This window comes from Mesorhizobium sp. M0019 (genome assembly GCF_040323975.1).
Classification (GTDB): Bacteria; Pseudomonadota; Alphaproteobacteria; order Rhizobiales; family Rhizobiaceae; genus Mesorhizobium.
In genome coordinates this window covers 113,421-167,801 of the sequence record NZ_JAMYVK010000003.1, presented here as the reverse complement: position 1 = coordinate 167,801, position 54,381 = coordinate 113,421, and the positions used below count along the sequence as shown (strand labels likewise).

Annotated in this window: 58 protein-coding genes and 1 tRNA gene (2 of these 59 running past the window's edge); 23 read left to right on the top strand and 36 right to left on the bottom strand. The window is 62.8% G+C overall.

Annotation, left to right across the window (positions count from 1 at the left end; all coding sequences use genetic code 11):
* The 7 genes in view from NKK47_RS04290 to NKK47_RS04260 are tightly spaced (at most 26 nt apart) and all read left to right on the top strand, a layout consistent with a single transcriptional unit that may run on beyond the window.
* A protein-coding gene (locus NKK47_RS04290; RefSeq protein WP_023676642.1) for a cobalamin biosynthesis protein crosses the window boundary here: on the top strand, nucleotides 1-308 show its 3' portion. The gene continues 73 nt to the left of window position 1, outside the view; only the last 308 of its 381 coding nucleotides appear in the window; the start codon falls outside the window, past its left edge; its stop codon occupies nucleotides 306-308.
* The gene (cobM, locus tag NKK47_RS04285) at nucleotides 305-1,069 is read left to right on the top strand and encodes a precorrin-4 C(11)-methyltransferase (RefSeq protein WP_352456475.1); all 765 of its coding nucleotides are present in this window, start codon (nucleotides 305-307) and stop codon (nucleotides 1,067-1,069) included. Before NKK47_RS04290 ends, cobM begins: the two co-directional genes overlap by 4 nt.
* A complete protein-coding gene (cobA, locus tag NKK47_RS04280; protein WP_352456476.1) occupies nucleotides 1,066-1,872 on the top strand; it encodes a uroporphyrinogen-III C-methyltransferase in 807 nt (268 codons plus the stop codon). Before cobM ends, cobA begins: the two co-directional genes overlap by 4 nt.
* Complete coding sequence (locus NKK47_RS04275) at nucleotides 1,869-3,182, top strand: cobyrinic acid a,c-diamide synthase CobB (protein ID WP_352456477.1); 1,314 nt, start codon at nucleotides 1,869-1,871, stop codon at nucleotides 3,180-3,182. Before cobA ends, NKK47_RS04275 begins: the two co-directional genes overlap by 4 nt.
* Nucleotides 3,179-3,940: an adenosylcobinamide-GDP ribazoletransferase gene (locus NKK47_RS04270; protein ID WP_352456478.1), complete on the top strand. Its 762-nt coding sequence runs from the start codon at nucleotides 3,179-3,181 to the stop codon at nucleotides 3,938-3,940. Before NKK47_RS04275 ends, NKK47_RS04270 begins: the two co-directional genes overlap by 4 nt.
* 24 nt (nucleotides 3,941-3,964) lie before the next feature.
* Complete coding sequence (cobT, locus tag NKK47_RS04265; protein WP_352456479.1) at nucleotides 3,965-4,975, top strand: nicotinate-nucleotide--dimethylbenzimidazole phosphoribosyltransferase; 1,011 nt, start codon at nucleotides 3,965-3,967, stop codon at nucleotides 4,973-4,975.
* 26 nt (nucleotides 4,976-5,001) lie between these two features.
* Nucleotides 5,002-5,742 (top strand): hypothetical protein, encoded by a 741-nt coding sequence (locus tag NKK47_RS04260; RefSeq protein ID WP_352456480.1) that lies wholly within the window; start codon nucleotides 5,002-5,004, stop codon nucleotides 5,740-5,742.
* A gap of 94 nt (nucleotides 5,743-5,836) precedes the next feature.
* Here the strand turns inward: NKK47_RS04260 and NKK47_RS04255 are convergent.
* Together NKK47_RS04255 and NKK47_RS04250 are read right to left on the bottom strand one after the other, a co-directional pair.
* Nucleotides 5,837-5,912 (bottom strand) — tRNA-Lys (locus tag NKK47_RS04255).
* Nucleotides 5,913-6,017: 105 nt separating this feature from the next.
* Nucleotides 6,018-6,923 carry a PhzF family phenazine biosynthesis protein gene (locus NKK47_RS04250; RefSeq protein WP_352456481.1) on the bottom strand — a complete coding sequence of 302 codons (906 nt, stop codon included), beginning with the start codon at nucleotides 6,921-6,923 and terminating at the stop codon, nucleotides 6,018-6,020.
* 111 nt (nucleotides 6,924-7,034) lie between these two features.
* On the opposite strand from NKK47_RS04250, the gene NKK47_RS04245 reads away from it, so the two are divergent.
* From NKK47_RS04245 to NKK47_RS04230, 4 genes are all read left to right on the top strand, one after another.
* On the top strand, nucleotides 7,035-8,324 hold the full coding sequence (locus NKK47_RS04245; protein ID WP_352456482.1) for an efflux RND transporter periplasmic adaptor subunit: 1,290 nt from the start codon (nucleotides 7,035-7,037) through the stop codon (nucleotides 8,322-8,324).
* Nucleotides 8,325-8,326: 2 nt separating this feature from the next.
* On the top strand, nucleotides 8,327-9,034 hold the full coding sequence (locus NKK47_RS04240; RefSeq protein WP_352456483.1) for an ABC transporter ATP-binding protein: 708 nt from the start codon (nucleotides 8,327-8,329) through the stop codon (nucleotides 9,032-9,034).
* 2 nt (nucleotides 9,035-9,036) lie between these two features.
* The gene (locus tag NKK47_RS04235) at nucleotides 9,037-10,254 is read left to right on the top strand and encodes an ABC transporter permease (RefSeq protein WP_352575189.1); all 1,218 of its coding nucleotides are present in this window, start codon (nucleotides 9,037-9,039) and stop codon (nucleotides 10,252-10,254) included.
* A 114-nt stretch (nucleotides 10,255-10,368) separates the two neighbouring features.
* On the top strand, nucleotides 10,369-10,611 hold the full coding sequence (locus NKK47_RS04230) for a hypothetical protein (RefSeq protein WP_023720771.1): 243 nt from the start codon (nucleotides 10,369-10,371) through the stop codon (nucleotides 10,609-10,611).
* Here the strand turns inward: NKK47_RS04230 and NKK47_RS04225 are convergent.
* Together NKK47_RS04225 and NKK47_RS04220 are read right to left on the bottom strand one after the other, a co-directional pair.
* A complete protein-coding gene (locus tag NKK47_RS04225; protein ID WP_352456485.1) occupies nucleotides 10,608-11,336 on the bottom strand; it encodes a hypothetical protein in 729 nt (242 codons plus the stop codon). The two genes, NKK47_RS04230 and NKK47_RS04225, sit on opposite strands and share 4 nt — an antisense overlap.
* Before the next feature lie 7 nt (nucleotides 11,337-11,343).
* The gene (locus NKK47_RS04220) at nucleotides 11,344-12,456 is read right to left on the bottom strand and encodes an endonuclease/exonuclease/phosphatase family protein (protein ID WP_352575187.1); all 1,113 of its coding nucleotides are present in this window, start codon (nucleotides 12,454-12,456) and stop codon (nucleotides 11,344-11,346) included.
* On the opposite strand from NKK47_RS04220, the gene NKK47_RS04215 reads away from it, so the two are divergent.
* The 3 genes from NKK47_RS04215 to NKK47_RS04205 all read left to right on the top strand — a co-directional run bounded on the left by NKK47_RS04215 (nucleotide 12,455) and on the right by NKK47_RS04205 (nucleotide 13,689).
* Entirely contained in the window at nucleotides 12,455-12,592 is a 138-nt protein-coding gene (locus tag NKK47_RS04215; protein ID WP_352575185.1) for a hypothetical protein, read from the top strand. The genes NKK47_RS04220 and NKK47_RS04215 overlap by 2 nt on opposite strands.
* Nucleotides 12,593-12,643: 51 nt before the next feature.
* Nucleotides 12,644-13,228, top strand: a complete 585-nt coding sequence (locus tag NKK47_RS04210) for a BA14K family protein (protein WP_352575183.1) — start codon at nucleotides 12,644-12,646, stop codon at nucleotides 13,226-13,228.
* 176 nt (nucleotides 13,229-13,404) lie between these two features.
* Nucleotides 13,405-13,689, top strand: a complete 285-nt coding sequence (locus NKK47_RS04205; RefSeq protein ID WP_023676657.1) for a PilZ domain-containing protein — start codon at nucleotides 13,405-13,407, stop codon at nucleotides 13,687-13,689.
* Between the two features lie 12 nt (nucleotides 13,690-13,701).
* Here the strand turns inward: NKK47_RS04205 and NKK47_RS04200 are convergent, their stop codons facing one another.
* The 5 genes from NKK47_RS04200 to NKK47_RS04180 form a co-directional block, all read right to left on the bottom strand.
* Nucleotides 13,702-14,325, bottom strand: a complete 624-nt coding sequence (locus NKK47_RS04200) for a hypothetical protein (protein ID WP_352575181.1) — start codon at nucleotides 14,323-14,325, stop codon at nucleotides 13,702-13,704.
* Complete coding sequence (locus NKK47_RS04195; protein ID WP_352575179.1) at nucleotides 14,318-14,839, bottom strand: hypothetical protein; 522 nt, start codon at nucleotides 14,837-14,839, stop codon at nucleotides 14,318-14,320. Before NKK47_RS04195 ends, NKK47_RS04200 begins: the two co-directional genes overlap by 8 nt.
* A gap of 500 nt (nucleotides 14,840-15,339) precedes the next feature.
* Entirely contained in the window at nucleotides 15,340-16,317 is a 978-nt protein-coding gene (locus tag NKK47_RS04190) for a DUF3592 domain-containing protein (RefSeq protein WP_352575177.1), read from the bottom strand.
* 257 nt (nucleotides 16,318-16,574) lie between these two features.
* Nucleotides 16,575-17,594: a ketol-acid reductoisomerase gene (gene ilvC, locus NKK47_RS04185; protein ID WP_023676662.1), complete on the bottom strand. Its 1,020-nt coding sequence runs from the start codon at nucleotides 17,592-17,594 to the stop codon at nucleotides 16,575-16,577.
* Between the two features lie 135 nt (nucleotides 17,595-17,729).
* On the bottom strand, nucleotides 17,730-18,383 hold the full coding sequence (locus NKK47_RS04180) for a TetR/AcrR family transcriptional regulator (protein WP_352570415.1): 654 nt from the start codon (nucleotides 18,381-18,383) through the stop codon (nucleotides 17,730-17,732).
* Nucleotides 18,384-18,536: 153 nt separating this feature from the next.
* Between NKK47_RS04180 and NKK47_RS04175 the strand changes: the two genes are divergently transcribed.
* Entirely contained in the window at nucleotides 18,537-18,965 is a 429-nt protein-coding gene (locus NKK47_RS04175; RefSeq protein ID WP_352575175.1) for an anthrone oxygenase family protein, read from the top strand.
* Nucleotides 18,966-19,003: 38 nt separating this feature from the next.
* Here NKK47_RS04175 and NKK47_RS04170 read toward each other — a convergent pair whose 3' ends face one another.
* Complete coding sequence (locus NKK47_RS04170; protein ID WP_352575173.1) at nucleotides 19,004-19,456, bottom strand: MarR family winged helix-turn-helix transcriptional regulator; 453 nt, start codon at nucleotides 19,454-19,456, stop codon at nucleotides 19,004-19,006.
* Nucleotides 19,457-19,556: 100 nt separating this feature from the next.
* Here NKK47_RS04170 and NKK47_RS04165 point away from each other — a divergent pair, with 100 nt between their 5' ends.
* On the top strand, nucleotides 19,557-19,862 hold the full coding sequence (locus NKK47_RS04165; protein WP_352575171.1) for a Rieske (2Fe-2S) protein: 306 nt from the start codon (nucleotides 19,557-19,559) through the stop codon (nucleotides 19,860-19,862).
* A gap of 1 nt (nucleotide 19,863) precedes the next feature.
* Nucleotides 19,864-20,589 carry a glutathione S-transferase family protein gene (locus NKK47_RS04160; protein ID WP_352575169.1) on the top strand — a complete coding sequence of 242 codons (726 nt, stop codon included), beginning with the start codon at nucleotides 19,864-19,866 and terminating at the stop codon, nucleotides 20,587-20,589.
* Here the strand turns inward: NKK47_RS04160 and NKK47_RS04155 are convergent.
* Entirely contained in the window at nucleotides 20,537-21,775 is a 1,239-nt protein-coding gene (locus NKK47_RS04155) for an FAD-dependent oxidoreductase (protein WP_352575167.1), read from the bottom strand. The two genes, NKK47_RS04160 and NKK47_RS04155, sit on opposite strands and share 53 nt — an antisense overlap.
* 74 nt (nucleotides 21,776-21,849) lie before the next feature.
* On the bottom strand, nucleotides 21,850-22,260 hold the full coding sequence (locus tag NKK47_RS04150; protein ID WP_352456496.1) for a winged helix-turn-helix transcriptional regulator: 411 nt from the start codon (nucleotides 22,258-22,260) through the stop codon (nucleotides 21,850-21,852).
* A gap of 136 nt (nucleotides 22,261-22,396) precedes the next feature.
* Here NKK47_RS04150 and NKK47_RS04145 point away from each other — a divergent pair, with 136 nt between their 5' ends.
* A complete protein-coding gene (locus tag NKK47_RS04145) occupies nucleotides 22,397-23,287 on the top strand; it encodes an SDR family oxidoreductase (RefSeq protein WP_352575165.1) in 891 nt (296 codons plus the stop codon).
* 41 nt (nucleotides 23,288-23,328) lie between these two features.
* Here the strand turns inward: NKK47_RS04145 and NKK47_RS04140 are convergent, their stop codons facing one another.
* From NKK47_RS04140 to NKK47_RS04130, 3 genes are all read right to left on the bottom strand, one after another.
* Nucleotides 23,329-25,248: a potassium transporter Kup gene (locus NKK47_RS04140; protein WP_352450049.1), complete on the bottom strand. Its 1,920-nt coding sequence runs from the start codon at nucleotides 25,246-25,248 to the stop codon at nucleotides 23,329-23,331.
* A 158-nt stretch (nucleotides 25,249-25,406) separates the two neighbouring features.
* Nucleotides 25,407-27,326 (bottom strand): potassium transporter Kup, encoded by a 1,920-nt coding sequence (locus NKK47_RS04135; protein WP_352456499.1) that lies wholly within the window; start codon nucleotides 27,324-27,326, stop codon nucleotides 25,407-25,409.
* Between the two features lie 97 nt (nucleotides 27,327-27,423).
* Nucleotides 27,424-28,164: a pyridoxine 5'-phosphate synthase gene (locus tag NKK47_RS04130; RefSeq protein ID WP_352575163.1), complete on the bottom strand. Its 741-nt coding sequence runs from the start codon at nucleotides 28,162-28,164 to the stop codon at nucleotides 27,424-27,426.
* A 115-nt stretch (nucleotides 28,165-28,279) separates the two neighbouring features.
* On the opposite strand from NKK47_RS04130, the gene NKK47_RS04125 reads away from it, so the two are divergent.
* Complete coding sequence (locus tag NKK47_RS04125; protein ID WP_352456501.1) at nucleotides 28,280-28,684, top strand: SpoIIAA family protein; 405 nt, start codon at nucleotides 28,280-28,282, stop codon at nucleotides 28,682-28,684.
* 10 nt (nucleotides 28,685-28,694) lie between these two features.
* On the opposite strand, the gene NKK47_RS04120 is transcribed toward NKK47_RS04125, so the two are convergent.
* From NKK47_RS04120 to NKK47_RS04060, 13 genes are all read right to left on the bottom strand, one after another.
* Complete coding sequence (locus tag NKK47_RS04120) at nucleotides 28,695-29,822, bottom strand: ATP-dependent DNA helicase (protein ID WP_352456559.1); 1,128 nt, start codon at nucleotides 29,820-29,822, stop codon at nucleotides 28,695-28,697.
* Nucleotides 29,823-29,969: 147 nt separating this feature from the next.
* Nucleotides 29,970-30,302, bottom strand: coding sequence for a nitrile hydratase accessory protein (locus NKK47_RS04115; RefSeq protein ID WP_352456560.1), 333 nt, complete (start codon nucleotides 30,300-30,302; stop codon nucleotides 29,970-29,972).
* A gap of 19 nt (nucleotides 30,303-30,321) precedes the next feature.
* A complete protein-coding gene (nthB, locus tag NKK47_RS04110; protein WP_352456502.1) occupies nucleotides 30,322-30,981 on the bottom strand; it encodes a nitrile hydratase subunit beta in 660 nt (219 codons plus the stop codon).
* Nucleotides 30,978-31,583, bottom strand: a complete 606-nt coding sequence (gene nthA, locus NKK47_RS04105) for a nitrile hydratase subunit alpha (protein ID WP_352575161.1) — start codon at nucleotides 31,581-31,583, stop codon at nucleotides 30,978-30,980. Before nthA ends, nthB begins: the two co-directional genes overlap by 4 nt.
* Nucleotides 31,584-31,639: 56 nt before the next feature.
* On the bottom strand, nucleotides 31,640-34,798 hold the full coding sequence (locus NKK47_RS04100; protein ID WP_352570422.1) for an efflux RND transporter permease subunit: 3,159 nt from the start codon (nucleotides 34,796-34,798) through the stop codon (nucleotides 31,640-31,642).
* On the bottom strand, nucleotides 34,795-36,042 hold the full coding sequence (locus NKK47_RS04095) for an efflux RND transporter periplasmic adaptor subunit (RefSeq protein ID WP_352575159.1): 1,248 nt from the start codon (nucleotides 36,040-36,042) through the stop codon (nucleotides 34,795-34,797). Before NKK47_RS04095 ends, NKK47_RS04100 begins: the two co-directional genes overlap by 4 nt.
* A gap of 169 nt (nucleotides 36,043-36,211) precedes the next feature.
* On the bottom strand, nucleotides 36,212-36,808 hold the full coding sequence (locus tag NKK47_RS04090; RefSeq protein WP_352575158.1) for a LysE family translocator: 597 nt from the start codon (nucleotides 36,806-36,808) through the stop codon (nucleotides 36,212-36,214).
* A 60-nt stretch (nucleotides 36,809-36,868) separates the two neighbouring features.
* The gene (ilvN, locus tag NKK47_RS04085) at nucleotides 36,869-37,441 is read right to left on the bottom strand and encodes an acetolactate synthase small subunit (RefSeq protein WP_023676680.1); all 573 of its coding nucleotides are present in this window, start codon (nucleotides 37,439-37,441) and stop codon (nucleotides 36,869-36,871) included.
* Nucleotides 37,442-37,507: 66 nt separating this feature from the next.
* Nucleotides 37,508-39,259 (bottom strand): acetolactate synthase 3 large subunit, encoded by a 1,752-nt coding sequence (locus tag NKK47_RS04080; RefSeq protein WP_352456507.1) that lies wholly within the window; start codon nucleotides 39,257-39,259, stop codon nucleotides 37,508-37,510.
* A gap of 352 nt (nucleotides 39,260-39,611) precedes the next feature.
* Nucleotides 39,612-40,772, bottom strand: a complete 1,161-nt coding sequence (locus tag NKK47_RS04075; protein WP_352456508.1) for a PcfJ domain-containing protein — start codon at nucleotides 40,770-40,772, stop codon at nucleotides 39,612-39,614.
* A 219-nt stretch (nucleotides 40,773-40,991) separates the two neighbouring features.
* A complete protein-coding gene (locus tag NKK47_RS04070; protein ID WP_352570432.1) occupies nucleotides 40,992-41,519 on the bottom strand; it encodes a GNAT family N-acetyltransferase in 528 nt (175 codons plus the stop codon).
* A gap of 21 nt (nucleotides 41,520-41,540) precedes the next feature.
* Complete coding sequence (locus NKK47_RS04065) at nucleotides 41,541-41,852, bottom strand: hypothetical protein (RefSeq protein WP_352575156.1); 312 nt, start codon at nucleotides 41,850-41,852, stop codon at nucleotides 41,541-41,543.
* A 1-nt stretch (nucleotide 41,853) separates the two neighbouring features.
* Complete coding sequence (locus NKK47_RS04060; RefSeq protein WP_352456511.1) at nucleotides 41,854-42,420, bottom strand: helix-turn-helix domain-containing protein; 567 nt, start codon at nucleotides 42,418-42,420, stop codon at nucleotides 41,854-41,856.
* Between the two features lie 129 nt (nucleotides 42,421-42,549).
* Here NKK47_RS04060 and NKK47_RS04055 point away from each other — a divergent pair, with 129 nt between their 5' ends.
* Nucleotides 42,550-44,376 carry an ATP-binding protein gene (locus NKK47_RS04055; RefSeq protein WP_352456561.1) on the top strand — a complete coding sequence of 609 codons (1,827 nt, stop codon included), beginning with the start codon at nucleotides 42,550-42,552 and terminating at the stop codon, nucleotides 44,374-44,376.
* Nucleotides 44,377-44,412: 36 nt separating this feature from the next.
* Here the strand turns inward: NKK47_RS04055 and NKK47_RS04050 are convergent, their stop codons facing one another.
* The 3 genes from NKK47_RS04050 to miaA all read right to left on the bottom strand — a co-directional run bounded on the left by NKK47_RS04050 (nucleotide 44,413) and on the right by miaA (nucleotide 46,799).
* The gene (locus NKK47_RS04050) at nucleotides 44,413-44,799 is read right to left on the bottom strand and encodes an ester cyclase (RefSeq protein ID WP_352456512.1); all 387 of its coding nucleotides are present in this window, start codon (nucleotides 44,797-44,799) and stop codon (nucleotides 44,413-44,415) included.
* A gap of 132 nt (nucleotides 44,800-44,931) precedes the next feature.
* Nucleotides 44,932-45,726, bottom strand: a complete 795-nt coding sequence (locus tag NKK47_RS04045) for a GGDEF domain-containing protein (RefSeq protein ID WP_023676688.1) — start codon at nucleotides 45,724-45,726, stop codon at nucleotides 44,932-44,934.
* A 104-nt stretch (nucleotides 45,727-45,830) separates the two neighbouring features.
* Nucleotides 45,831-46,799, bottom strand: a complete 969-nt coding sequence (gene miaA / locus NKK47_RS04040) for a tRNA (adenosine(37)-N6)-dimethylallyltransferase MiaA (RefSeq protein WP_352456562.1) — start codon at nucleotides 46,797-46,799, stop codon at nucleotides 45,831-45,833.
* Here miaA and serB point away from each other — a divergent pair.
* Nucleotides 46,789-47,676 (top strand): phosphoserine phosphatase SerB, encoded by an 888-nt coding sequence (gene serB / locus NKK47_RS04035; RefSeq protein ID WP_352575154.1) that lies wholly within the window; start codon nucleotides 46,789-46,791, stop codon nucleotides 47,674-47,676. The genes miaA and serB overlap by 11 nt on opposite strands.
* Nucleotides 47,673-48,245, top strand: coding sequence for a GNAT family N-acetyltransferase (locus NKK47_RS04030; RefSeq protein ID WP_352575152.1), 573 nt, complete (start codon nucleotides 47,673-47,675; stop codon nucleotides 48,243-48,245). The genes serB and NKK47_RS04030 overlap by 4 nt, the downstream gene beginning before the upstream one ends.
* Before the next feature lie 47 nt (nucleotides 48,246-48,292).
* On the opposite strand, the gene NKK47_RS04025 is transcribed toward NKK47_RS04030, so the two are convergent.
* The 5 genes from NKK47_RS04025 to NKK47_RS04005 all read right to left on the bottom strand — a co-directional run bounded on the left by NKK47_RS04025 (nucleotide 48,293) and on the right by NKK47_RS04005 (nucleotide 53,704).
* The gene (locus NKK47_RS04025) at nucleotides 48,293-49,810 is read right to left on the bottom strand and encodes a DegQ family serine endoprotease (RefSeq protein ID WP_352575150.1); all 1,518 of its coding nucleotides are present in this window, start codon (nucleotides 49,808-49,810) and stop codon (nucleotides 48,293-48,295) included.
* A 146-nt stretch (nucleotides 49,811-49,956) separates the two neighbouring features.
* Nucleotides 49,957-50,919, bottom strand: coding sequence for a protease modulator HflC (hflC, locus tag NKK47_RS04020; protein ID WP_352456515.1), 963 nt, complete (start codon nucleotides 50,917-50,919; stop codon nucleotides 49,957-49,959).
* Nucleotides 50,919-52,013: an FtsH protease activity modulator HflK gene (gene hflK, locus NKK47_RS04015; protein WP_352456516.1), complete on the bottom strand. Its 1,095-nt coding sequence runs from the start codon at nucleotides 52,011-52,013 to the stop codon at nucleotides 50,919-50,921. Before hflK ends, hflC begins: the two co-directional genes overlap by 1 nt.
* 162 nt (nucleotides 52,014-52,175) lie before the next feature.
* Nucleotides 52,176-52,694: a dihydrofolate reductase gene (locus NKK47_RS04010; RefSeq protein ID WP_023676694.1), complete on the bottom strand. Its 519-nt coding sequence runs from the start codon at nucleotides 52,692-52,694 to the stop codon at nucleotides 52,176-52,178.
* On the bottom strand, nucleotides 52,694-53,704 hold the full coding sequence (locus tag NKK47_RS04005) for a DUF4424 domain-containing protein (protein ID WP_352575148.1): 1,011 nt from the start codon (nucleotides 53,702-53,704) through the stop codon (nucleotides 52,694-52,696). The genes NKK47_RS04010 and NKK47_RS04005 overlap by 1 nt, the downstream gene beginning before the upstream one ends.
* A 140-nt stretch (nucleotides 53,705-53,844) precedes the next feature.
* Here NKK47_RS04005 and cobF point away from each other — a divergent pair, with 140 nt between their 5' ends.
* Nucleotides 53,845-54,381 carry the 5' portion of a precorrin-6A synthase (deacetylating) gene (gene cobF / locus NKK47_RS04000; protein WP_352456518.1) on the top strand. The gene runs 237 nt beyond the window's last position, so the window shows 537 of its 774 coding nt (coding positions 1-537); its start codon is at nucleotides 53,845-53,847; its stop codon lies off the right edge, out of view.

The window sequence follows — 54,381 nt, the reverse complement described above, 5'->3', positions numbered from 1 at the left end:
TGGAAGCGCACGGGCTTGCCCTGCCCGCGCTTTCAGCCCTCGCGACCGCGTCTCTCAAGCAGGATGAAGCGGCAATCTTCGCCGCCGGACGCGAACTCCGCCTTCCGGTGATCGTCGTCGAGCAGGATGAACTCAAAGCCGCATCTACGACCAGCCGTTCCGACCTATCGCAGGAGCATGCCGGCACGCCGTCGGTTTCCGAAGCCTCGGCGCTTGCCGCCGCCGGCAAAGGCGCAAAACTGCTCGGGCCGCGCACCGTGCTCGGTGCTGTCACTTGCGCCATCGCCATCAGCGGAGATGCGGCATGACCGTTCACTTCATCGGTGCCGGCCCGGGTGCTGCCGACCTCATCACCTTGCGCGGCAGCCGCCTGCTCGGCAGTTGTCCCGTCTGCCTCTATGCCGGATCGATCGTCGCGCCGGAGCTGTTGCAGCACTGCGCGCCCGGAACGAGGTTGATCGACACCGCGCCGATGGCGCTCGACGAGATCGAGGCCGAATATCTGGCCGCCCACGCGGCCGGCAATGATGTCGCCCGCCTGCATTCCGGCGATCTTTCGGTGTGGAGCGCCGTTGCCGAGCAGATCCGCCGGCTGGAAAAGCACGGCATTCCTTACACGCTGACGCCGGGCGTGCCGTCCTTCGCCGCTGCGGCGGCAGCGCTGCGCCGCGAGCTGACCATTCCAGAAGTCGCGCAAAGCCTGGTGCTGACCCGCATCTCCGGCCGCGCCTCGAAAATGCCGCCCGGCGAAACGCTGGCCGGCTTCGGCCGCACCGGCGCCACGCTGGCCATCCACCTTGCCATCCACGCTATCGACCGGATCGTCGCCGAACTGACGCCGTTCTATGGCGCCGATTGCCCGGTGGCGGTCGTCTTCCGTGCTTCCTGGCCGGACGAGCGCGTGCTGACCGGCACGCTGGCCACCATCGAGGCGCAACTGGCCGCCGATCCGATGGAACGCACGGCAATCATCTTCGTCGGCCGCTCGCTGGAGGCGGAGGGCTTTGGCGAAAGTTCACTGTACGACGCGCACTACCAGCGACGCTTTCGCGGACGGGACGGATTGTGAGCGGCAGCAACAGAAACACTACGGTCGAGCAGGCGCTCACCCGGCTCAACTTCAAGCCGCGCCAGCTTGAGCCCGGGCATGTCTGGCTGGCCGGCGCCGGCCCTGGCGATCCCGGCTGCCTGACGCTGGAAGTGCTAGCCGCCCTCGGACAGTGCGACGCGCTGGTTTATGACGCGCTGGTCTCGCCAGAAGTCGTCGCTGTCGCCGAGGGCGCGGAACTGTTCTATGCCGGCAAACGCGGCGGCAAGCCGTCGATGAAGCAGGACGACATTACCGCCTTGCTGGTCCGGCTGGCGCGCGAGGGCCGGCGCGTCGTCAGGCTGAAGGGCGGCGACCCCTATATTTTCGGGCGTGGCGGCGAAGAGGCGCTGGCACTGGCCGGGGAAACTATCCCGTTCCGCATCCTGCCTGGCCTGACGTCCGGCCTCAGCGCGCTGGCCGCGACCGGCATTCCCGGCACCATGCGCGGCATCAACAAGGCGCTGATCCTGGCGACCGGCCATGCCGCCGGCACCGATGATGATCTCGACTGGGCGGCAATCGCCCGCACCGGCCAGCCGGTGGTCGTCTATATGGGTATGGCCAACCTGCCGCTGATCGCCGCTTCGTTGCTAGAGGGCGGCCTGCCGTCTTCGACGCCCGCCGCGGTCATCGTTGCCGCGACGACGCCGCAGGAGCGTATCGTCGTCGCCACGCTCGCCACGATTGCCGAGGAAACGGCCGCAGCCGGCTTGACCTCGCCGGCGCTGATCGTCGTCGGCGGCATCGTCGGGATGCGCGCGGCACTGGCGGGTGAGCCATGACCCGCGCCATCATCATCGGCGCGCCGCGCTCGGGCTCGGGCAAGACCAGCGTCACCATCGGCATTTTGCGCGCACTTGCCCGGCGCGGCCTGAAAGTGCGCGGCGCCAAATCCGGCCCGGACTATATCGATCCTGGCTTCCACACCGCCGCCACCGGCTTGTCCGGCGTCAATCTCGACAGCTGGGCAATGCCGCCCGCCCTGCTCAACGCACTGGCCGGTGAAGCGACCGAAGATGCCGATTTTATCTTCCTCGAAAGCGCCATGGGCCTGTTCGACGGGATTCCTGCTGCTCAAGGGCGCACCGGTTCGGCCGCCGATCTCGCCCGACTCTATGGTCTGCCGGTGCTGCTGGTACTCGATGTCTCCGGTCAATCGACCACGGCAGCAGCCGTCGCCAAGGGTTTTGCCACCTACGATCCGGATGTGCGCATGGCCGGGGTCGTGCTCAACCGGCTGGGCAGCGAGCGCCACCGCCGGCTTTGCAGCGATGCCATCGAAGCACTCGGCCTGCCTGTCGTCGGTGCCATCCTGCGCGATCCCTCGCTCAACCTGCCCGAGCGCCATCTCGGCCTCGTCCAGGCCGGCGAATATGAGAATCTGATGGCGCATCTCGACCGGCTGGCCGACATGGTCGAGCGCTCGCTCGACCTCGACGCCATCATGGCGCTGGCGGCGCCATTCACGCCCGCACCGGGCAATTTCGGCGACGCGCTGCCGCCGCCCGGCCAGCGCATTGCACTCGCCGAGGACGCCGCCTTTACCTTCCTCTATCCGCACGTTGCCGCGCATTGGCGCAAGGCCGGCGCCGAGATCGTTCCGTTCTCGCCGCTCGCCGATGAAGCGCCTGGCGACAATTGCGATGTCTGCTGGCTGCCCGGCGGCTATCCCGAGCTTCATGCCGGCCGCCTCGCGGCCGCTGCGAATTTCAGGGCGGGCATGGCGAGGTTCGCCGCCACGCGGTCGGTGCACGGCGAGTGCGGCGGCTTCATGGTGTTGGGCGAAGCGCTCGAGGACGCGTCGGGCGAGACGCATCGGATGCTTGGCCTCCTCGGCCATTCGACCAGCTTCGCCAAGCGCAAGATGAATCTCGGCTACCGCGAGGCGCGGCTGCGGTCCGGCTGTCCGCTCGGCAGCCAAGGCACGCTGATCCGCGGCCACGAATTCCATTATGCGCAGATGATCGCGACCGGCAATGACGAGCCGCTGGCCGACCTCGCCGATGGGCAAGGCAATCCGCTCGGCGCCTCCGGCTACCGGGGCGGTAATGTCAGCGGCACCTTCTTCCATGCCATTGCGAGGGGCGCATGAAGGCCTCGCAGCGGCAGATTTTCGAGGACATCGCGCTTTGCTTCGTCTTCTTCACCCGGCTGCCGCTGCCGAGAGCCGACTTCCGTGGCCGCAGCCTTGCCGCTGCGATCTGGGCTGCACCCGTTGCCGGTCTCGCCGTCGCTCTGGTCGGTGCGCTGGTCTACGCCATCGGCACAAGGCTCGGCCTAGCCGCAGGTCCTGTTGCCGCGTTGGCCCTTGCCGCGATCTTGCTCGCTACCGGCTGCCTGCATGAGGACGGGCTTTCGGACGTCGCCGACGGCTTTGGCGGCGGCAAGACGCGCGGCAGGAAACTCGAGATCATGCGCGACAGCCGCATCGGTGCCTACGGCGCCTGCGCGCTCGGCATCTCGCTGCTGATCCGCTGGAGCGTACTCTCTGGATTCGCCGGCCCGACTCATGTCTTCTGGGCCCTCATTGCCGCGCATGCGGCCTCGCGCGGCCTGCCCGGCGCCTTCATGCACCTGCTGCCACCGGCCCGCAGCGACGGCCTCTCGGCTGATGCAGGCGCAGTCACGGCCGAAACCGCCGGTATCGGTGCCGTACTCGGTGCGGTCGCGCTGCTGGCGCTTGGGTTCAGTGCTGCCATGTTCGCGCTCATCCTGCTTGCGTTCTTGTTTGCCGCGTTTCGAGCGCTTTGCCTCAACCAGATCGGCGGCCAGACCGGCGACACCGTCGGCGCCCTGCAGCAGCTCGGCGAGATCGCAATCCTGCTCGTCGCTTCCGTTTCCCTGTCTTGACTCTGTTTCGGAGATTTTGCCCCCATGCCTTTCAAATCGCTCGATGAACTGCGCGCCGCCTGCCTCGACCTGCCCACTGGCAGCGATGCCGCCGCAAATGCCGTCGCCCGGCGCCAGGACACGCTGACCAAGCCGCAAGGCAGCCTCGGCCGGCTGGAGACAGTAGCCGCCTGGCTGGCGCGCTGGCAGGGCCGCGACATACCAAAGCTCGACCGCGTCAAGGTTTTCGTCTTTGCCGGCAACCACGGCGTCACCGCGCAAGGCGTGTCGGCCTTCCCGTCGGAGGTCACCGTGCAGATGGTGGCGAATTTCGCCGGCGGCGGCGCCGCCATCAACCAGCTTGCCCGCATCGCCGGCGCGGAGCTGGACGTCATCCCGCTCGACCTCGACCGTCCGACCGGCGACTTCACGCAAGAGCCGGCGATGGACGACGAAGCCTTCCTCGCCGCCGTCTCGGCAGGCTACGACGCGATCAGCAGGGATCTCGACCTTGTATGTTTCGGCGAAATGGGCATCGGCAACACCACGCCGGCGGCGGCCATCTCGACCGCGCTGTTCGGCGGCGGCGCGGAGCGATGGACAGGGCGTGGCACCGGCGTCGACGACGCCGGCCTCGTGCGCAAGATCGTCGCCATCGAGGCCGGCCTGAAGCGCCACGCCCCGGCGCTAGCCGACCCCCTGAAGGTAGCGGCAGCCCTCGGCGGCCGCGAGCTCGCGGCGATCCTTGGTGCGACGCTAGCTGCGCGCCACCTAGGCGTCCCGGTGCTGCTCGACGGCTTCGTCTGCACCGCCGCCGCCGCACCTTTGGCAGCGCTGCACCCTGCTGGCCTCGCTCACACCATGGCCGCTCACGTCTCAGCCGAATCCGGCCACCGCCGCCTGCTCGAAGCGCTCGGCCTGCCACCCTTGCTCGACCTCGGCATGCGGCTCGGGGAAGGCTCCGGCGCCTGCCTCGCCGTCAACATCGTCCGCTCGGCACTCGAATGCCACGCCCGCATGGCAAGCTTTGCGGAGGCTGGGGTTTCGGAGAAGTAAGGCGGAGCCAAGCGCGGATCGCGTTGATGAACAAACCCTCACAGATTTTCGGAGACCCCAAACAGGGGCTTCGCGATATTCTTGCTCGGATCATCAGGGATTTCGACAGCAAGAGCGGCGCTTTTGCCGGGCTGAAATACAATTCGCCGTGGATACTCGCCACCGAGGATTGGGCAGAGCGATCGGGCCATACGGTCGAAGAGCTATGCGAGATGATTTCTCAATGCCGGATTTCGGTTCACTCTGGGAATCCGACGAATCCGCCAATCATCCAAATTTTTGAAGATCTTCGCAGTGCTGCGGAAGAGTGGAGAACAGAGACAGGTTACAGTGATCCGCCCATCCATCTGACCCCGGAATTGACGAAATTCCCTAATCGCAAAGAACTGAAAGCCCATACCCTGAAGGTATGGAGTTCTTTGGGATTGGCGAGGCAATGGCATAGCTATGATGCCAAGGACCTTAGGTTCTGCGGAATTTTTGAGGACAGATTTGATCACAATGTTACAGTCAGAATGACCTTTAAGCTTGGATATGGTGGGCCTATCCGGCTGGATTTTCACTTTCCTTACTACGCAGACGATGAACCTACATCCTTTGAACTGGGCGGTCTCTCGGGCGAGGCGCTATTCCATGCACTTCGACTGCCCAGGCATCCTGCACTCGAATGGATCGCAAGCAAGAGCAAAACAAACTTCGATGCCGTCGACGGCGTGATAGCCATAACGCGAGCAATCCTGACCTATCTGAAGCCCACTATCCAATAGTCGGGCGAGTCAGCTAGCCGCTTGCCGACATGTGCGACGGGCAAAAGCTGTCTCGCGCCGCGTTAAGGTCTTTCCACCAAATCCCAGAGATTTTTGGTGGGTGCGCACAGGATTGAACTGTGGACCCGCTGATTAAGAGTCAGCTGCTCTACCAACTGAGCTACGCACCCACTCGGCCGGCAAAACCGGCGTTGGCGGGCATATAGCCGCCGACATCCGCCATGTCCAGCCCCGTGGGATTCATTTCCCGACAAATCGCCGAAGTGCCGAGGTCGTCAAACAAAAAGCCTGCCTTCGGCCACCTTGACCGCATGGCCGCCGATGCGGGCGGCCGCCAGTTTGCCGCCTTCGACATTCAGTTCGAGGCGAATGCGCGAAGGCCGGCCCATCTCCAGCCCCTGCTCGATCCACAGTTGTGAAACGCCGTCCGTCGGGCCGTCGAAATGCATGATCGCGCCGGCGAAGGCGGCGGCCGCTGAGCCGGTCGCCGGGTCTTCGTAGGACGGATTGCCGGGCACGATCATGCGGACATGGAAGGCACTGTCGTGGTGCACCGTCTCGCGACAATAGACATAGGGGCTGGCGAAGGCCCAATCGCTCTTGCGTGGTGCGAGCTCCGACCAAGCTTGGTTGTCCAGCCTGATCCGGGCGGCCGCCTCCAGATTGGCGACGGGGATGGTCACGTAAGGCACTCCAGCCGACCAGAACGAGACGCGGTGGTTCTCGAAGCCGATCTCATGCGGCCCAAGGCCAAGGGCCGCGCCGATCGCCTCGGGATCGGCCGACAATTCCAGCTGCGCCGGCAGTTTCGCCAGGTCGAACTCGGCAAAGGTCGAACCGTCGTGCTTGCTGACAGCGCAGCGCACCGGGCCGATATTCTCCTCGAGCACGAAGATGCCGGCGGCCTCTCCCGCCATTTCGGCGAGCGCTATCGCCGAGCCGACGGTCGGGTGGCCGGCGAACGGCATTTCATAGTCGGGTGTGAAGATACGGATGCGGGCCCGATGCTTGGGATTATCAGGCGGCAGCACGAAGACGGTTTCGGACAGGTTGAACTCGCGCGCCACCGCCTGCATCGCCGCAAGGTCCAGCCCGTCACAGTCGAGCACCACGGCCAGCGGATTGCCCGCCAGCCGGTTGGTGGTGAATACGTCGTAAAGCAAGTAATTCCGCGGCTGCATCTCAGTAAGTCCTCTGCCTCATTCCCAACATGAGCGAAATTTAATTTGAATTTTGAACCATAAGGCCTGATTTGTGCACTGATGGGATATCACTGAACATAGGGGTCCGGCGTGGACCAGATTGTCAATCTGCCAAAGACGGAATCCGCTTCCGCCATCGAGACGGCGCTCGGGCTTGACCACCAGAGCCTGAAGACAAAACGCCGTCGCGGTTGGCTTTACGCACTGCTTGCGCTACTCGCAGTGGCCGCGGGTGTCGTCGGCTACCCGTGGTATGCGGGCTCGCCCGCCAAGATCGAGTATACCACGACACTGGCTACCATGGCCGATCTTACCGTCGCGGTTTCGGCTACCGGCACGCTGCAGCCCCTCACCCAGGTCGATATTTCCAGCGAACTCTCCGGCGTCGTCCGCTCGGTTTCGGTCAACGAGAACCAGCTGGTGAAGAAGGGCGATGTGCTGGCCGCGCTCGACACCGCCAAGCTGGAGGTGCAGATCGAGCGCGCCCAGGCCTCGGCCAAGGCGGCGGCGGCGAGCGTCGAGGACGCCACCGTGACCGTGGCCGAAAACGAAAAGGGCCTGGTGCGCGCGGTACAACTCACCAAGCGCGGCATGGCGACGGACCAGTCGCTTGAAGCGGCAACCGCCACCCGCGACCGCTCGAAGGCGGCGCTTGATATCGCCAAAGCCAACCTCGCCATGGCCAATGCCGATCTCAAGGCGCAGCAGACGGATCTTGCCAAGAGTACCATCTACGCTCCGATCGATGGCATCATATTGACGCGCTCGGTCGACCCCGGCCAGACGGTCGCCTCCTCGCTGCAGGCGCCGGTGCTGTTCGTCATCGCCGCGGATTTGAAGAACATGGAACTGAAAGCTGCGGTCGACGAGGCTGATATCGGCGCAGTAAAACCTGGCCAGCATGCGCGCTTCACCGTCGACGCTTTTCCTGAACGGCCATTCGACGCCGAGATCCGGGACATTTCCTATGCCTCGGTCACCACCGACGGCGTCGTCACTTACGATGCAAGGCTGGATGTCGACAATAGCGAGCTTCTGTTACGGCCCGGCATGACTGCCACCGTCTCGGTCGTCACCAAGCAGGCCAAAAACGTGCTCACCGTGCCATCGATCGCCTTCCGCTACCGGCCGGCGCAGACGGCGGAGCGCGGCTGGAGCCTCACCGACCTGTTCACCGGCCGCATGGGGCGCCCCGGCGGCAACCGCCAGCGGCAGGCGGCGACGAAGCCCAGCGACGGCTCGCGCACGCTTTACGTGCTGGAGAATGGCCGGCCGCATCCGGTCAACGTCAGGGTCGGCTCGACAGATGGCGAACTGACCGAGATCGTTTCCGGCCTGGAGGAAGGCGCGCAAGTCATTACCGCCTCGCAGCGGAGCTGATCGTGGCATCGGGCGCGACCCTCATCGGCTTCGACAAGGTCTGGAAAAGCTATGGCCAGGGCGAGGCCCGGGTGCATGCGCTGGCCGGCGTCGACCTCGCCATCAGACGCGGCGAATTCGTCGCCATCATGGGCCCGTCTGGCTCAGGCAAATCGACGGCGATGAACATCATTGGCTGCCTCGACACGCCGACCGCTGGGACTTACAGCTTCGAAGGCATCGACGCCGGCCGTCTCGACCGCAACCGCCGCGCTGTGCTGCGCAACCTCTATGTCGGCTTTGTCTTCCAAGGCTATAATCTCTTGCCGCGCACCACGGCGGCGGAGAATGTCGAACTGCCGCTGATCTATCGCGGCGTTGGTGCCCGCGAGCGTCGCGGCCTTGCCATGCAGGCACTTGCCGAGGTCGGCCTTGTCGGCCGCGAGCATCATACGCCGGCCGAGCTGTCCGGCGGCCAGCAGCAGCGCGTGGCGATCGCGCGCGCCATCGTCACCAGGCCGACGCTGCTCGTCGCCGACGAACCGACCGGCAATCTCGACACCGCCCGCACGCACGAGATCATGGAACTCCTGACGCAGCTGAACAGCGAGCTCGGGCTGACTATCGCCATGGTCACGCACGAAGCCGATGTTGCCGGCTATGCGCAGCGCACGATCCGTTTCCTCGATGGCCATGTCGCCTTGGACACAGCCAATCTCGAGATGGCCTAGCCATGATCTGGGAAACCGTTCGCCTCTCGCTCCGCTCCATCCGCCGCAACGTGCTGCGCTCGTTCCTGACGCTGCTCGGCATCGTCATCGGCGTTGCCGCCGTCATCGCCATGCTGACCATCGGCTCGGGCACCACCGAAAAGGTCAAGTCCGATATTTCCAAGCTCGGCAGCAATCTGCTTGTCATCCGTTCCGGCCGTCCGGCCGGGCCTGGCGGACCTGGAGGGCTCGACCAGGTGGTCCGACCGCTGGGCGACAAAGATCTTGCAGCGCTTGCCGCGCATCTGGACGGCTCGCGCGCCATCTCGCCGGCGTCGCAAAAGCAGGTGCGCGTCATTTTCGGCACCGAAAGCCTGACCTCGGGCGTCACCGGCACCGACAGCGCCTATCTCGATGCCCGCGACTGGAAGCTGGTTTCGGGCCGCCCGTTCAGCGATTCGGAAACTCGCTCGGGCACCGGCGTCTGCCTCATCGGCGAGACGGTGCGCCAGCAGTTCTTCGGCGCCGGCGACCCCGAAGGCGAGATCATCCGCGTCAACCGCACTTCCTGCAAGATCATCGGCCTGCTCGAACCGAAGGGCTATACCGGTTTCGGCCAGGACCAGGACAATGTCGTGCTGATGCCGCTTGCGGCCTATCAGCGTCGCATTGCCGGCAATCGCGACATCGAATCGATCTATGTCGCCGCCGACGACGGTACGCCAACCACGGTGCTGCAGCAGCGCGTCGAGGACATCTTGCGCGACACACGCCGCATCACGCCCGACCGTGACGATGATTTCTCGATCCGCGACATGACCCAGATCGCCGATGCCATGGCCAGCGCCACCACCACCATGACTGGCATGCTCGGCGCCGTCGCCGGCGTCAGCCTGCTCGTCGGCGGCATCGGCATTATGAACATCATGCTGGTGTCGGTAACCGAGCGCACGCGCGAGATCGGCATCAGGCTCGCCATCGGCGCCCACGAAAAGCATATCCTCATCCAGTTTCTGGTCGAGGCAACCGTGCTGTCGCTGCTTGGCGGCATCATCGGCATCCTGATCGGCCTGGCGCTGGCCGGCCTCGCCTCGCTAGCGCTGACGATCCCGTTTGCGCCAAGCCCGGCGGTCATCCTGCTTGCGGTCGGCTTTTCCGCGCTGATCGGCATGGTGTTCGGCTTCTTCCCGGCGCTGCGCGGCGCGCGGCTTAACCCGATCGACGCGCTGAGGCATGAATAGGCATTGCAGCAAGTGTCGCCTCCAGACGCTGCCAATTTTTTATGCAACCTGCCCTTGTCGCAGCACATTCTGCAATGATAACAATGCTGTTGGGGACTAAGGGGGGAACAATGGATGAGCAAGAAAGCGCGACTGGCTTTGGCGATTGTGATCGTCGAAGCCGCCTTGGCAGGGCTTTGGTGGAATTTGATCCTTTATGGGATGGAGAATCCCGATCGCGTCACCGCTGACTTCCAGCAGGTAATTGGGCAGACGATGGGAACGGCGATGGGCGCGCTCCTGGGTCTCGGCGTGCTGTTGTATTTTGTTGCCGCCCGCAACGACCGCAAGGCTATTGAAGGTAGGCTACGACGTTAGAGTTGGAAACCTTGCTCGCTCGCAAAGTGCCATTCGATCAGCGGTCCCATATGCGGCATCAGCCCGTCCGGCAGGTCGGCTGCATTGCGGATGATTACGGGGCCTTCGATTTCAGGCTCTGACTCGGCCGCGACGAAAGCGCTGATCCGCTGTGCCAGGTCGTCGGCGGAGGCCGTCTCGCGGTAGCGGCGAAAGATCACCGTGCCGCTTGCCGTCGACAGGGCGTAATGGCGCCTGCCGCGTGTCGCGCCTGACAGGTCGAGACCGGTCTCTTCGCGCACCTCGCGGATCATGTTGAAGTCGACGTCGACAAGGCCGTCGCGGAAATCGGTTGGCTCGAACGAACCGGCGGCGAAGTAGATGCGGCCGGCATTGACCGTATGCGGCGCCATGCGGATCGCCACAAGCGCATTGTCGCCGGCGACCAGCATGGCATGGGCATAGGCGTGCTCGGCCCCGGCCACCTGTCGATTGCCGCGCCAAAGCATGAAGGTCGAATATCGCACCGCATGGCAGCGGCCAACGAGGCGATTGTCGCGATAGCTGAGAGCAGAAAGCAGCACCACGGTGCCGTCGAAAAGCGCCGGCTTGGCCGCGGTCTCACGCCGCCAGTTCTCGGCGATCGCGTCGGCATGATCGCGCTCGAACGGATGCGGGCCGGAATCGAGCCTGACGTCGATGGCATCGACCGGCAGGATGACGTTGCGCGGCAGATCGAAACTCACGCCTGTCTCACACCATGTCGAGGGCAATTGCTACCGGGCAATGGTCGGATGCCTTCGGCCGGTCCCACCCGGCACGCGGGAAGCGCTCGACCTCCTGGCCCGCTGGAAATATGGTGCGCCAAGGCTGACCGTTGCGGATGATATCGGGAACCGCGGTGGCGTTCTGCCTGGCCAGCGCGCTCGACAAAAGGATGTAGTCGAGCTGGCAGAGATGCCGCTCTTCCGGTCCGCGCGTGTGATAGAAAGTCCAGCGGTCCATTTCCGGCCGCCGCTCGACCGCGTTTTCGCAAAAACCGCCGGCAGTGAGCACATCGATGCAGGACCGGGTCTCGTCGATCACCTCGAAGCGATAGCCGTCGAAAACATCGCCAGTGATCTTCACGCGCTGCCGGTAGTCGTTCATATCGCCGCAGATTGCCCAGCGCTTGTCGGCGGCATGGTCCGTGCCGAAGCGCTCCTCGATGATCCGGCGCACTGCTTGAGCTTCGGCGATGCGCAGCGGCATTGTCGCTTCACGGCCGTCGAGGCCGTTGCGGGGCGAGCCCATCGACTTGAAATGAACGAGGTAGAGCGTCAACGGCGCGCCAGCCACCGTCAGATCGATTTCCAGGCAGTCGCGCCGGAAGATGCGTTCATTGGCCTGGTGACCAAGCGCTGCCAATTCCGCCGTGTGCAGCCCGAATTGCTCGAACGTGACATAGGCGTAGCTGGTCATGCGCACGAATTCGATCGGCTGGCCCTGCGCGGTCTCGTTGCGCATCATCACGGCGACGTCGATGCCGCGCGAATCATTGCCGGCGGTGGTGTATTTCTGCCGGTAGCCTTGCCCCACCATCTTGAACAGATAGCCATATTCGAAGGCCCTCAGCGCCTCGATATTGTCGACCTCCTGCATGCAGATGATGTCGGCGCGGGTGGCCGCGATCGCCAGCGCCGTCAACTGCCGCGTGTCGTCGGATTGGGCGATGGCCCGCGCCTGCTCGAGCATCTTGTATTCGGCCTCGCTCTGGATGTCGAAAAGCGCCAGCGTGCGATCTTCGTTGAGCTGATTGCGGTATCCGGAATAATCAAACCTGTTCATCAGGTTTTCGACGTTGAAGGTGGCAAGGCGCAGCGACATGGCTTTGACCTTTGCCCGCAAGCGCGCCCGAAAACAAGGGCGCAGAAATCAGGCGGCTCTGATTGATCGCGCGCCCGTTATGGTTGACGGAACCTTTTTGTTCATCTTCCGTTCAGATGGAAAGTTCCATCAATAGGCCCTTCCCCGGGGTATTCTGGGCGTGGGGCCTGAATCTTCGGAGAGTGCGATGAAACCGCTCTTTTTATCTTCTGTCAGATCCGGGCTGATGGCCCTCGGTCTGATCGCCGGCCTCTCGGCCCCCTCGCTTGCCGGGCCGATGCCCAAACCCCTGCTGCCGGTGGCGGGCAATGCCGCCGACATCGTGCAAATTCGTGAAGATTGGGCAGGCGGCAATGACAGGCAGATCTGGCGTTGGCGCAATCACGGCGTTCGGCAATGGCGCGGCGACGATGGTTGGAGATGGCGGTCCAACAATTTCCGCGGCCGTCATTTCTCGAGACACTGGAACAATGGCGACTGGAATGACAACTGGCGTTGGCGCCATCACCGCCGCCATTACCGCGGCGGTTACTACGATGATGGTGCCGGCGCCGCGATTCTTGGGCTGGGCCTGGGGTTTGGCCTCGGCAGCCTATACAACAATTACAACTACTACGATGCGCCCGCACCGCGGCGCTACTACCGGACACAGCGGCTTTCCAGCGCGCATGTCCAATGGTGCTACAATCGCTACCGGTCGTACCGCGCCTGGGACAACACGTTCCAGCCCTATAACGGGCCGCGCCAGCAATGCTACTCGCCCTATAGCTGAGCAGGCCGGTAATAATATCGTCTGGCGCCGCGCGTTGCGGCGCCGATTTTTTCTTACGGCCAGCAACCGCGAAAAATCGCAAGCCTCCACTGGTGATAACGTTATTTTTATCAGGCAGGTCTAATAATCCTTCCGATCAGAACGCCCGAGACGCGAAGATGGCTGGATTGCGTGCGATGGCCGAGGACGAACAGAGGGACAAACACCGGCAGCGCGTCTTGAAGGGCGCGACGATCCTGACCGGCGTGAGCAATTCCGAGGTCACATGCACGCTGCGCAACATGCATGCCGGCGGCGCCGAATTGAAGATCTCGATCGACGCGCGCGTGCCCGATGAGTTCCTGCTCTATGTTCCGACCGACGGCATTGCCTACAAGGCGGTGGTCCGCTGGCGCCGCGAGGACCGAATTGGGGTGATGTTCACCGGCACCGAACCAAAGCCAAGCTGGCACTACGGCTGATATCTACCGGCGCTATCCGGGTGGCAGGACTTGCAGTGTCTGCTCGTCAAACAGCGGCTCTTCCTGGCCAACGCGAACGAATAGAAGCTTTCGCCGCTCGGGTGATTGTACCTCGAAATACTGAATGCCGTCCGGGGCTTCACCCCATTCGCCGCACGGCGGTTCGCCGACCTCGTCAGGGTCGGCAACGGCTTTCAATTCACTGAGATAAACGGCATCGGGACTGAAGACATACCGCAGGGTGCCCGTGGGCGTGACCCCTTCGGTGTAAGGCATGAACACGCAACGTGTGCTGACAGCCTTCTCGGTCTTCTGCGAGTATATGCGCTGTAATGCAGCGTCAGCGGCCTCGCCCGGCAGCATATCGAAGACTTCGACGACGGGATCGGCCGGCCCGCCGTCGCTGTATTTGATGGCAAGAGCATTGCCGCCAAGCTCGAAATGAATCCGGCGAAAACCGAAATCGCAGCGCTGCACCCAGGCAGCCAGCCCAACATCCTTGTCCGCCAGCCGTTCCCAAGCGCATTTGTCGACAGGCGGACGCGACGGCTTGCTTTGGTCGGCACGAGCGCCGGTTGCCATGGCCATAAGGACCGGCAGGGCGAAGATGCAGGCCGGCAGTCTCTTGCTATTCATCGCTACAACCCGTCAAGCTAAAGGCGTCCCAGGCTGAACCGTCGGGATTGGCTTTGGCGAAATCGGGCCATTCGGTAAAAATCGCGCCGAAGTCAGGCAACAGCAACCCTGCCGGTGCCGGCGAGGCTTCGCGGGAACTCAACTGCTCGGCACCGCCTGCATTGAACGCATAGACCTGCCCATCCCACACTCTGCACAGCCCGGTGCCGTCCTCGAGACCAGCCTCACGATCGTCGTCGGTGCAGGTGTGCCGGATCGTGCCCACAGGAAACGAGTACTTGCCATTGGTCCAGGTAATGTCCGACGGCAGACGAATGTCGGTGTTGGGCACGATCAACGAAAAGACCTCGGTCGTCAGCGCGGCCGGCTCGTTGTTGGTTGGCCGGAACTGTATCGTCGCTCCCGAACGCGGCTCGCGATAGGTCGCATGGCTGAGCGAACATTCTGTTGCGTTCGCTGCTTGCAACAGGCTCAGCATGCTCAGAAAAATAGCTGCTGCTTTGCGGATGATCATTTAAGTCCCTTGGAGCAGCATCATTGTGAAGTTTGAGCACCGATGCTTTAGCATGGCCCAAGGCCACGTCGAAAAGAAAGAATCGATGATGCGAAATCTCTTGATGCTCATTTCGATCCTAGCATTTTCGTGCGGCCACGCCTTCGCCGCGGAACAGTATGTGGGCATATGGTCCGGGAACAGATCGAACTGTACCGCCGTTGCGGATGTTCAACGCCAGACTGTCTACACATTATACCGCGACGCGCTGTCGGTCCCTGCTCTCGGCTGCGAACACGCAGCGTTCCTCAAGACGCCCACGGGCTGGGTGGCGCGGGCCAGCCAATGCTACGGATCCGACCCGTCGGCCAAAGAGCCGTTCTCCCGTGTCATCCATATTGTGGTCGACGGGGCGACGGTGAGATTGACATGGCCTGGCTTCGACAGCGGAGTTCTTGTCAGATGCTGAAGACAAGTGCCCTTCCTCTGGATCTACAGCGTCTAGGGCGGCAGCTTCAGCATTAGATCACCCCGACAAGCAGCGCGGCTCCACCTATCAAGCCAACGGCGCAGACCCACAGGAGCCAAAGCCCGCTCACCCTGCATTCGAGAACCGCTGCAACTGGGTTGTCGGGATCGTAGTGGACCTCAACCTTGTCGCCCTGAAGATAGCGCTGTGATTGACCGCTGACGAGCCTCGGCAGCGAAGCCGTCACGTTTGCGCCGAAAGCGATGCGATCGGCGGCGTAGCGCTGGCCGGCGACGCTATAGCTGTAGACGATGCGGGATTTGAAGACTGTTCGCCAGGGCCGATAGCCGCCTCCGGACCTGTCGCGGGTCTCGAATTTCTGCAGGCCCGAGGCGTCGATGCGTCCTGCCGTGATGGGCCATTTGGCCGCCTGTTCCGCAAGTGACTTCTGGGCAAAGCCCATGCGCAGGACAAATAATCCCATGAAAAGCAGCAGGGCAGCGGCGCCGAGGTTCTGCGGCCTGGGCAAAAACGGCCGGACCGCTTCGAGGACGCCGCCGACGGAGAAGACCAATGCAAGCGCGCCGACCACCAGCCCGGCCGAAAGCTGGACCATGAACTTGAAGGAGCCGTCGGGCATGGTGCGTTCGATCACGGCCTTGGCCGGATCGGCCGGATTGTAGAAGACGGTTACGCCGGCCCCGTTTGGAAATTTCGCAAGGGTTTCCGCCACGGCAAAGTTTCCAAGGTTCTCCTGCACGCTGTAGTGCGAACTGCGAAATGTCTTGCCGTTCACCTTGTATTCGAAGGTGATTGCCGGGAAGTTGCGGATTTCGGTCGACCCTCTGCTGTCCGAACCGGATCCCGAACTGGTCACCTCGCGAGCCTCGACCCGCGACGAGATGATCTTTCCCGGCGTCGGAGACCAGCGGCTGACCGCCCTCACCTCCCACCATTTCAGCAAGGTGACGAGGGAGAGCATGCCGGCAACCGCGCAGGCAAACCCGACCAACAGAAATTTGAGTTCCAACGCTCACCCCCTTGGCACTTTTGTGCCATGCCCCGCACAGGCATATCACGGTGATGAGGATAGTGCGCCTGTGCAGAAGCCTGGAAACCACACAATCTTGATGCGAAAAGGCCGGCGGATCGCTCCGCCGGCCTTTCTTGATCGGCAATGAAATTGCGATCAGTTCTTGGCCTTGTCGACCAGCTTGTTCATGGAAATTCCCACGCGCCCGCAGGGCGAAGCCCGAGGACGGGTAACGAAACGAACGTGGATTTCCTTCAGTTCTTGGCCTTATCAACCAGCTTGTTCTTCGAGATCCACGGCATCATCGCGCGCAGCTTGGCGCCGACTTCCTCGATCTGGTGGCTGTCGTTGTTGCGGCGGATGCCCTTGAAGCGCGACATGCCGGCGCGGTATTCCTGCATCCATTCCGAGGTGAACTTGCCGGTCTGGATATCCTTCAGAACGCGCTTCATCTCGGCCTTGGTCTCGGCAGTGATGATGCGCGGGCCCGAGACATATTCGCCCCATTCGGCGGTGTTCGAGATCGAGTAGTTCATGTTGGCGATGCCGCCTTCATAGATCAGGTCGACGATCAATTTGACCTCGTGCAGGCACTCGAAATAGGCCATTTCCGGCGCGTAGCCGGCTTCCACCAGTGTCTCGAAGCCGGCGCGGATCAATTCGACCAGGCCGCCGCACAGCACCACCTGCTCGCCGAACAGGTCGGTCTCGCACTCCTCGCGGAAATTGGTCTCGATAATGCCCGAGCGGCCGCCGCCAACGCCGCAGGCGTAGGAGAGCGCCAGGTCGAGCGCATTGCCCGAAGCGTCCTGGTTGACCGCGACCAGGCACGGCACGCCACCGCCCTTCTGGTATTCGCCGCGCACCGTATGGCCAGGCCCCTTCGGCGCGATCATCACGACGTCGACCGAAGCTTTGGGCTCGATCAGGCCAAAATGCACGTTGAGGCCGTGGGCGAAGGCGATTGCCGCGCCATCGCGGATGTTTGGCGCGATCTCGGATTTGTAGATGTCGGCCTGCAGCTCATCCGGCGTCGCCATCATCATCAGGTCGGCCCATTTGGCGGCATCGGCTACGCTCATCACCTTGAGCCCGTCGGCCTCGACCTTCTTGGCGGTCGCCGAGCCGGCCTTGAGGCCGATGGCGATGTCCTTGACGCCGGAATCCTTGAGGTTGAGCGCATGCGCCCTGCCTTGGCTGCCATAGCCGATGATAGCGACCTTCTTGCCCTTGATCAGGTTGAGATCGGCGTCGCGATCGTAATAGACACGCATTTTTCTTCCTTCCCGTTTTGAACCAGAGCATGATGCCGAAAAGTGTGAAGCGGTTTTCGGACGACATCATGCTCCATCTTTTAGTGTAGAGCCGGATTCAGATTTCAGGTCGATTTGACCTGAAATCATCCGGCTCTATGGGCCCTGCGGCCCGGTTTTTGCCCCGAAAAGAGCGAGAAACTGCTGCGTCGCCCGGACGGCATCGCCGCCGATCGCCACATCAGTCAATTCCAGCCGGTCGCCAAGCAGCAAGCGGATCTGCACGTCACGGGCGACCAGCCCGAAAAAGGTGCGGAACGCCGTCTCCGCGTCCGAAAATTCAAGGAACCCGGCCTGTCTCCCGGCCTCCAGCACCGGCTTGAGGCGCTTGGCCAGTGCGAAGCGGCCGTTCTCCAGCACGATGGCGCCGAGATCGTCCTTCCCCGAACTAGCATGGCCGACCGCCACCCTGTTCAGCGCGATCGAGGTGTCGCTCGAAATTACCTTGAGCCAGTCCGAAGCGAAGCGTTCGAGGCTCGCCGTCAGCGAAGGGAGGTCGAGCCCCTTGCGGTCGACCGGCACTATCCGCACCTTGGACGCCTGCCATTGTACCGTTGCCGTCAACAGCCCGTCGCGATCGCCGAACCATTTGTAGAGCGTCTCCTTCGAGCAGCTCGCCCGCCGCGCCACGGCGGTCATGGTCAACTGATCGCCCTCTTCGACCAGCAGGCGAAGGGCGGCGTCGAGCACGTCCTTCTGCCGCTCCGTCAGCGCCTCGCTGGTGTCGATGTCGGTCACAGCGTGCAACACAGTTTTTCCTCACGAGGCAAACTCACCCGCAGTTCAGATACGAGCTCGATGGCGTACCGTACGTTACGGTTCGGCTTTATGGCGTATTGTCCGACCCGACGCAAGCCTTTATTTCTGTTTGCTCCATGCGGGTCATCACGGGAGACACGGATCATGCTCGCCGGACTGCTTGCCTTGACCGTTGCCGCAGTGTTCGCTGGCGCGGCTATCTACGTCAGCGTCGCCGAGCAGCCGGCGCGGCTTCGCCTCGATGACAAGGCATTGCTGCAGGAATGGCAGCCTTCGTACAAACGCGGCGCCGCCATGCAAGCCTCGATCGCCGTCATCGCCTGTTTTCTTGGCCTCGTCGCGTGGTGGCTGACCGGCAATCTCGCTTATCTGGTCGGCGCCGTGCTGATCATCCTGCCTTGGCCATGGACGCTGCTGGTGATGATGCCGGCAAATAGGTTGCTGGAGGCGATGGACGCGAACACCATCAATCCGGAAGCTCGGACATTGATCGTCAGATGGGGCAATCTGCATCTGGTCCGCATCGGGCTTGGCGTTCTGGCGACATTGGCATTCCTCTTGGGCAGTGCCTGACCTCGCCAATCGGTCGCCATCTTCGTCATGAAGGCGTGTCACTCCAGGGCGGGCGGATCTCGCAGGCGCCCAAGCAGAGCTGACAGCGCGTCGAGCTCGTCATTCGAAAGCCGGGAGCCGACCAACTCCGCGATCGACCGGCCGTAGACAGCCCACATGCGGCGGCGCGTCTCGCGTCCCTTGTCTGTGACGCGGACTGTTTGCCCGCGGCCGTCATCGGCAACTGGAAGCTTCTCGACCTGCCCGTCGGCTTCGAGCCGCGCCAGCAGCCGGGAGATGTTGTACTGCGCAAACAGGGTGCGCTCGGTGAGTTGGAACGGCCGCAATCCGCCCTCGCCCGCCTCGGCAAGCTCATGCAGGACGTCGTACCAGGCAAGCGGCGGCAGGCCACTGTCCTTCAGCGCGTCCTCGGCTCGTTCCAACAACTGGCGCGAAACCCGCATCAGGCGGGCCCAGGCCTTGATGGCTGGAGGTGAAAGAATCCCGGTCATGATTGCATCGTAGGCGATAGATGCAATTGCATCAAGCTTGACGATCGATGCAAATGCATCTATATAGATGCAATCGCATCAATCATGAGAGGCAATTCCGATGAAGCATGAAATCTGCAAGATCGCCGACATTCCGGAAACAGGCAGCCTGATCGCTCCGTTCTTCGGCCGCGAGGTCCATGTCTACCGCAGCGGCGAGCGTATCCGCGCCGCCGCCAACGTCTGCCTTCATTTCGGTGGCCCGCTCGACTGCAAGGACGGCAAGCTCGTCTGCCAGTGGCACGGCGCCTCGTTCGACATGGCGAACGGTGATCGCCTCGAAGGCCCGGCGCGGAAGGGCTCCCGCCTGATGTTTCTCTCCACCCGCGTCGAGGACGGTGCCTTGAACTATGTCTTGGGGGAGTGAGATGACCGACAAGCTCACTCTCGTCAGCCATCATCTTTGCCCCTATGTGCAGCGCGCGGCGATTTCACTTCGCGAAAAGGGCGTGCCGTTCGAACGCATCACGGTCGATCTCGCCAACAAGCCTGCCTGGTTCAAGGCGATATCACCGCTCGGCAAGGTGCCGCTGCTCCGCGTTGAGCATGACGGCCAGGAAACGGTGATCTTCGAATCGCTCGTCATCCTCGAATTCCTCGAGGAAACCCAGCCCAATCCGCTGCATCCCACCGACCCCTATGCCCGTGCCCGGCATCGCGCCTGGATCGAGTTCGGCTCGGCAATCCTGAGCGGCATCGGCCGCTTCTATTCAGCGCCTACGGAAGCCGCGCTGCTCGCTGAAAGCGAGGCGCTATCGGCAATGTTCGATCGCCTGGAAGTGGAACTGGCGAATGGCGCGGCTGGACCATGGTTCGACCGCGAGCGTTTTTCACTGGTCGACGCGGTCTACGGGCCGATCTTCCGCTATTTCGACATCTTCGACCGGATCGGCGATTTCGGCATCCTGGACCGAAAGCCGTTTGTCTCGGCCTGGCGCAAGGCATTGCACGAACGCCCATCCGTGAAGGACGCGGTCGCTCCCGATTATCCGCAACGCCTCCATGCATTCTTGCAGGCTAAGGGTTCGCACCTTTCGGAAATCATCCGCCAAAACGATCCGGCCACACCGCTTCCGCAAGCCCGATCGGCTTGAATGGATTGAGCACCGTTCCTGTAACCATGGAAGCAAGAAACTGCGGCGCCGGCGGGACTTTTGCCAGTGTCGCCACCAGCCTGTCGCGGACGAACGGCATCACAATCGAATCCGATTGATAAAACGGCGTCAGCACCAGCGACAGCGCCTGGAAGACCCGCACATGCCATCGCCGCGCCCGGACATAGGCCCCCAGCGCAGTATCGATACGGTCCGTTCCTATGAGCGCGTAGTTGAGCGCGGCTGCATCGAGCAGCGCCATGTTCGCGCCCTGCCCGAGCTGCGGGCTTGTCGAATAGGCCGCGTCGCCGATAACGGCCAATCGCCGTCCGGCTGGCGTCTTCATCGTGTGATGGCCATAGCGCGCCAGCGAGAGCTGCTCGAAACTGTCGATCTGGTCGATGAAGGCCGCGCATTCAGGCCACAGCCCGGCCAATCTCGCCTTCCATGCCTCGAGACCTGCCGCCCAGACGTACTCGGCATCCGCCGGCTTGAGGCTCCAGAAGAATGCCGCCATCTTCTGGGCACCGGGCTCAGGCCGGCCGATCGGCAGCACGCCGATCATCACGCTCGCTTTGTCGTAGCGCTGCAGCAGGGCGTGCTCGTCGAAACCCTCGCCGCGCCAGCCGAGCGATGCCCAGAACGCGCCATAGGCGAGCGATCGCGGTTCGCCCGGATTGGTTACGCACCGCCGCAGTTTGGAGCGCGAACCGCTGGCATCCACTACCAGGTCGAACGACCCTATCCGTCGTCCGTTGCCGCAGATCAATGTTGCCCGCTCGCCGGTTTCCAGCGTCTCGAGCTCGATACCTGTCTCGATGGTGATCGCCTGGCGCCGGGCGGCGCGGAAAAGCACGCCGAACAGAGCCGCGCGGTGCACCGCCAGCCCGAAGCGACCGCCGCGCTGGGCATCATAACGGACATCGAGCACGGTGCGGCCAGTTCTGGCGTCTGCACCATGCAGGCGGTCTATGCGGCTGCCCAGCGCCAGAATGTCGTCGAGCAGGCCGAGATCGGCAAGCACCGTCAGCCCGGTCGGCTGCAGGATCAGCCCGGACCCGACCGGCTTTGGCTGGTCGAAGCGCTCGAAGATGGTGACCCTATGTTCGGCGCGCGTGAGATAGAGCGCGGCGGCAAGTCCAGCCGGCCCGGCGCCGGCAATCGCGATGTCCAGAGAATTGCCCATCTGCCCGACCCAACCCAGGCCGGACAATCCTTCAGCGCTGTCGCTAAATCAAGCCGCCGTCTCGGCCTGGAGGCTCACCCTTCGGCAGTATCGAAAACCTTCCGCGCCTCGCGTACAGCGCCGTGATTGAGCTCGGCCCATTGGATCAGCTGATGCAAGGGTCCAAACATCGAGCGCCCGAGATCGGTGAGGCTGTATTCGACGCTCGGCGGTTTGGTCGGAAACACCTGGCGATGCACATAGCCGTCGCGCTGCAGATCGTGCAGCGTCTGGGTGAGCATGCGCTGTGAAATATCGGGCACCAGCCGCCGCAATTCGCCGAAGCGGTACGGCTTCTCGGCCAAGGCCTCCATCAGCAGTGAACTCCATTTATTGCTTATGCCCTGGATCACGTCGCGAACCGGGCAATCCGCAAGGTTTCCGCCACCGCTGCCTGCTTTGTATATCTCGAGCTTCGATCTCAGATTGACGATCTTGCCGTCCATGGCTGGTTCCCTGGATGTGCCTACCTCCCGCAAAACTGCCTTCTTTACGAGGATGGGTCAATTCCTATTTTAGTGCTGGTCTCTTTTTGAGACTAACATATGCACCCGCCGCTCCGGCGCAACGTCAGGACATCTCATGACCGACACCCTTCTCGTCACCGGCGCCTCCGGCCAGCTTGGCCGCGGCGTCATCAATCATCTGCTTGACACGCTCAAGGTCTCCCCTCAGCGCATCATCGCCGCCACCCGCAATCCGGAAAATCTGGCCGATCTGGCAGCCCGAGGCGTCACCATCCGGGCAGTTGACTTCGACGACACCGCGTCGTTGGCCAGTGCATTTACCGGCGCCGACAGGGTTCTGATCATTTCGACAAACGAGCTCGCCGTTCCGGGCAAGCGCCTGAAGCAACATGAGACCGCGGTCGCCGCCGCAAAAAGCGCGGGCGTTTCGCACCTGCTCTACACATCGATGCCCAATCCGGAACCAGGATCGCCGGTGCTGTTTGCGCCCGATCACCACGGCACCGAGCAGGCTATCAAGGCGAGCGGCATTCCCTACACCATCTTCCGCAACGGCTGGTATCAGGAGAACCTGTTCATGGCGCTGCCGCACGCCATCGCCTCGGGGCACTGGTACACATCCGCTGGAGACGGCCACATTGCCCATGGCGCGCGCGACGATATGGCAGCCGCGATCGCCGCCGGCCTTGCTTCGAGCGCAACCGAAAGCACGACATACACGCTGACCGGCCCCAAGGCCCACACGATGGCCGAGATTGCAGCCCTCGTCACCGAGGTCACCGGCAAGCCGATCGAAGTTATCCAGCTTTCGGATGAAGCGCTGACCGAGGGATTGAAGGCAGCCGGCGTTCCCGAAGCTTTTGCGCCTGTCATCGTTTCCTTCGACACCAACACCCGCTCCGGCCGGATCGGCATGGTGACCGACGCGGTCGAGACGCTGTCCGGCAGGAAGCCGCAGCCGCTGAAGCAATTTCTTGAAGCAAACAAGGCGGCTCTGGTGAGCTGAGCCTCACAATGGCCGTGCCCTCAAAGGGCACGGCCATCTGTTCAGATAGCCACCTGCGTCCCGATCTCGACCACCCGTCCGGTCGGGATCTGGAAATATTCCGTCGCATCGGCCGCCGTGCGCGCCAGCCCGATGAACAGCTTGTCCTGCCAGACCGGCATGCCGGAATTGGGCGAGGCCTTGAGAGAGCGCCGCGACAGGAAGAAGGACGTCGTCATGATGTCGAACTTCCAGCCCTGTTTGCGGCAGATCGCCAGCGCACGCGGGATGTTGGGCTGCTCCATGTAGCCGAAGGTCAGCGTCACCCGCATGAACAGCTCGTTGACCATTTCCATCTTGACGCGCTCGCTGTCGGGCACAACCGGCTGCGGTGCCGTCACCACCGAAAGGATGACGTTCTGCTCGTGCAGCACCTTGTAGTGCTTCAGGCTGTGCATCAGCGCGGTCGGCGCGCTCAGCGGATCGCTGGTCAGGAACACCGCGGTGCCCGACACCAGATGCGGTTTCTTCTTCAGCAGATTGCCGGCAAGGAAATCGAGCGGGATCTCGTTCCGGCGCGTCTTGTCGAACAAATAGCGGCTGCCGCGGATCCAGGTCCACATAGTCATCACGATAACTGCGGCGATGGCAAGCGATGCCCAGCCACCTTCAAACACCTTGACTATGTTGGCGGCAAAGAAGCCGGTATCGACGAAGGCGAACACGGCCATCAAGGCGATCGCGACGCCGAGCGGCCATTTCCAGATGCGCGTCATCACAACAAAAAGCAGCACATTCGTCACCAGCATGTTGCCGGTCACCGAAATACCGTAGGCCGAGGCCAGGCGGCTGGATTCGCCGAAGCCGACCACCAGCAGCATCACCACCAGCGCCAGCATCAGGTTGATGCGCGGCAGATAGATCTGGCCCGACTGTTTTTCCGACGTATGCTGGATAACGAAACGCGGCAGCATATTGAGCTGCACCGCCTGTCTGGTCAGCGAAAAAGCGCCGGAGATCACCGCCTGGCTGGCGATGACGGTCGCCGCCGTCGCCAGCACGACCATCGGAATAAGCGTCCAGCCCTGGTTCATCTCGAAGAATGGATGACCGACAACGCCGCCATTTGCCAGCACGAAGGCGCCTTGCCCGACATAGTTGAGCAGCAAGCAAGGGAACACGATTGCCAGCCAGGCGAGTACGATCGGCTTGCGGCCGAAATGGCCGAGGTCGGCATAGAGCGCCTCGGCGCCGGTGACGGCGAGGAAGACCGCACCAACCGTGACGAAGGCGACATCGGGCGAGTTGACCAGGAACGACACGATGTAATGCGGGCTGATCGCCAGCAGGATTTCCGGATCGGCGATGATGTGGTTAATGCCGGAAAGGCCGATGGCCAGGAACCACAGCGCCGTGACGGGCCCGAACACCAAACCTACGCCGCCGGTGCCGAATCGCTGTACCGCAAACAGGATCGCCAGGATGGCCAGTGTCAGCGGCACCACATAGGGCTGGAATGTCGGCGTGACGACATTCATACCTTCGACCGCCGATAGCACCGAGATCGCCGGCGTAATGACTGCGTCGCCGAAAAAAAGCGCCGCGCCGACGATGCCGATGCCGAGGATCACCGCCGAGCGCGTCGGGAAACTGTTGCGCGCCAGCGCCATCAGCGACAGCACCCCGCCCTCGCCTCGATTGTCGGCGCGGAGCACGAACATGATGTATTTGATGGTGACGGTGATCGTCAGCGACCAGATGATCAGCGACAACACGCCGAGGATGTCGCCACGGTTGGCGACGTTGCCACCGGCCGATGCATGCAACGCTTCGCGAAATGCATAGATCGGGCTGGTACCGATATCGCCGTAAACCACGCCGAGCGCGCCCAGCATCAGCACCTTGGTGCTGTGCTGCTCAACCTCAGAATGGCTGGATTGTTCGACAGGTTCTGCCTCGTTACCAGCATTGGTAAGGGCCATGGACGACACTCCGGTAAGCGGGCGGTGCTCTACGCTTGCTGCGCTGCAATATCAAGTGCCGTCACGTAATGGCTCCGTCCCGATATTGCGAGTCCTCCACGACTTGGCAGACTCAGTCCGATCGGCAGACCACCTGGAATGTCGCAACGGACACGTTTTTAAATAGCCACCTGCGTCCCGATCTCGACTACCCGTCCGGTCGGGATCTGGAAATACTCCGTCGCATCGGCCGCCGTGCGCGCCAGCCCGATGAACAGCTTGTCCTGCCAGACCGGCATGCCGGAATTGGGCGAGGCCTTGAGAGAGCGCCGCGACAGGAAGAACGATGTCGTCATGATGTCGAACTTCCAGCCTTGCTTGCGGCAGATCGCCAGCGCGCGCGGAATGTTGGGCTGCTCCATATAGCCGAAGGTCAGCGTCACCCGCATGAACAGCTCGTTGATTTGCTCCATCTTGACGCGCTCGCTGTCGGGCACAACCGGCTGCGGTGCCGTCACCACCGAAAGGATGACGTTCTGCTCGTGCAGCACCTTGTAATGCTTCAGGCTGTGCATCAGCGCGGTCGGCGCACTCAGCGGGTCGCTGGTCAGGAACACCGCGGTGCCCGACACCAGATGCGGCTTCTTCTTCAGCAGATTGCCGGCGAGGAAATCGAGCGGGACCTCGTTCCTTCGAGTTTTTTCGAACAGGTATCTGGTGCCTCTTATCCAGGTCCACATGGTCATGACAATCACTGCGGCCACCGCCAGCGAGGACCAGCCGCCTTCGAACACCTTGACAATGTTGGCGGCAAAGAAGCCGGTATCGACGGAGGCGAACAACGCCGTCAAGGCCACTGCAACGCCGAGCGGCCATTTCCAGATGCGGGTCATGACGACAAAAAGCAGTATGTTGGTCACCAGCATGTTGCCGGTCACTGAAATGCCGTAGGCCGAGGCAAGCCTGCTGGATTCGCCGAAGCCGACCACCAGCAGCATCACCACCAGCGCCAGCAGCATGTTGACGCGTGGCAGGTAGATCTGGCCGGACTGTTTCTCCGACGTATGCTGGATCTCGAAACGCGGCAGCATGTTGAGCTGCACCGCTTGCCTGGTCAGCGAGAAAGCGCCGGAGATCACCGCCTGGCTGGCGATCACGGTCGCGGCGGTCGCCAGCACGACCATGGGAATGAGCGTCCAGCCTTCGTTCATCTCGAAAAAGGGATGACCGACAACGCCGCCATTGGCCAGCACGAAGGCCCCCTGCCCGACATAGTTGAGCAGCAAGCAAGGGAATACGATCGCCAGCCAGGCGAGTACAATGGGCTTGCGCCCGAAATGGCCGAGATCGGCATAGAGCGCCTCGGCGCCGGTAACGGCGAGAAAGACCGCGCCAACCGTGACGAAGGCGACGTCAGGCGAGTTGACCAAGAACGAAACGATGTAATGTGGGCTGATTGCCAGCAGGATTTCCGGGTCGTCGATGATATGGTTGAGGCCGGACAGTCCGATGGCCAGGAACCACACCGCGGTGACGGGCCCGAACACCAGTCCGACGCCGCCCGTGCCGAACCGTTGCACCGCGAACAGCATCGCCAGGATGACCAGCGTCAGCGGCACCACATAGGGCTGGAACGCCGGCGTGACGACGTTCATGCCTTCGACCGCCGATAGCACCGAAATTGCCGGCGTGATGACTGCGTCACCGAAAAAAAGCGCCGAGCCGACGATGCCTATGCCGAGGATCACCGCCGACCGCTTCGGGAAGCTGCCGCGTGCCAATGCCATCAACGACAGCGTGCCACCCTCGCCCCGGTTGTCGGCGCGCAGCACGAACATGATGTATTTGACGGTGACAGTGATGGTCAGCGCCCAGATGATCAGCGACAGCACCCCGAGGATGTCGCCGCGGTTGGCGACATTGCCGCCAGCCGAAGCATGCAACGCCTCACGGAACGCATAGATCGGGCTGGTGCCGATGTCGCCATAGACCACGCCGAGCGCGCCGAGCATCAGGATCTTGGTGCTGTGCTGCTCGGCCTTGGAGTGGCTGGATTGTTCGATGGGTTCCGCCTCGCTACCAGCGTTGGCAAGGGCCATGGACGACACTCCCATAGACGTGCGGCGCTCTATGCTGCGGGGATGGAAAGGACGCGCTGCCGTGCCGGGAACGCACGGCCTATCGGCTCGCCTTTCTCTACCAGCCACAAGCCTTCAGAAACCGCCTGACCGTTGCGGCCATGCCATACTCCAACGCATCGGCTGTCAACCCATGTCCGATCGACACTTCGGCCAATGCCGGGATGCGCCTGGCCAGCGCCGGCAAATTGGTCACCACAAGGTCGTGCCCGGCATTGACCTGGAGCCCTGCGGCCAATGCGGCATCCGCCGTCTTTCCCAATTTCTCCAATTCCTTCGCCGCTTTTGCCGAATCGGAATGATAGCTGCCGTATGGACCCGTATAGAGTTCGATCCGATCGGCGCCGGTGTCGCGAGCGGCTTTCATGCCAGCGGGATCCGGATCGGAAAACAGCGATACGCGAAAGCCTCCCTTCTTCAGGCGCTTGACAACCGGTGTCAGGAACGCAGCCTCGGCGGCGAAGTTCCAGCCATGGTCGGAAGTCGCCTGCGCCGGGTCGTCGGGCACCAACGTCACCTGCTCCGGCTGGTGCTTTTCCACAAGCGCCAGGAAATCCTCGGTCGGATAGCCCTCGATGTTGAATTCCGCATTCGGGAACTCGTCGTCGATCAGCGCCCTGATCTGCGGCAGATCGGAATGCCTGGTGTGCCGCTCGTCGGGTCGCGGGTGCACCGTCAGCCCATGCGCGCCGGCGGCAAGCGCAATGCGTCCAAGCCCGGTCACGCTTGGCCACGGCAGGTCGCGTCGGTTGCGCAGCATGGCGATGGCATTGAGGTTGACGGAAAGCTTTGCAGGCATTTGCACGGCTCCAGGCTGATCTTGGCGCGCATCTATACCGCCTTTAACGGGAACAGACAGGGGGTTTCAGGTGTTCCAAGGTGTGCGAAGAAAATCGAGCGCAAGGAGTTCCCTGTTGAATTTTCTCGAGGCCGTGCCGGCGGTTCGCCGCATCGACACCGATCGCGAAGATCTTTTCGCCATCGATGTCGTCGGCCATGTCGCAGCGGCTGACGCCGAAAACCTGTTCGGATTGCTGGAGGCGGCCTATGCGCTGCATCCGAAGATCGACGTGCTGGTGCGCCTGATCGACCATGAGGGTGTCGACTGGGCCGACGTATCGGACGAGACGATCGAACAGGGCATAGCTCATGCCGTGGAGCATATCGGCCGCTGCGCGGCGATCGGTGAGCCGAACTGGATACCGGAGGCAAGAGCCTTTTTGCCTGCCTCCTTGCCTATCGAACTCCGGCATTTCGAGGCCGAGGACGAGGCCGCCGCCTGGGAATGGCTTGGCGCCAACCCGATCGCCCAGCGCTGATACGACCGCCCTATCGGACGATCGTCAGCCGTTCGGCCGCGCGCGTGATAGCGGTGTAGAGCCAACGCTGCCGGGTTTCCTTGAACGCCCAGCTTTCGTCGAAAAGCACGATCTCGTTCCACTGCGAGCCCTGCGCCTTGTGCACGGTCAGCGCATAGCCATAGTCGAAATCGTCGAAACGTTTCTTCTGCTGCCAGGGGATGTCGGCGTCCGGATCTTCGAATGCCGCCTTGAGCAGCTTGATCTTGGCGACGCCGCGATCCGGGTCGTCTTCCTCCGGCGAAACCAGCAGATTGATGCCAGGCTTGACGGTCTCGCGCGACGAGGTCATCACCTTCCACAGCGACCCGTTGAGCAGTCCCTTGGCCGGATCGTTGCGCAGGCACACCAGCTTGTCGCCGGCTTGCGGATAATCGGCGTTGAACCCCTTCAGCTCGCGCAGCCGCTGGTTGTAACGGCGGCGCGTGCGGTTGGTGCCGACCAGCACCTGGTCCGCCTTCAGCACCAATTCCTGGGTGACGTCTTCCTTGCCGATCACTTGCGCCGCGCCATAGTCGCCGCGCATGAACTCGCGGCCCTCGCGCACGTCAAGCGCAAGCCGGATGATCGGGTTGTCTCGCGCCTGGCGATGGATTTCGGTGAGCAGAATGTCCGGCTCATGGTCCGTGAAGAAGCCGCCGCCGGAGATTGGCGGCAACTGGCCGGGATCGCCGAGCACCAGGATCGGCGTGCCGAAGCTCATCAGGTCACGGCCGAGTTGCTCGTCGACCATTGAGCATTCGTCGATGACGACGAGCTTGGCGCGCGAGATCGGGCTCTGCCGGTTGAGCGAAAATGTCGGCGACATCGATGTCTTGCCGGTCACCTCGTCCGCTACCGATTCTTCGCCCTTCGGCCGGTAAATCAGCGAATGGATGGTGCGGGCATTGACCGCGCCCTTGGAACGCAGCACCTGCGCCGCCTTACCCGTAAAGGCGGCGAACTGCACCTGGCCGTCGACATGCTCGGCGAAATAGCGCGCCAGCGTCGTCTTGCCGGTGCCGGCATAGCCGAACAGCCGGAACAGCTGCGGCTTGCCGGTTTTCAGCCAGCCGGCCACCGCCTTCAGCGCCTCGTCCTGTTGAGGAGAGAATTCCATCAGCGCGACAGACCGGATTCGCGAGGGAAAGACAAGGTGACTGCCGTCACCATCAATTTTCATCGCCGGCAATCACGCCGCTGCGACAGGGTCAGGCTATCAGTGACGAACAGGAACGTAAAGAGAACAAGGCCAGGCGACCGCAGCTTACCCGGCCCGCTGTGGATCGTTCTCCAGCTGGATCGGCTTGCCATGCGGCGTTGCGTGCGCGGCGCGTTCCCAGGCAGCGGCGAGCGCATCGACGTCGCGCTTTCCGGCAACGCCCTTGGCCAAAAGCAGCTTTTCCAGCGCTGCCAGCCAGTGCTCGTAGTAATCGTGACCGTCGCGCGCGGCGCCCGGCCGCTTCAACTCTGCCGACAAAGCATCCGCCCATTCGCTCCACGAAAACAGCCCGTTGTCGTGCAGTGCTACCGTCATGGCAAAGGCCTCTGCTTGCCACGGCTCGGCAAACACAGGCGCCTCGACACCGGCGGGCAGCATGGCGGCGACTGAGCCCGTCTCACGCCGGCTCAAGGTAGCTCTCCCAGGCATCGATCGACACGACAAGTGTCGGATCGGCGCCCTCGCCCCAGATTTCGCCGCCGGTGAAGGCCACCGTATAGACCCATTGCGGGTTTTCGCCCTGGCCGTGTGCATTGGTGTCGGGAAAGACAAAGCCGTCGCGCACAGCCTCGACGACGCCTCGCTTGCCGCGTGCATAGCGCGGCAGTCTGGTGTGGCCGGTCGGATGAAAGTTCCTGGTTCGCACGGGGTCGCCCGCCTTGAACCGCGCAGGCGCGGCGACAGGCCGGTCGCAGGGCCCGCCCTTGGCCAGCACCGCCGGAACGTCCTTAGCCTTCAGCACCCGTTTGGGTGTCGCTGCCGGGTCGACTGCGTCGCCCGTAGCCAGGTCGCGGTCGCTGACGAAACCATGGCGTTTGAGCAGCACCTCCAGCGCCTTGATCCATATCTGGTAGTAGCTGGAGGCATAATAATCCGCTGGATGCAGCGATTCCCGCGCGTGCCGGCTCTCGTCGATGGTCCAGGCCCCCATGGCGCCGGCGCACAGCGTCACGCCCAGCGCCCGCCTTTCCCAATCGGCATGGAAATAGGGTTCGTCCGGTTCGGGCGCGACCGGCCCGAAACCCATCTGGCCGCCGAGATCCTGCGGCCCGTTCATGCCGGCTCCCGCGCCAACGCCGTGCCGATCATGGCATCGCGCGTCACCAGATCGGCGAGCCGTGCCTCATCCCAGCCCTCCGTACCCCGGGGACGCATCGGCACCACCAGATAGCGCAGCTCGGCGGTCGAATCCCACACCCGGATTGTCGTCCTCGCCGGCAAGGTCAGACCGAATTCCTCGAGCACGCCGCGCGGATCGATCACTGCGCGCGAACGGCAGGGCGGCGCCTTGTACCAGACCGGCGGCAGGCCGAGAACCGACCACGGATAGCAGGAGCACAGCGTGCAGACGACGAGGTTGTGCGTGTCGGCCGTATTGAACACCGCCTGCATGTGCTCGCCTTGCCGGCCGGTGTAGCCGAGCGATTCGATGGCCGCCGTCGCATCACGCTTCAGCCATGCGGCAAACCCGGGATCAACCCAGGCCTTCGCCACCACCTTTGCGCCGTTGCGCGGCCCGATCTTGGTCTCATAGGTGTCGACGATAACATCGATCGCCGCCGGATCGATCAGGCCTTTGCGGGTGAGAATCGTCTCCAGCGCGCGCACCCGCGCCGCAAAAGGATCAAGCTCGTTGTCGTGGTCGTGATTGTGCGGCATGGCGTCAAATTACGATCGCGGACCCCCGGCCGCAAGCACCACGGCTTGGGCCAGCGCTATTCGGCTGCCGCCTTCTGCGGCACCGGTTCTTCCTCCTCGTCGAACAGTGACGGCTGGTCGACCGCTTCGACCGGGCTCGGCTCGCCCCGGCGCCGTGCCCACAGCCTGACCAGCCAGCCGGAAAAATGCTCCATGTAGACGTAAATGACGGGCGTGACGAACAGCGTCAGTGCCTGCGAGGCGACAAGACCGCCGACCACCGCCACGCCGAGAGGCTGGCGCAATTCCGCGCTGGCGCCGGTGCCGAGCGCGATCGGGATGGTGCCCATCAGCGCGGCAAGCGTGGTCATCATGATCGGCCGGAAGCGCATCAGGCAGGCCTTGTGGATGGATTCGACAGGCGACATCCCCTCGCGCCTGAGTTCCAGCGCCACGTCGATCATCATGATGCCGTTCTTCTTGACGATGCCGATCAGCATCAGGATGCCGATCACCGCGATCACCGAAAGATCCATCCCCGCCAGCCGCAGTGCCACCAGCGCGCCGAGCACCGCCGATGGAAGCCCGGTCAGGATGGTGAGCGGGTGGATGAAGCTCTCATAGAGCATGCCGAGAACGATATAGATGGTCAGAATCGCGCCGCCGATCAGCAGCCCCTGGTTGGAAAGCGAATCCTGGAACGTCTTGGCCGTGCCCGAGAAGGCGGTCGAGATCGTCGGCGGCATGCCGATCTTGTCCTTCAGCGCGTTGATGTGGCTCACGCTGTCGCCGAGGGCCACGCCTTGCGGCAGATTGTAGGAGATGGTCACTGCCGGAAGCTGGCCGAGCTGGTTGACGGTCAAAGCACCGGCGGTCCGATCGACGCGGGCGAACGCACCGAGCGGCACCAGGCTGCCGCTCGCCGTTCTCACCTTGATGGCCAGCATCCGCTCGGGCGACCACTCGATCTTCGGATCGAGCTCCATGATCACGTCGTAGCTGTCGGCCGAACCGAAGATGGTCGACACCTGCTGGGTGCCGAAACCGCCATAGAGGCTGGAGCGCAGCGTGTCGGTATCGACGCCGAGGTTCGCCGCCTTGTCGCGGTCGATCACCAGCGTCGCCTGTAGCGCGTTGTTCTGCAGGTCATTGGTGACGTCGGTGAAGGCGGCATGATCGGCAGCCATCGCGTCCGTCAGCCTCTGCGCCCAGACGTTCGTCAGGCCGGTATCGAGGCCCTGAACGGCAAGCTGGTAGGCACTCGCCGAAGAACGCGCGCCGAGCCGCAGGTTCTGCACCGGCTGCATGTAGGTTTCGATGCCGGGCACATTGGCCAGCTGGCGCCGCAGGTCCGTAAGCACCTTGTCGATGTTCGGTCGCTGGTCCTTGTCTTTCAGCTGCACAAACAGCTGGCCCTGGTTGAGCGCATTGTTTCCACTGCCCGCCGACCAGCCGACATGCGCGACGTAGGGCGAATGGGTGAAGACATCCGCCACTTGCCCCTGCAGCTTCACCATCGCGTCAAACGAAATGTCCTGGCGCGCGATGGTCGTCACCGAGACCTGGCCGATATCCTCCTGCGGGAAGAAGCCCTTCGGCGAAATCTGGATCAGCCACACCGACAGCCCGGCGGTCACCAGGAAGACAAGGAAGACAAGGAAATTGTGGCGCAGGCAGAATGTCAGCAGCCTGTCATAGCCCTGCATGAAGACGTTTTGTCTATGGCCTTCACCGTGCGCTGCTTTCTGCTCGGCTTTCGATAATGACAACAGCCGCGAGCACAGCATCGGCGTCAGCGTCAGCGAGACGAACATCGACGCCAGGATGGCGACCGTCACCACCACCGCGAATTCGTTGAAGATGCGCCCGATCACGCCGCCCATCAAAAGCACCGGAATGAACACGGCGACCAGCGAGATCGAGATCGAGATGATGGTGAAGCCGATCTCGCGCGCGCCCTTGAGCGACGCCTCGAGGGCAGAGAGCCCGTCCTCCTCCATATGGCGGAAAATGTTTTCGAGCATGACGATTGCATCGTCGACGACAAGACCGACCGCCAGCGTCAGCCCCATCAATGAGACGTTGTCGATGGAAAAGCCGAACAGGTACATCACGCCCAGCGTGGCGATGAGCGAAATCGGCACCGCCACGGCCGGGATGACCGTCGCCGTTACCCGGCGCAGGAACAGGAAGATCACCATCACCACCAGCGCGATGGTGAGCAAGAGCGTGAACTGCACGTCATCGACCGCCTCGCGGACCGATGTCGAGCGGTCGTTTAGCAACTGGATGCTCGCCGCTGCCGGCATCTGATCGTCGAAGGAAGGTAGCATCGCCTTGACGCGGTCGACGACGTCGACGGTATTGGCATCCGGCTGGCGCTGCACCGCCATAATGATGGCGCGGGTGCCGTCATACCAGCTTGCCGTCGTCGTGGTCTCGACCGAATCGATGACGCGGGTCACCTCGCCGAGCCGCACCGGATGGCCGTTCTTGGTTGCGATGATGATGTTGGAGAATCCTGCCGCATTGGTCAGCTGCGTGTTCGCGGTGATCGTCAGCTGCTGTTTGTTGTTCTTGAGCACGCCGAGCGGCGTGTTGCTGTTGGCCGAGGCAATGGCCGTCTGCAGCTGGTCGATCGAGATGCCGCGAGCGGCGAGCGCCGTCGGATCGATCTGGACGCGGACGGCATATTTTTGCTGGCCATAGATCGAAACCTGCGCAACGCCGTCGATCGTCGACAGCGACGGCGAAATCACATTCTCGGCAAACGCGTCGAGATCAGTCAGCGGAATTGTGTCGCTGACCAGCGACATCAGCAGGATCGGCGCATCGGCTGGATTGACCTTGCGGTAGCTCGGCGGGCTGGTCATCTCCGGCGGCAATTGTCGTTGCGTGCGTGCGATCGCTGCCTGCACGTCGGCGGCGGCTGCATCGATGTCGCGGTTGAGCACGAACTGAATGGCGATCGAGGTCGAGCCGAGCGAGTTGGTCGTCGAGATCGAATCGATGCCTGCGATAGTGGCAAACTGCTTGATCAGAGGCGTTGCCACCGAGGTCGCCATGGTTTCCGGCGAAGCCCCGGGCAGCGAGGCCGAGACGTTGACAACCGGAAATTCGGCGCTTGGCAGCGCCGCGACCGGCAGGAATTTGTAAGCAAATAGCCCGCCCAGAACCAGGGCGAACGACATGAGCAACGTGGCGACGGGCCTGCGGATGCAGAATTCGGAAATCATGGCTGTGTTCCGCCCGTCCGGTCAGCCTCGGCAACCTTCGGAGCCGCCTGATCGCCGGTGCCGGTCGAAGCCTTGCCTTCGCGCACCGCCGCGCCGTTCTTCAGTTTGGTCTGACCCTCGACGACGACACGCTCGCCGCTTTTCAATCCTTGGCTGATTGCGGTGTTGGTGCCTTCTGTCAGCGCGACCTGCACGGGCCGCATTTCAACGGTGTTGTCCGGCTTGATCACATAGACGAACGGGCCCTTCTGGCTGGGCTGGACGGCGACCGTCGGAACGGACGTCATTTGTGGCATGATGCCGGCATCGAGCACGACGTTGACGTATTGGCCCGGCCATAGCGAAAGATCGGCGTTGGGCACACTGGCCCGCGTTGCGATCGTGCCGGACGCCGTGTCTACGCTGGAATCGACGAAATCCAGCGTTCCCTTGCCGATCGGCTTCGGGTCGCCGTCCTTGGTCAGCGTCACCGCACCTTGCTGCGGCGCTGTCAGCGCCTTGTGCAGCAAGGCAAGATCGCTTTCGGGGAGATTGAAGTTCACCTGCAGCGGGTCGACCTGCGTGATCGTCACCAGTGGAGTCGACGTGCTGCTGCCGTTGCTGGTGGTGACGAGATCGCCGACGGCGACGTTGACTGCGCCAAGCCTGCCGGAGATCGGCGCCCTGATCGTGGCGAAGCCAAGCTGGATTTGGTCTGCATCGATCGTTGCCTTGTCGGCGTCGACGGTGGCCGCGGCGGATTTCTGCGCCGCGACGGCCTGATCGTAGGTCTGCTGTGTTCCGGCCTGCCTGGCGACGAGATTTTTGGCGCGCTGAAGATCGGCCGTGGCGCTGGCAAGCAGCGCCTGGTCTTTCGCGAGCGTCGCCTGATCGCGTGCCAGTTGTGCCTTCAACGAGCGATCGTCCAGCGAGAACAGAAGGTCGCCGGCCTTCACCATCTGTCCGTCCTTGACCGCGATTGCGACGATCTGACTCGATATCCGCGCGTTGATGCTGACCACGGCAGGAGAGGACACAAAGCCGATGGCATAGCGCCGGACCGGGAAATCGGCCGTCGTAGCCGTGGCGGCAACCACCGAAGTCGTACGCGCGGCATCTGCTGCTGCAGCGGGCTTGTCCGCCGTCGCCGTCTGATTCGCCGACAGCATCTGCTGAAGACCGCTCATTGCGCTGGGCGAAAGATAGAGCCACGCCGCGGCAACGCAGGCTGCAGCGATCACCGCTAATACGATCTTTCCGCGCATCGACAAAAGGCCTTCTCAACGCGACACGCCGATTTCCGCTGGTCGCACTCTAGCTCAACTCGCAGCCTCTTGCCGCGATTTTGCCAGATAATAGAGGATGCCGAAGGCGAAAAAGGGCCAAAACCCGTCATTACGAAGATTTAATGTGCAGTGCACAATAGAACGGCAGCTAACGCAGCATCGGCCACAGCGTCGCCGCAAGCATCACGCCCATGGCGATGTTGAACCATTTGAGCCGCACCGCATCCGCCAGAAAACCGCGCAGCGCCATGCCGAAACCGGCCCAGGTCGAAATGCTCGGCAGCATAACGACGGCGAACGCGGCCGCGATCAGCACCACCGACACAAACCGGCGTTCCGGGTTCGTATAGACGGCCATGGCTGTAATCGCCATCACCCAGGCTTTGGGATTGACCCACTGGAAAGCCGCAGCCTCGATGAACCGCATCGGCTGGCCCTTCGCCTCGCCTTCGCCGCCGAGCGAGCGCGACATGGCGATCTTCCAGGCGAGATAAAGCAAGTAGAGGCCGCCGGCGATCTTCAACCCGGTATGCAGGACCGGAAAGGCCGTCAACACGGCGCCAAGCCCGAAGCCTACGGCAAGCAACAGCACGAGGAAGCCGAAGCCGATGCCGAGCATGTGTGGCACGGTCTTGACCAAGCCGAAATTCACGCCCGAGGCCAGAAGCATGAAGTTGTTCGGGCCCGGCGTGATCGAGGTCACGAAGGCATAGACCAGTAAGGCGAAGAATGCGTCGAATGTCATGCCGTTCCCCTAATCAATGCGATCGGTGGCAAAGCGACGAGATAGAGCCAAGCTGGATGACTACATCCCTTGCGGGCCGCGGTTCATCGCCGCCACCCCGGTACGGCAGATCTCGACCAGCCCGAGCGGTTTCATGATGGCGATGAACTGATCGAGCTTGGAGCCCTTGCCGGTGATCTCGAAGATGAAATGCTCGGTGTTGGCATCGATGACGCTGGCGCGGAATGCATCGGCGAGCCGGAGCGCCTCGACGCGGGCTTCGCCGGTGCCGGCGACCTTGACCAGCGCGAGTTCCCGCTCCAATGGCCGCTCCTGTCCGAATTCCTGCGACCGCACGGTGAGATCGACGACGCGGTGCACCGGCACGATGCGCTCGAGTTGGTGCTTGATCTGCTCCAGCACGTGCGGCGTGCCGCGCGTCACGATGGTGATGCGCGACAGGTGCTTTTCGTGCTCGGTTTCCGAGACCGTCAGGCTCTCGATGTTGTAGCCACGTCCGGAAAACAGGCCGATGACCCGCGCAAGCACGCCCGGCTCGTTGTCGACCAGGACCGAAAGCGTGTGGTTCTCTGGTTTTTCCGTCTCCTTGGCGATGAAATAGGCGGAGCCGGTCGGTTGCAACTGTGCGTTCATGACATCAATCTCGATTTCAAACTTTTGCGCTAATCTGCTGTTTTCGCACAGCTTCCTTGAACCAGGCTACACCAGTTCCCTGCCCTTGGCGTCGATAGCGTTGGCCACAGCTTCGTCCGTCGCCTCGTCCGGCAACAGCATCTCGTTATGCGCCTTGCCGGACGGGATCATCGGGAAGCAGTTGGCGAGCGTCGCCACGCGGCAGTCGAACAGGACGGGCTTCTTGACCCCGATCATCTCCTTGATAGCGTCATCGAGCTCGTCCGGCTTGTCGCAGCGAATGCCGTGGCCGCCATAGGCTTCGGCGAGCTTGACGAAATCCGGCATCGCCTCGGTGTAGGAGTGCGACAGCCGGTTGCCGTGCAGCAGCTGCTGCCACTGCCGCACCATGCCCATATATTGGTTGTTGAGGATGAAGATCTTGATCGGTGCCTCGTGCTGCACCGCGGCGCTCATCTCCTGCATCGTCATCTGCACCGAAGCGTCGCCGGCGATATCGATGACCAGCGCATCCGGGTGCGCGATCTGCACGCCGAGCGCGGCCGGCAGGCCGTAGCCCATCGTGCCCAGTCCGCCAGAGGTCATCCAGCGGTTCGGCTTCTCGAAATGATAGTGCTGCGCCGCCCACATCTGATGCTGGCCGACCTCGGTGGTGATGTAGGTGTCGAGGTCCTTGGTCAGCGCATAGAGCCGCTGGACGGCATATTGCGGCATGATCACCTCGTGGTTCATCTTGTAGGCGAGCGAATCGCGCGCGCGCCATTTGGCAATCTGCTCCCACCAAGGGTGAAGCGCTTTCTTGTCGGCCTTGGCGGTTGCCCGCCACAGCCGCACCAGATCCTCCAGCACATGCCCGACATCGCCGATGATCGGCACGTCGGTGTGGACGTTCTTGTTGATCGACGACGGGTCGATGTCGATGTGGATCTTCTTCGAATTCGGCGAAAACGCCGTCAGCCGCCCGGTGATGCGGTCGTCGAAGCGCGCGCCGATGCAGAGCATGACGTCGCAATCGTGCATCGCCATGTTCGCTTCATACGTGCCGTGCATGCCGAGCATGCCCATCCAGTTCTTGCCCGACGCCGGATAGGCGCCGAGGCCCATCAGCGTCGAGGTGATGGGAAAGCCGGTGAGGTCGACCAGCTCGCGCAGCAGATGGCTCGCCTCCGGGCCGGAATTGATGACGCCGCCGCCCGAATAGATGATCGGCTTCCTGGCGCCGGCCATCAGCTCGACCGCCGCCTTGATCTTTTCCAGATCGCCCTGGACCTTCGGTTGGTAGCTGGTGCGCGGCGCCGTCTGCGGCGGGACATAGATACCCTTGGCGAACTGCACGTCCTTCGGAATGTCGACGACGACCGGACCGGGGCGCCCTGTCGTTGCCACATGGAAGGCCTCGTGGATCGTTGCCGCGAGCTCGTTGACGTCCTTCACCAGCCAGTTGTGCTTGGTGCAGGGCCGCGTGATGCCGACCGTGTCGCACTCCTGGAACGCATCCGAGCCGATCAGCGAAGTCGGCACCTGGCCGGTCAGGCAGACCAGCGGGATCGAGTCCATCAGCGCGTCCTGCAATGGCGTCACCGCATTGGTGGCGCCCGGCCCTGAGGTCACCAGCATGACGCCGGCCTTGCCGGTCGAGCGCGCATAGCCTTCCGCCGCGTGGCCCGCGCCCTGCTCGTGGCGGACGAGGATGTGCTCGACCTCGTCCTGCTGGAAGATTTCATCGTAGATTGGCAGAACCGCGCCGCCCGGATAGCCGAAAACATGCTTGACGCCGTTGTCCTTCAGCGCCTGCACCACCATTTCGGCGCCCGTCATTTCGCTCCTTGGCATTTCGGTTCTTGGCATTTCGCGCCGCTCATTCTGTCCACTGCTCATCGGTCTGGTCCCGTACTGTTCGCCATCTGGCGATTGCTCGTCGTTTAGTCGTGTTTCGGGCAATAAAAAAGGCCCCCGAGGGAGCCTGTGTCTTGCGCATGGGAGGTCATCGCCCGGCGGTTACACCGCCTCGCCCACGCGCTTTCCTACGAGAATGAGTGCCTTTTTCATGGTGGCGGACAATAGAATTGGTTTGACGCCGCTGTCAACGGCGAATGTGCACTTGGCCTGACGTCGGCACATCCGCCCATTGTGCACCCGCGCCGCCTTTCCGCCGCGCGGGTCTTCCGTTTCAGGCGCAGAGCACCACACCCCTCGCCTTGGCCCAGCGCTCGATGATCTTGCGCTCCTCGAGCGAGGCGAGACGATTGCCGAAACCGCGCACCTGCACCGCACGGTTTTGCGGGTCGAGTTCGATCGTCAGCAACCGCTCGATCTTGCCGAGCGCCGAGCGCCGCAGCACCCAGATCGAGGCATTGCCGGCGATGCATTTGGCCGCGTATATCGAGACGCAATGATGCATCGCCCGGCTCTCGGCGACCAGATCCTCGGCTGTTTTCAACTGACGGATGAAGAAACGCTCGCCATGCGCCTTTGCCTCCTTGGTCGACGGCTGCCAGTCCCAATCGTCGAGGCGCGAGCCGTCCCAGGCGCGACCCTGCGACTGCGTCCCGGCAGTATGCGTGGCCCGCCCGGCAGCGCGGCGGCGCATTGCCTCGATGCGTTCGATCGCGGCAATGTCTCGATGCCATTCCAGCATCTGCCGACGCAGCGAGGCGAGCGTGCGACCCTTCAGGCTGTACGCCGCATCGCGCTGGTGCACGGCGCCGATATAGTCGCATAGATCGTCGATCTCCTCCTTCGACGCGGGTTGCCCGCAGAAGAACCGTGTCACCTCGCGCCAGAAGGCCAGATCGTTACGTGGCGTGCGCGCGATTTTCGACTTGGCAAGTCGGGCCGCCAACCCGGAATCATCCGTGTAGGACCGGACGATCGCCACCCAAAATGCCTCGTCGAACGTGAAATCGCCGGGCAAGTTCAAGAAGCAATGCACCTCCTTGCGAGACAGCCACGCACAGGCGCCCGCCTTGTAAAGCGAGTCACCACGCGCCACTGCGATATGCCAAGCCTTGCGAAGCGCAATCTCGCCGGCATTCAACCCCGAGCTGTCCAGCCAGGTCCCCTCGAGCGCGGCTGTAACCGGGTAGCGCGCATAGAGATGACGCGCCGCGGCCAGCCGCAGCCGCGCGGGGTCGCGCGTCTTCAGCTTTGGACGCCACAGCGCGCCGTCGCGGATCGCCATGCCGGCAAAGCCCCGACGTGCCTCGTCGAGCGCCCGCTCGAAATCCGGAGCGGGACGCGGGACGGGAAAAACCCGCCGCAGCGTTACGGCATATGCTTCAATGCGTTCGCGCTCGGCATCCTGCCTGCGCTGGATCATGGACTTTGCCATGGCCGTTCTTCCTGATTGGAACCCTGTCGGCCGCACGCAATTCCAGCGTCGGCACGGAATGTGTCGATCTGGATCGCCGGGTCATTGACAGGTCTCCTTTCAGGACGACGGATCAGAATGGGCGGCTTCTCTAAGCTCGCCGCCAATTTGACGCAAGAGCTATTCTTTCCATGCCCGCGATGGTCTGACGGGTGTTGCAAAGGTGCATCGTTGTCACCATCACCGTGTCCGGCCGACGCGTTTCCAGTAGATGAGGGTGCCTGTCAGCCCGCCATGCGGCTTCAGCGCATAATCCGGTATTTCGCCGGCCAGCGTGAAGCCGAGCTTTTCATAGAGGCCGGAAGCCCCCTCCTCTTTTGCCGTGTCGAGGACCAACAGCGTGCGGCCTTTCTCCACGGCAACGGCTTCCGCCGCCTCCATCAGGCGGGTTGCGATGCCCTTGCCGCGATAATCGAGGCGGGTCATCAGCTTGGCGATCTCGGCCCGGTGCGGCTGGTTGGGAGGGCAGTCGAGCAGCAAGGTGACGGTGCCGACCAGAGCCTCGCCGTTCCAGGCCCCAAGCACGGCCCTTTCGCCTCTGGCGGCCGCATGAAGCGACCTGTTCCAGAAGGCCGCGGCCATCTCCGGCGCCAGCGGATGCATGAAGCTGACCGAGCCGCCGGCAGCGACTGTCCCGATCAGGAGATCCGCCAGCATTTTTTGCGTTCCGTCAGTACTGGTGAGTGGCCTGATTTCGATCGAACTCATGTGGTTCCCCTGCGCCGTCCGTCAATCGAAATGACTGATCCGCTTCCGCTTCCTGGCCCGCCGGATTTCCGCGATGCGATCGGCGTCTTCCTCTTGCAGATGCCGCCCGCGTTCCAGCAGTTCGAGCGTGTATTCCTCATAGGTCAGGCCCAGCCGCTCGGCCTTGTCCAGCCGCATCAGCATGATCTCGCGGCTCGGCACTTTCCATGCCTGGGCATGGGCGGTCCGCCAGGCAAGAAACACATAGGGCTCACCCTTGCCCCAGGGCGGACCGTTATAGTCGTCGAGCGGCGGACCGCCATTGTCGGAGCGTTTCGGACGGCGCGCCTTCACCTCAGCTCCTGGCCAACGCAACCAGATACTCGGCGGCGTCCGGCCCCGGAGCGTGAAAGACGCAATCGGATGGCGCGCCGAGCGCCAGGCAGTCGCCGGGTTCGAGCCGGTGAACGATGTCCCCCTCGGTGAATTCCAGCCGCCCGGAGATCAGCCATATCTGTTGCCTAATGAAGGCATAGGACGCCGCCGGGAAACTTACCTTGGCGCCGGCCGGCAACTGGATCCGGATCAGTTCGAGGGGCATGTCGGAGACCGGCGAAAGATGCCGCCGCACATAACCCGTAGCCGGATCGCGCCAGAGCGGCTGGTCACGTTCGCGAAGCAGGCCACCGCCCTGCAATTCCGCCCTTGCGATCAATGTGGACAGCGTCATGCCGAAGGCGGCCGCAATGCGCACAAGGAGTGCCGCCGTCGGGCTGGTCATGCCGCGTTCTACCGTGCTCAGCATGGCTTTCGAAACATCGGACCGCTCCGCCAGCTCTGCCAGGGACCAGCCTCGAGCCACTCTTTCGGCATGTATTCTTCTGCCGATGGTCGAGGAGATGTCGTTCGCTATATCATCCATTAATCCAATATATCGAAATTTTTCTACGGAGCAACGGGACTCCTTAATGTCCGCTAAACCATCCGGCCTCATCCCACCTTAACCCCGTTCGCCTAGGCTCATCGCTTGGGAAAAGGGATCGGCGTGTCCATGCTCGTTGAACGCGAAGCCTCCATTGGGGAACCGACTTTGCTGGAGCGCCGCAGGGCCGAGCAGAACGACAAGCGCATTCTGGGCAATGTCGTGCAATGCGACGGCGCGCGCGCCACCATCAGCGCCTATGCCGACGATATCGAAGGCACGGTCACCGGCCTGTGGAGCGTCGGCAAGATGATCTCGATCAATCTCGGTACATCACGAACCGTCGGCCTGGTCTATGAAATCGCCAAGTCGGATCGTGCCTGGAGCAGCGAGGGCCAGAATCCGATCGAGGTCAGCATCGAATTGATCGGCGAGGTGCGCGACGGTGCCGAACCCGGCGCGAAGCCGATCTTCGACCGTGGCATCACAACCTACCCGCATATCGGCGCCATTGCCCATCGTATCCGCAGCCGCGACCTGCAGGCCGTCTACGATCTCGCCGGTCGTCATTCGATCACCATCGGCACGCTGTCGCAGGACGAGGCCATCGACGCCAATATCGCCATCGACGATACGCTGGCGCGGCATTTCGCCATTGTCGGCACCACCGGGGTCGGCAAATCGACCGCCGTCTCGCTGCTCTTGCGCAAGTCGATCGCCGCCCGGCCCGACCTGCGCGTGCTCATCCTCGATCCACACAACGAGTTCGCCGCGTCGTTGCCCGAATATTGCGTCAGGGTCGATTCGACGACGCTCGACCTGCCCTTCTGGATGTTCAAGCTAGAGGAATTTGCCGAGGTGCTGTTTCGCGGCCGCGAGACGGTTCCGGAAGAGGTCGACGCCTTGCGCGATCTCATTCCCGCGGCCAAGAACCTCTACCGCAATCCGAACTCCGGCAACTATCTACGGCGCAGCACCGATGCGCTGACCGCCGACGCGCCGGTGCCCTATCGCATTGCCGACCTCATCAAGCTGGTCGACGAACGCATGGGATTGCTGGAAAGCAAGAACGATCGCCCGACCCTCAGGTCACTGAAGACACGTATCGAATCGGCGGCATCCGATCCGCGCTACCGTTTCATGTTCAACTCGCGCCTGATCGAGGACACCATCCACGAGACGATCGGCAACATCTTCCGCGTGCCGCATCACGGCCGCCCTGTGACCTGCTTCGAAATGGCCGGCATGCCGTCCGAGGTGGTCAATTCCGTATGCTCGGTGCTGGCGCGGCTGGCCTTCGACCTGGCGTTGTGGAGCGAAGGCCGCCTGCGGCTGCTCTTCCTGTGCGAGGAAGCGCATCGCTATATGCCGGCCGATCCGCGCCTCGGTTTCGCGCCGACGCGGCACGCGCTGTCGCGCATCGCCAAGGAAGGCCGCAAATATGGCTGTTATCTCGGCGTCGTCACCCAGCGCCCGGGCGAACTCGACCCGACCATCCTGTCGCAGTGCTCGACGTTCTTTGCCATGCGGCTCGCCAACGAGCAGGACCAGGCGATCATCCGCTCGGCGATCGCCGACTCCTCGGCTTCGACGCTGGCGTTCCTGTCTTCCATGGGCCAGCGCGAGGCCATTGCCTTCGGGGAAGGCGTGGCGACGACGATGCGGATGAAGTTCGAAAAGCTCTCCGAGGATTTGATCCCCGGCACCGCCAAGCGCGCGGACGCCTTGCGGTCCGAAACCGGCGACGAGGTCGACCTCGTGGCGATCGTCGAACGGCTCCGCAACGTGCCGAAATCACAGCAGGCAATGCCTTTCGCGGAAGTCGTCGATCCGGGCCGGCAGGCCGGCGATTCGGACTATCGCAAGCCGTCGGCCGCACGCACCCAGCGGAACGACGATTTCGACTTGCGCTACGGCCTCAAGCCGGCGACCTTCGGCCTGCGTCCCCCAGAATGATTGAGCCGAGCGACTTTTAGGCAGCGCTCGCAGATATCAAAGCTGAGTTTCGATGGCTGTCTTGTCTATGATTGACCACACTTGGCGAATTTTCCCTCTCTGAAACTCATAGAATACGTTCTCGGCAAACGAAATTCTCTTCCCGCTTACATCGAGCCCAAGGAACGTTCCCCTTGGCGCGCAGTCGAAGCTTAGCCGGCTCGCTATATAAGGCGGATCGGCAACCAATAGCTGAATGTCGAAGTAAAGGTCCGGAATTTCGTCGAAGTCTCTCACCAACATTTCGAGATAGCCGGACAATCCGAGCTTGCGATCGTTGTGGGTCACTTCGTCATGAACAAACCGCCCCAGATTTGGCCAATCCTGCTTGTTCAGGCATGCAATATAGCCTCGGTAAAGACCGGAGAGATCGGATTTAGTCACGGCAACACCTCTATTTCCGGCAAGCCCCGCAAAGGCAGCATCTCAGCTTGACTGGGTGACGTCGGTCTGCGTGCACCGGAAACGCAGAAAACGATACCAGACGGCCGGCATCACGAATTCAATGACGGAATTTCAGGCACAGACGCGGTTGCGCCCTTGCCTCTTCGCCTCATAGAGCTGGCGATCGGCGCGGCGATAGAACTCCTCGGCGGTTTCCTTGCGATCCCAGACGGCAAGCCCGACGCTGGTGGTGATTTTCAGTCGGACATTGCCCGTCAGCACCGACATGTTGGCGATCGCCTTGCGGATGCGCTCCGCGAATTTGGATAGCAGCTCGGCGTCCATATTGGGCGTGACCACCGCGAACTCCTCGCCGCCCAGGCGCGCCACCACGTCGTGATAGCGTGTCATGTCCTTGAGACAGTTGGCGACCGCCCGCAACACCTCGTCGCCGACATCGTGGCCGTGGCTGTCGTTGACCTGCTTGAAATGGTCGAGGTCGAGGATCATCAGCCCTACTGGTTTCTCGATGCGACGGAACTCTTCGAGATATTCCTTCAGCGCATCGTCGAAATAACGCCGGTTCTGCATGCCGGTGAGGCTGTCGGTGAGCGCCGCATGCTCTAGCGTCTCCGAACGCGCGCTGAGCGAAACGGTCATGGCGCGCAGCTTGCCTTCTTCCGTCGCCTGCTTTCGGATCAGCGGGTAGATGAAGAAAATGCCGAAGAACAGCGCAGTCGCCAGCAGCACGCCCGTCGCAAACAGCAGCTTGTTGAGATAGACGATTTCATCGAGTTCCGAAGGCGTATTGCTAATGTCGGCGGCCAGGGTTTGCAGGAGCCCATAGGCGTAAAGCGTCACCAGGCCGGCGGCCAGGATCACAAAAATAAAGACGAAAAAGGCTGATTCCGCCTTGTGGAAACGCATCTGCTCCCCGTTGGAAAGTTCGTAACGATCTTATGGCATGCGGGAACTTACGGACAGTTAACCTGGACAACTTCAACGCGAAATGTCCCCTCGGTGTCGACTTTTCAGGTTGCGCTCGAATGAGGGAGTGAGAGCATCGAGTCGATCCCCTCACCAGGACGCAATCTCTGCCATTCCGGGCCCAATTGGTGCCTGAACCAGGTCGCCTGCCGTTTGGCATATTGCCGCGTCGCGATTTTCGCGCGCTCGATGGCCTCGGGAAAACTGAAGGCGCCGGCCAGCGCGGCCTGAAGCTCGCGAACACCGATTGCTTTCATCGCCGGCAGGTCGGGATCGAGGCCGAGCGCTGAAAGCTGTTTCACCTCGTCCAGTGCCCCCTTGTCCAGCATGCGGTCGAAGCGAGCATCGATCCGCTCCACCAGCGCCGCTCGCTCCGGCTCGATGACGAAAAAGCGCGCGCTGCTCCTGTCGATCAACGGCCGGCCACGCGCGGCCTGCCAGTCCAGGATGGAACGCCCCGACGCGTCGAGCACCTCCAGCGCCCGCACGATGCGCTGGCCATCCGTCGGCTTAAGCATCATGCCGGCCGCAGAATCCTCGCGCAACAGGATGCGGTGCAATCTCACTGCGCCCTGTTCCTGGAGCTCGTAGCGCCAGCGATCGCGGATCGACTTCGGAATGTCGGGCATCTCCGAGATACCTTCCGTGAGCGCCCGGAAATAAAGCCCGGTACCGCCGACGAAAATCACTGGCCGCTCCGAGAGCGTGCCGTCGTCGATGAGCTTCGTGACATCACGCAACCAGGCGCCGGTGGAATAGGCGGTGGACGGATCGACGTGTCCATAAAGAAAGTGGGGGACGCGGGCGAGTTCGGCAGGACCAGGCCGCGCCGTCAGCACGTCGAGCACCGAATAGCCTTGCATAGAATCGGTGTTGACGATGACACCGCCATTGCGCTCGGCGAGGTCGAGTGCGAGCGCCGACTTGCCGCTGGCGGTCGGCCCGGCTATCAGGATCGCGTTCTTCACGCGGCCTTCGCCCGCCTGTCCGCTGGAATTTTCGATGCCGCTGATCGCCACGCTTCTATCCCATCCCGCCGGCCGCGCATTGACGCCGACGCTAGCGAATATGGCCTCGCGGTCGGTCGGCGCAAGCGCTGTTCGCTGGCTGGCCGAAGGCATCGCCTGCGAACTCGACTTGCCGGAGACCGCCGACGCTTCCGAAATAACGGCGCGCCTGCAGGCCGCGCTTGCTTCCGAACCGATCGACGTGGCCGTCCAGCCGGCTGAGAACAGGCGCAAGAAGATCCTGATCGCCGACATGGATTCGACAATGATCGACCAGGAATGCATCGACGAGCTTGCCGACGAGATCGGCGTCAAGGATCGCGTCGCCGCCATCACGGCGCGATCGATGAACGGCGAGATCGCATTCGAGCCGGCCTTGCGCGAGCGTGTGGCGCTGCTCAAGGATCTCGATGCCGCAATCATCGACCGCATCATCGGCAATCGCCTGACGCTAGCCTCCGGCGGCCGCACGCTCGTCCAGACAATGGCGGCCAATGGCGCCTGGACGGCGCTGATCTCCGGTGGTTTCGACATCTTCACCACCCGCATCGCAGCATTGCTCGGCTTTCACGAAAATCGCGCCAACCGCCTGATCGAGCAGGATCGCCGCTTCACCGGCTTGGTCGCCGAACCGATCCTCGGCCGCGCCGCCAAGGCCGAAGCCCTTATCGAGATTTCCGCCCGCCTCGGCCTGACGCCTGCCGATGCCATTGCCGTCGGCGACGGCGCCAACGATCTCGACATGATCCGTCTTGCCGGCATCGGCGTCGCCTTGCACGCCAAGCCGGCCGTGGCAGCCGAGGCAAAGATCCGCATCGACCACGGCGACCTCACCGCCTTGCTTTATCTGCAGGGTTATCGCCGGGAGGAATTTTTCGAATGACGCCGATCCGCACCGAGCGCCTGATCCTGCGCAACTGGGGAGATCGTCACCGCGAGCTCTTCCATCGCATCAATTCCGACGAGCGCGTCATGGAATTCTTTCCGTTTCGGCGCGACCGTGCCCAGTCGGACGCCAAGATGGAGGAGTTGCGCGCGGCTATCGATCGCGACGGCTTCGGCTTCGCGGCCGCTGAGATCGCAGCCACAGGTGAATGCATCGGCTTCGTCGGCATAACCCGAACCGATCATTTGCCATTCCTGCCGCCCGGCACGATCGAGATCGGCTGGCGGCTGGCACCCGAATTCTGGGGCCGCGGCTATGTCACCGAAGCAGCCGAAGCCTGGCTCACCTATGGCTTTGAAAGACTTGGCCTCGACGAAATCGTGTCCTTCGCAGTCAAGGATAACAGCCGGTCCACTGCCGTCATGGAGCGCCTGGGCATGATCGCCGACCCGGCCTCCGACTTCGACCATCCCGGTGTTCCGGACAGCCACACCGCACTCAGGCGACATGTCTTCTACAGGCTGCCACGCACAGACTGGCAGGCAAGAAAAAGGGCGGCCCGCTAGCCGCCCTTTTTCGTTTCAAGATCAGAGTGTTGCAGGCTCTTCCGGACTCAATCCATCCGGATTGTCACAAACCTCAGCTCGCCGGTCTTCGACGCCAGCATCAAAAGCGCGTTCTTGCGCCCCTGCTCCTTCAGCGCGCCGATCCGGTCCATGACGTCCTTGGGCGTTGCGACCGATTCCTGCGCAATCTCGGTGATCACTTCGCCCGGCTGGATGCCGCGTTCGGCAGCCGCCGAATCCTTGGAGACGTCGGTCACGACGACGCCGGAGACGTCGGCGGCAATGCCGAACTTCGTGCGCGTCTCCTCATTGAGCTCGCCGATCGTCATGCCGAGCACGGCAGCCGTCGAAACCGCAGGCGCCTTGTCGGCATCGTCCTGGTCGGTGTTGCCGTTTTCACCGCCGCTGGCAAGCTTTTCGCCGTCCTCGAGCCGGCCGAGCGTCACCTTGACGGTCTGCTCGACCCCTTTGCGCACGATGATCACGTCGACCGCCTTGCCGACCGGGCTCTCCGCCACGACGCGCGGCAGGTCGCGCATTTCATGGATGTCCTTGCCGTCGAATTTGATGATGACGTCGCCGGCCTGGATTGTGCCGTTGTCGACCGGCCCGCCCTTGATGACGCCGGCGACCAGCGCGCCCTTGGCGGTCGCCATGCCCAGGCTTTCGGCAATGTCGTCGGTCACCGGCTGGATGCGCACGCCGAGCCAGCCGCGCCGCGTCTCGCCGAACTGGCGAAGCTGGTCGACGACGCCCGAGGCAAGCTGCGACGGGATCGAGAAGCCGATGCCGATCGAGCCTCCCGACGGCGAGATGATTGCCGTGTTGATGCCGATGACCTCGCCGCTGCTGTTGAACAGCGGTCCACCGGAATTGCCGCGGTTGATCGCGGCATCGGTTTGGATGAAGTCGTCATACGGGCCCGAATTGATGTCGCGATTGCGCGCCGAGACGATGCCGACCGTCACCGTGCCGCCGAGCCCGAACGGATTGCCGATCGCCATCACCCAGTCGCCGACACGCATCGTGTTGGAATCGCCGAACTTCACCGCCGTCAGCTTGTGCCCTTTCGGATCGACCTTCAGCACCGCGACATCGGTCTTGGTGTCGGTGCCGACCAGCGTCGCCTTGAGCGTCACCCCATCGGAGAAATTCACCTCGATGTCGTCGGCATCGGCAATGACGTGGTTGTTGGTCACCACGATGCCCTGCTCGGCGTCGACCACGAAGCCGGAGCCCAGCGACTGCACCTTTTGCCCGCCGCCGCCCTTGTCGCCGCCACGGTTCTTGAAGAAATCGTCGAAGAAGTCCTGGAAGGGCGAGCCCTCCGGCAGCTGCGGCATCGGCACTGCGCCCGGCCCCTCAGTGCCTTTAACAGTCTGCGACGTCGAGATGTTGACCACGGCGCCAAGCAGGCCGGCGGCGAGATCGGCAACCGAGGGCGGCCCGTCGGCTGCCATCGTCGGCGCCACGAACGACGGAACGGCAACGGCGCCGACCAGAAGCGCAGCGGCCCCGGCGATGAACGTCCGCCTCGCTGCACGCAGAAGGGTGGTGGATGTCATCGAAAGGCCTCCGGGTGTTCTGAAAAAAAACCGCTTCGGCAAAAATGCCGGTCCGCGTCATGTTGGCAAGAAATAAGGCACGTTTGCGGCTATGGCTACCGCCAGAGAATAAATCCTCTGTTACGCCGGCTATCCCTGCACCGGCCCTACTGGCCGGTGCTTGGCTGCGCTGCCGGTGCGGCGGGAGCGGCAGGTGCTGGCGCTGGTGCCGCCGGTGCCACAGGCGTTTCCTTGCTGTCCGGGTCGCGGAAGAAGCGGAAGAACTCGGAATTCGGCGACAGCACCATCGTCGTTCCGGCGCTGTTCAGCGCCGTGCCATAGGCATTCATCGACCGATAGAAATCGAAGAAGGCCGGATCGCGCTGATAGGCCCCGGCAAACGTGGCACTGCGCTGGGCTTCACCTTCACCGCGCAGGATTTCAGACTCTTTTTGCGCTTCGGCGACGATTTCGACCACTTCGCGGTCGGCGCGAGCCCTGATCCGCTGCGCTGCCTCATTGCCTCGCGCCCTCAGCCGCTCGGCTTCGGCGAGACGTTCGGCCTTCATGCGATCGAAGGTCTGCTGCGAGACTTCGGCCGTGAGATCGGTGCGGCGGATGCGGACATCCTCGATCTGCAGGCCAAGCGAGGTGGCATCGGGCCTCAGCTGATCGCGCACCTCGCGCATCATCACCGCGCGCTCTTCCGAGAGCGCCGCCTCGAAGTCTCGCAGGCCATAGACGCGGCGCAAGGCGGCGTCGAGACGCGTCCTCAGCCGGGCCTCGGCCAGTTCGATCTGGCCGGACACCGCGGCGCGGAACACGCGCGGATCCGAGATACGATAGGCGATAAAGGCATCGACCTCATAGAATTTGCCGCCCGAAACCTGGACACGGATGTTGTCGAGGTCGAAGCGCAGGACCCTGTTTTCGATCAGCTGCACGGTGTCGGCATCGAAGAAGGAGAATGGCGCCTTGAAATAGATGCCCGGCTGGTTCTTGACGTCGACGATTTCGCCGAACCTGAGCACCAGCGCCTGCTGGCGCGCATTGACGACGAAGACCGACGAGTAGAGCAGGAACAGGATGACCGCGGCGATGACCGCAATGACGGGAAGACGGTTGGCCATCACTGGTTTCCTCCGGTGGCCGGTGTCGGCGCCTTCTGCTGCAATGCCGGCAGCGGCAGGTAGGGAACGACCCCTTGCCCGTTGCCCTGCTCGACGATGACCTTGCTCGAATCCTTCAGCACCCTCTCCATCGTTTCCAGGTAGAGTCGCTTGCGCGTCACCTCCGGCGCCTTGGCATATTCGTCATAAACCGAGATGAAGCGCTGCGCCTCGCCTTCGGCCTCCTGCACGACCCGGTTTTTGTAGGCGGCCGCGTCTTCGCGGATCTGTGCGGCCGCACCGCGTGCCTGGCCGAGCTTCTGATTGGAATACTGATTGGCCTGCTCGACGAACTTGTCCTCGTCCTGCTCGGCGCGCTGCACCTCGTCGAACGCGTCTGCCACCTCGCGCGGTGGCGCGGCGTCCTCGATCGAAATGGCGTTGACGTTGAGGCCGGCCTTGTAACCATCCAGCGTCGTCTGGATGATCTCACGCACCGACGCCGCGATGCCTTGCCGGTCGTCGCGGAAAATGTCCTGCGCCGGGCGCCGGCCGACCGCTTCGCGCATCGCGCTTTCGGCGACCTGCTGCAGCATGCCGTCCGGGTCGGACACGTCGAACAGATAGGCCTTAGGGTCGGAGACCTGATAGGCCACAGAGAACTGCACATTGACGATGTTCTGGTCGCCGGAAAGCATCAGGCCATTGCCGCTGGAACTGCCGCCGCCGATACTGACAAGCTGCTCGGCGATGTTGGCGGTCTCGACCGTTTCGATGGGCCACCAATGGAAATGCAGGCCAGGCTGCGACAGCTCCGCCTTCGGCTTGCCGAACCTGAGTTCCACCGCAACTTCGTCGGGCTGCACGGTGTAGACCGCCTTGAACGCCCATAGCACCACCAGCGCCGCGGCAATCAGCCCGAACACGGCAGGGCTCGCGCCACCGCCGCCCGGCAGCGCGCGCCGCAACCTGTCCTGCCCGCGCCGGATGATATCCTCGAGATCGGGAGGCGAGCCCTGCGGGCCGCTGGGTCCTTTTGGTCCCTGACCCCAAGGCCCCTGATTGTTGCCGCCGCCCCACGGGCCGCCGCCGCCGCTCTTGTCGTTCCAGGGCATGAATGTCCTTTCGCTTGGAATTCCCTCAAGCGCCGGCTCACCGGCGCAAAATCCAATATTATTATTCTATAGGGATGCAGCGGCACGCTTTCAACGCGATCGGCTGCCGCCACTGTCCGCCTTTTGGGTCCATCTAGACCTGTCGCGACCCCTTTGTCGCCTTCAATGCACGTCGCGGCGCCGCTCGTAAACCGAATAGCGTGTCGCATGGCTGTCCTTTTCGCCAGCCTCCACCTCCTGCGAGCGGACGATCCGCCACAGCGCCGGATCGATCGGCGGGAAATGGGCATCGCCGTCGACCGCGGCCAGAACATGGGTCACGTGCAGCCGATCGGCCAACGGCAGCGCCTGAGCGTAGATCTCGCCGCCGCCGATGACGCAGATCTCGTCGGCGCCGGCCATGCAGCGCCCGCGCACCGTCGCCAGCGCGATTGCGTCCTCGATCGAGTGCGCGACTTCGACGCCCTCGGCGCGCCATGCCCTGTCTCGTGTCACCACGATGTTGAGCCTGCCCGGCAATGGGCGGCCGATGCCTTCATAGGTCTTGCGGCCCATGATGATGGGCTTGCCCATCGTATCGGCTTTGAACCGCTTGAGATCGGTGGACAGCCGCCACGGCAACCCACCCTCGCGCCCGATCACGCCGTTCTCGGCGATGGCGACATAAATCGCGAGGTCCATCAGCCGCCGTTTCCGCCATCGGATGGCTCCAGCAGCAATATGTCGATATCGTGCTCGGGGTAGAAGTTCTGCGCCTTCATCTCGAACGTCGTCGGTCCGATCTTCCTGACGTTTTCGCCGCAAAACGAGACCAGGTTCTTCGCATCGCCCTTGTCGACGGTCAGCTTGAAACTGCCGATGTTTCCCGACGCCCAGTTGCCGCCCGTGGTCAGGATATAGGCGATGCGGTTCTCGAAATATTTGGGGTAGCCGTCGGGATCGTCCTTGGCTGCCTTGCGCACGGCATTCTCGAAGGCATCGTCCATGCAGTAGCGTGTCTTGTAGGCGGCATACTGACCCTGGAACTGGCCGTCATAGAAGAAGCTGACCGAGGAGGTGCCGCCGACGCTCGGCTTGTAGCGATGCGAGACATGGACCGCCTTGTTGGCCGGAAACGTCGAGCGCCACCAATAGGTCGAGCGCAATTGCCAGAACGGCATATAGACGGTCTTCATGCCCGAACCGTCGTCGGCAGTGTCCTCGATGATGATGCCGCGGTTGACCCAGTCGTCGGCGACCGCTTGCGGCAGCTTTGCCAGCGCTGCCTTGGCCGCATCGCCGAACGGATAGAACGGCACGCCCTGCGCCTTCAGGTCAGCGCCGATGTCGATGCCGAGCGCGAACACCTTCTGCTCGAGCTGCAGCTTTGCCGGCACCCCGTCGATCGTCACTTCGAAGCCGAGGAAATTGTCGCTCTGCGCCTCCGGAATCGCCGGTATTTCTTCGGGGTCGCCTTCGATGTCGGGCATCGGAAAGGCGACGATCGCATCGACATTCTTGTCGGTGTTGTTGCGGAAGACGTAATCGACCATCACTTTTTCCGGCGAGATGTAGAGATCCTCGCTTTCCATCGCCACCGCATCGCTGCGCGAAAGGATCAGCCCACCGGTGCCGAGTTCGGCGACCGAATCATTGGCGAGCGCAGGCGTAGCCGAGAGCGCCAAGGCTGCGGTCAGGACGTAACGGAACATGGAAGCTCCCCCGGCGAGATGCCAATATGACTCTAGCTGTTCAATGTGGCGTTTCAAAGCCTTTCGGCAAATGCGCCGGCGCCTGCCGGCATGTCGTGTCGGTCTAGACACGCCGGTCCCGATCGGGCAGGAGTTCGCCCATGCGCAAGCTTCTCGTCATCGGCATCGGCGCCGGCAATCCGGAGCACATGACGGTCCAGGCCATTAACGGTCTCAATCGGGCCGACTTGCTGTTCATTCCCGACAAGGGCGCCAAGAAGAACGATCTCTCCGAATTGCGCCGCCAGATCTGCGACCGCTTCGTCATTAATCCGAACTCGCGCCGTGTCGAATTCGAGGTGCCGGTGCGCGCCGAGCCGGCGCCTTCCTACCGCTCGACCGTCGACGACTGGCACGAGGCGATCGCCGCGATCTACGAAGGCCTGATCCGCGACGAACTCCCTGAAGATGGCTGCGGCGCCTTCCTGATCTGGGGCGATCCGTCGCTCTACGACAGTGCGCTGCGCATCCTCGAGCGCGTGCGCCTCAGAGGCAATGTAGCGTTCGAGCTGGAGGTCATCCCTGGCATCACCGCCATCCAGGCACTCGCAGCCAGCCACAAAATGGCATTGAACCGGATCGGCGACGCCATTTTGATCACCACCGGCCGCCGGCTCGCCGAGGAAGGTCTGCCCGAA

Excerpts from the sequence above, each read along its gene's own strand:
- cobM (WP_352456475.1), top strand. The coding sequence starts at position 305 with ATGACCGTTCACTTCATCGGTGCCGGCCCGGGTGCTGCCGACCTCATC.
- NKK47_RS04275 (WP_352456477.1), top strand. The coding sequence starts at position 1,869 with ATGACCCGCGCCATCATCATCGGCGCGCCGCGCTCGGGCTCGGGCAAG.
- NKK47_RS04270 (WP_352456478.1), top strand. The coding sequence starts at position 3,179 with ATGAAGGCCTCGCAGCGGCAGATTTTCGAGGACATCGCGCTTTGCTTC.
- cobT (WP_352456479.1), top strand. The coding sequence starts at position 3,965 with ATGCCTTTCAAATCGCTCGATGAACTGCGCGCCGCCTGCCTCGACCTG.
- NKK47_RS04260 (WP_352456480.1), top strand. The coding sequence starts at position 5,002 with ATGAACAAACCCTCACAGATTTTCGGAGACCCCAAACAGGGGCTTCGC.
- NKK47_RS04250 (WP_352456481.1), bottom strand. The coding sequence starts at position 6,923 with ATGCAGCCGCGGAATTACTTGCTTTACGACGTATTCACCACCAACCGG.
- NKK47_RS04235 (WP_352575189.1), top strand. The coding sequence starts at position 9,037 with ATGATCTGGGAAACCGTTCGCCTCTCGCTCCGCTCCATCCGCCGCAAC.
- NKK47_RS04230 (WP_023720771.1), top strand. The coding sequence starts at position 10,369 with ATGAGCAAGAAAGCGCGACTGGCTTTGGCGATTGTGATCGTCGAAGCC.
- NKK47_RS04215 (WP_352575185.1), top strand. The coding sequence starts at position 12,455 with ATGGCTTTGACCTTTGCCCGCAAGCGCGCCCGAAAACAAGGGCGCAGA.
- NKK47_RS04220 (WP_352575187.1), bottom strand. The coding sequence starts at position 12,456 with ATGTCGCTGCGCCTTGCCACCTTCAACGTCGAAAACCTGATGAACAGG.
- NKK47_RS04210 (WP_352575183.1), top strand. The coding sequence starts at position 12,644 with ATGAAACCGCTCTTTTTATCTTCTGTCAGATCCGGGCTGATGGCCCTC.
- NKK47_RS04205 (WP_023676657.1), top strand. The coding sequence starts at position 13,405 with ATGGCCGAGGACGAACAGAGGGACAAACACCGGCAGCGCGTCTTGAAG.
- NKK47_RS04200 (WP_352575181.1), bottom strand. The coding sequence starts at position 14,325 with ATGAATAGCAAGAGACTGCCGGCCTGCATCTTCGCCCTGCCGGTCCTT.
- NKK47_RS04195 (WP_352575179.1), bottom strand. The coding sequence starts at position 14,839 with ATGATCATCCGCAAAGCAGCAGCTATTTTTCTGAGCATGCTGAGCCTG.
- ilvC (WP_023676662.1), bottom strand. The coding sequence starts at position 17,594 with ATGCGTGTCTATTACGATCGCGACGCCGATCTCAACCTGATCAAGGGC.
- NKK47_RS04175 (WP_352575175.1), top strand. The coding sequence starts at position 18,537 with ATGCTCGCCGGACTGCTTGCCTTGACCGTTGCCGCAGTGTTCGCTGGC.
- NKK47_RS04170 (WP_352575173.1), bottom strand. The coding sequence starts at position 19,456 with ATGACCGGGATTCTTTCACCTCCAGCCATCAAGGCCTGGGCCCGCCTG.
- NKK47_RS04165 (WP_352575171.1), top strand. The coding sequence starts at position 19,557 with ATGAAGCATGAAATCTGCAAGATCGCCGACATTCCGGAAACAGGCAGC.
- NKK47_RS04160 (WP_352575169.1), top strand. The coding sequence starts at position 19,864 with ATGACCGACAAGCTCACTCTCGTCAGCCATCATCTTTGCCCCTATGTG.
- NKK47_RS04155 (WP_352575167.1), bottom strand. The coding sequence starts at position 21,775 with ATGGGCAATTCTCTGGACATCGCGATTGCCGGCGCCGGGCCGGCTGGA.
- NKK47_RS04150 (WP_352456496.1), bottom strand. The coding sequence starts at position 22,260 with ATGGACGGCAAGATCGTCAATCTGAGATCGAAGCTCGAGATATACAAA.
- NKK47_RS04145 (WP_352575165.1), top strand. The coding sequence starts at position 22,397 with ATGACCGACACCCTTCTCGTCACCGGCGCCTCCGGCCAGCTTGGCCGC.
- NKK47_RS04140 (WP_352450049.1), bottom strand. The coding sequence starts at position 25,248 with ATGGCCCTTACCAATGCTGGTAACGAGGCAGAACCTGTCGAACAATCC.
- NKK47_RS04135 (WP_352456499.1), bottom strand. The coding sequence starts at position 27,326 with ATGGCCCTTGCCAACGCTGGTAGCGAGGCGGAACCCATCGAACAATCC.
- NKK47_RS04130 (WP_352575163.1), bottom strand. The coding sequence starts at position 28,164 with ATGCCTGCAAAGCTTTCCGTCAACCTCAATGCCATCGCCATGCTGCGC.
- NKK47_RS04120 (WP_352456559.1), bottom strand. The coding sequence starts at position 29,822 with ATGGAATTCTCTCCTCAACAGGACGAGGCGCTGAAGGCGGTGGCCGGC.
- NKK47_RS04115 (WP_352456560.1), bottom strand. The coding sequence starts at position 30,302 with ATGCTGCCCGCCGGTGTCGAGGCGCCTGTGTTTGCCGAGCCGTGGCAA.
- nthB (WP_352456502.1), bottom strand. The coding sequence starts at position 30,981 with ATGAACGGGCCGCAGGATCTCGGCGGCCAGATGGGTTTCGGGCCGGTC.
- nthA (WP_352575161.1), bottom strand. The coding sequence starts at position 31,583 with ATGCCGCACAATCACGACCACGACAACGAGCTTGATCCTTTTGCGGCG.
- NKK47_RS04100 (WP_352570422.1), bottom strand. The coding sequence starts at position 34,798 with ATGATTTCCGAATTCTGCATCCGCAGGCCCGTCGCCACGTTGCTCATG.
- NKK47_RS04095 (WP_352575159.1), bottom strand. The coding sequence starts at position 36,042 with ATGCGCGGAAAGATCGTATTAGCGGTGATCGCTGCAGCCTGCGTTGCC.
- NKK47_RS04090 (WP_352575158.1), bottom strand. The coding sequence starts at position 36,808 with ATGACATTCGACGCATTCTTCGCCTTACTGGTCTATGCCTTCGTGACC.
- ilvN (WP_023676680.1), bottom strand. The coding sequence starts at position 37,441 with ATGAACGCACAGTTGCAACCGACCGGCTCCGCCTATTTCATCGCCAAG.
- NKK47_RS04080 (WP_352456507.1), bottom strand. The coding sequence starts at position 39,259 with ATGACGGGCGCCGAAATGGTGGTGCAGGCGCTGAAGGACAACGGCGTC.
- NKK47_RS04075 (WP_352456508.1), bottom strand. The coding sequence starts at position 40,772 with ATGGCAAAGTCCATGATCCAGCGCAGGCAGGATGCCGAGCGCGAACGC.
- NKK47_RS04070 (WP_352570432.1), bottom strand. The coding sequence starts at position 41,519 with ATGAGTTCGATCGAAATCAGGCCACTCACCAGTACTGACGGAACGCAA.
- NKK47_RS04060 (WP_352456511.1), bottom strand. The coding sequence starts at position 42,420 with ATGGATGATATAGCGAACGACATCTCCTCGACCATCGGCAGAAGAATA.
- NKK47_RS04055 (WP_352456561.1), top strand. The coding sequence starts at position 42,550 with ATGCTCGTTGAACGCGAAGCCTCCATTGGGGAACCGACTTTGCTGGAG.
- NKK47_RS04045 (WP_023676688.1), bottom strand. The coding sequence starts at position 45,726 with ATGCGTTTCCACAAGGCGGAATCAGCCTTTTTCGTCTTTATTTTTGTG.
- serB (WP_352575154.1), top strand. The coding sequence starts at position 46,789 with ATGCCGCTGATCGCCACGCTTCTATCCCATCCCGCCGGCCGCGCATTG.
- NKK47_RS04030 (WP_352575152.1), top strand. The coding sequence starts at position 47,673 with ATGACGCCGATCCGCACCGAGCGCCTGATCCTGCGCAACTGGGGAGAT.
- NKK47_RS04025 (WP_352575150.1), bottom strand. The coding sequence starts at position 49,810 with ATGACATCCACCACCCTTCTGCGTGCAGCGAGGCGGACGTTCATCGCC.
- hflC (WP_352456515.1), bottom strand. The coding sequence starts at position 50,919 with ATGGCCAACCGTCTTCCCGTCATTGCGGTCATCGCCGCGGTCATCCTG.
- hflK (WP_352456516.1), bottom strand. The coding sequence starts at position 52,013 with ATGCCCTGGAACGACAAGAGCGGCGGCGGCGGCCCGTGGGGCGGCGGC.
- NKK47_RS04010 (WP_023676694.1), bottom strand. The coding sequence starts at position 52,694 with ATGGACCTCGCGATTTATGTCGCCATCGCCGAGAACGGCGTGATCGGG.
- NKK47_RS04005 (WP_352575148.1), bottom strand. The coding sequence starts at position 53,704 with ATGTTCCGTTACGTCCTGACCGCAGCCTTGGCGCTCTCGGCTACGCCT.